This window comes from Deltaproteobacteria bacterium, assembly GCA_029860075.1.
Taxonomy (GTDB): Bacteria; Desulfobacterota; JADFVX01; order JADFVX01; family JADFVX01; genus JAOUBX01.
Genome location: JAOUBX010000042.1, coordinates 1 through 40895, shown reverse-complemented (window position 1 = coordinate 40895; position 40895 = coordinate 1). Strand labels below are relative to the sequence as shown.

34 protein-coding genes are annotated in these 40895 nt (G+C 43.2%); 13 read left to right on the top strand and 21 right to left on the bottom strand.

Going from position 1 to position 40895, the window contains the following annotated elements; all coding sequences use genetic code 11:
• The 8 genes from OEV42_13015 to OEV42_12980 all read left to right on the top strand — a co-directional run.
• Nucleotides 1-285: hypothetical protein (locus OEV42_13015; GenBank protein ID MDH3975195.1), on the top strand; the 285-nt coding region annotated here is incomplete at its 5' end.
• Between the two features lie 218 nt (nt 286-503).
• Entirely contained in the window at nt 504-1523 is a 1020-nt protein-coding gene (gene dusB, locus OEV42_13010; GenBank protein ID MDH3975194.1) for a tRNA dihydrouridine synthase DusB, read from the top strand.
• Complete coding sequence (locus tag OEV42_13005; GenBank protein MDH3975193.1) at nt 1477-2607, top strand: ATP-binding protein; 1131 nt, start codon at nt 1477-1479, stop codon at nt 2605-2607. The genes dusB and OEV42_13005 overlap by 47 nt, the downstream gene beginning before the upstream one ends.
• Before the next feature lie 3 nt (nt 2608-2610).
• Nucleotides 2611-4056 carry a sigma-54 dependent transcriptional regulator gene (locus OEV42_13000; GenBank protein MDH3975192.1) on the top strand — a complete coding sequence of 482 codons (1446 nt, stop codon included), beginning with the start codon at nt 2611-2613 and terminating at the stop codon, nt 4054-4056.
• A 2-nt stretch (nt 4057-4058) separates the two neighbouring features.
• Entirely contained in the window at nt 4059-4691 is a 633-nt protein-coding gene (gene thiE / locus OEV42_12995; protein ID MDH3975191.1) for a thiamine phosphate synthase, read from the top strand.
• Nucleotides 4681-5469, top strand: a complete 789-nt coding sequence (thiD, locus tag OEV42_12990; GenBank protein MDH3975190.1) for a bifunctional hydroxymethylpyrimidine kinase/phosphomethylpyrimidine kinase — start codon at nt 4681-4683, stop codon at nt 5467-5469. Before thiE ends, thiD begins: the two co-directional genes overlap by 11 nt.
• A gap of 132 nt (nt 5470-5601) precedes the next feature.
• Entirely contained in the window at nt 5602-6132 is a 531-nt protein-coding gene (locus OEV42_12985) for a hypothetical protein (GenBank protein MDH3975189.1), read from the top strand.
• Entirely contained in the window at nt 6129-7424 is a 1296-nt protein-coding gene (locus OEV42_12980) for a cytochrome c biogenesis protein ResB (protein ID MDH3975188.1), read from the top strand. Before OEV42_12985 ends, OEV42_12980 begins: the two co-directional genes overlap by 4 nt.
• Nucleotides 7425-7480: 56 nt before the next feature.
• Here OEV42_12980 and OEV42_12975 read toward each other — a convergent pair whose 3' ends face one another.
• The 9 genes from OEV42_12975 to OEV42_12935 all read right to left on the bottom strand — a co-directional run bounded on the left by OEV42_12975 (nt 7481) and on the right by OEV42_12935 (nt 15204).
• The gene (locus tag OEV42_12975; GenBank protein ID MDH3975187.1) at nt 7481-7840 is read right to left on the bottom strand and encodes a hypothetical protein; all 360 of its coding nucleotides are present in this window, start codon (nt 7838-7840) and stop codon (nt 7481-7483) included.
• Nucleotides 7833-8822 carry an NAD(P)-dependent alcohol dehydrogenase gene (locus tag OEV42_12970; protein ID MDH3975186.1) on the bottom strand — a complete coding sequence of 330 codons (990 nt, stop codon included), beginning with the start codon at nt 8820-8822 and terminating at the stop codon, nt 7833-7835. Before OEV42_12970 ends, OEV42_12975 begins: the two co-directional genes overlap by 8 nt.
• Nucleotides 8823-9060: 238 nt before the next feature.
• Nucleotides 9061-10032: an NAD(P)-dependent alcohol dehydrogenase gene (locus OEV42_12965; protein ID MDH3975185.1), complete on the bottom strand. Its 972-nt coding sequence runs from the start codon at nt 10030-10032 to the stop codon at nt 9061-9063.
• Nucleotides 10033-10197: 165 nt separating this feature from the next.
• Nucleotides 10198-10491 (bottom strand): hypothetical protein, encoded by a 294-nt coding sequence (locus OEV42_12960; GenBank protein ID MDH3975184.1) that lies wholly within the window; start codon nt 10489-10491, stop codon nt 10198-10200.
• Nucleotides 10492-10494: 3 nt separating this feature from the next.
• Complete coding sequence (locus tag OEV42_12955; protein MDH3975183.1) at nt 10495-10629, bottom strand: hypothetical protein; 135 nt, start codon at nt 10627-10629, stop codon at nt 10495-10497.
• Between the two features lie 122 nt (nt 10630-10751).
• Nucleotides 10752-11282 (bottom strand): hypothetical protein, encoded by a 531-nt coding sequence (locus OEV42_12950; protein MDH3975182.1) that lies wholly within the window; start codon nt 11280-11282, stop codon nt 10752-10754.
• A gap of 49 nt (nt 11283-11331) precedes the next feature.
• Nucleotides 11332-11697, bottom strand: coding sequence for a YdeI/OmpD-associated family protein (locus OEV42_12945; GenBank protein ID MDH3975181.1), 366 nt, complete (start codon nt 11695-11697; stop codon nt 11332-11334).
• A gap of 339 nt (nt 11698-12036) precedes the next feature.
• The gene (locus OEV42_12940) at nt 12037-12945 is read right to left on the bottom strand and encodes a hypothetical protein (GenBank protein MDH3975180.1); all 909 of its coding nucleotides are present in this window, start codon (nt 12943-12945) and stop codon (nt 12037-12039) included.
• Nucleotides 12946-13023: 78 nt separating this feature from the next.
• On the bottom strand, nt 13024-15204 hold the full coding sequence (locus OEV42_12935) for a DUF1565 domain-containing protein (GenBank protein ID MDH3975179.1): 2181 nt from the start codon (nt 15202-15204) through the stop codon (nt 13024-13026).
• Nucleotides 15205-16266: 1062 nt separating this feature from the next.
• Between OEV42_12935 and OEV42_12930 the strand changes: the two genes are divergently transcribed.
• The 5 genes from OEV42_12930 to OEV42_12910 all read left to right on the top strand — a co-directional run bounded on the left by OEV42_12930 (nt 16267) and on the right by OEV42_12910 (nt 19027).
• The gene (locus tag OEV42_12930; protein ID MDH3975178.1) at nt 16267-16848 is read left to right on the top strand and encodes a sigma-70 family RNA polymerase sigma factor; all 582 of its coding nucleotides are present in this window, start codon (nt 16267-16269) and stop codon (nt 16846-16848) included.
• 34 nt (nt 16849-16882) lie between these two features.
• On the top strand, nt 16883-17317 hold the full coding sequence (locus OEV42_12925) for a zf-HC2 domain-containing protein (GenBank protein ID MDH3975177.1): 435 nt from the start codon (nt 16883-16885) through the stop codon (nt 17315-17317).
• Between the two features lies 1 nt (nt 17318).
• Nucleotides 17319-17564, top strand: a complete 246-nt coding sequence (locus OEV42_12920; GenBank protein ID MDH3975176.1) for a hypothetical protein — start codon at nt 17319-17321, stop codon at nt 17562-17564.
• A gap of 134 nt (nt 17565-17698) precedes the next feature.
• Nucleotides 17699-17875: a hypothetical protein gene (locus tag OEV42_12915; GenBank protein ID MDH3975175.1), complete on the top strand. Its 177-nt coding sequence runs from the start codon at nt 17699-17701 to the stop codon at nt 17873-17875.
• Nucleotides 17876-18028: 153 nt separating this feature from the next.
• A complete protein-coding gene (locus tag OEV42_12910; GenBank protein ID MDH3975174.1) occupies nt 18029-19027 on the top strand; it encodes a hypothetical protein in 999 nt (332 codons plus the stop codon).
• 278 nt (nt 19028-19305) lie between these two features.
• Here OEV42_12910 and OEV42_12905 read toward each other — a convergent pair whose 3' ends face one another.
• The 12 genes from OEV42_12905 to OEV42_12850 form a co-directional block, all read right to left on the bottom strand.
• Entirely contained in the window at nt 19306-20871 is a 1566-nt protein-coding gene (locus tag OEV42_12905) for a VCBS repeat-containing protein (protein ID MDH3975173.1), read from the bottom strand.
• Nucleotides 20872-21165: 294 nt separating this feature from the next.
• Nucleotides 21166-22782: a hypothetical protein gene (locus tag OEV42_12900; protein MDH3975172.1), complete on the bottom strand. Its 1617-nt coding sequence runs from the start codon at nt 22780-22782 to the stop codon at nt 21166-21168.
• A gap of 99 nt (nt 22783-22881) precedes the next feature.
• The gene (locus tag OEV42_12895; protein MDH3975171.1) at nt 22882-24744 is read right to left on the bottom strand and encodes a PQQ-binding-like beta-propeller repeat protein; all 1863 of its coding nucleotides are present in this window, start codon (nt 24742-24744) and stop codon (nt 22882-22884) included.
• Nucleotides 24745-24806: 62 nt separating this feature from the next.
• Nucleotides 24807-26723 (bottom strand): hypothetical protein, encoded by a 1917-nt coding sequence (locus OEV42_12890; protein ID MDH3975170.1) that lies wholly within the window; start codon nt 26721-26723, stop codon nt 24807-24809.
• Nucleotides 26724-27218: 495 nt separating this feature from the next.
• Nucleotides 27219-27587 carry a response regulator gene (locus OEV42_12885; GenBank protein ID MDH3975169.1) on the bottom strand — a complete coding sequence of 123 codons (369 nt, stop codon included), beginning with the start codon at nt 27585-27587 and terminating at the stop codon, nt 27219-27221.
• 155 nt (nt 27588-27742) lie between these two features.
• The gene (locus tag OEV42_12880; GenBank protein MDH3975168.1) at nt 27743-29371 is read right to left on the bottom strand and encodes a hypothetical protein; all 1629 of its coding nucleotides are present in this window, start codon (nt 29369-29371) and stop codon (nt 27743-27745) included.
• A gap of 606 nt (nt 29372-29977) precedes the next feature.
• Complete coding sequence (locus OEV42_12875; protein MDH3975167.1) at nt 29978-31540, bottom strand: VCBS repeat-containing protein; 1563 nt, start codon at nt 31538-31540, stop codon at nt 29978-29980.
• A 110-nt stretch (nt 31541-31650) separates the two neighbouring features.
• Nucleotides 31651-34191 carry a hypothetical protein gene (locus OEV42_12870; GenBank protein MDH3975166.1) on the bottom strand — a complete coding sequence of 847 codons (2541 nt, stop codon included), beginning with the start codon at nt 34189-34191 and terminating at the stop codon, nt 31651-31653.
• Nucleotides 34192-34246: 55 nt separating this feature from the next.
• The gene (locus OEV42_12865) at nt 34247-36742 is read right to left on the bottom strand and encodes a hypothetical protein (GenBank protein MDH3975165.1); all 2496 of its coding nucleotides are present in this window, start codon (nt 36740-36742) and stop codon (nt 34247-34249) included.
• Between the two features lie 54 nt (nt 36743-36796).
• Entirely contained in the window at nt 36797-39286 is a 2490-nt protein-coding gene (locus OEV42_12860; protein MDH3975164.1) for an IPT/TIG domain-containing protein, read from the bottom strand.
• Between the two features lie 666 nt (nt 39287-39952).
• The gene (locus tag OEV42_12855) at nt 39953-40147 is read right to left on the bottom strand and encodes a hypothetical protein (protein ID MDH3975163.1); all 195 of its coding nucleotides are present in this window, start codon (nt 40145-40147) and stop codon (nt 39953-39955) included.
• Nucleotides 40148-40234: 87 nt separating this feature from the next.
• Nucleotides 40235-40895, bottom strand: a 661-nt coding sequence (locus OEV42_12850; protein ID MDH3975162.1) for a hypothetical protein, incomplete at its 5' end; no start/stop codon positions are given.

Genomic DNA, 40895 nt, shown 5'->3' with positions numbered 1-40895 from the left:
CAATGGGTGATGAATGATTATAAAGAAGGGTTATTTATCCCCATTGAAACCTCTGGAGACGGGGAAGTTAACGTGAAAAGCAGGATCCAGATGAAGCTCCACGAGGCAAAGGTGAGGGCAAAGGAAGAGTATGCCTTTTTCCTGAAAGAGATTGGAGTAAACCCTGATACAATAAAGGACGTTGCAATGAAAAAAAGGGGTCTTAGCCACGCAATATTAAAGCTCCCCTCCAGGACGACTACAACAGCAGGTAATTACGCGCTTTACCTATCAAAGAACCTTTGATTTCCGGCTTGTATATAGCGGGCTGACTGCATTTACCTCTGCTCCGGCGCTATCCCATCGAATAAGCATATTCCTTCCCTATAACCTGGAAAGGGCAGCTGTTTTTGAAAAATAAGCTGTCAGCCGGCAGTTAAACTATTATCTTATCACGGGCAGAGCCGATTAACCCTTGCAATAAGATGCTTTTGTGATAAAATGCCTAAAAGTTAGGCAGATTTATGAAGATAGGAAATGTAAAACTAAAGAATAATCTTATCCTGGCACCCATGGCCGGCGTGACGGACCTTCCTTTCAGGCTCATGGCGACAGCTGAGGGATGCGGGCTTGTCGTCAGCGAAATGGTGAGCGCCAGGGGCCTCATTATGGGAGGCGCCAAAACGAGGGCGCTTCTTTCTATCGGTGATGATGAAAAACCCTTGTCGGTACAGCTCTTTGGCGCAGAGCCCGATAGTATGGCGGAAGCGGCGGCCATTGTGGAAGAATCGGGTGCAGATATTATCGACATCAACATGGGCTGTCCCGTTAAAAAGGTGGTCGGCCCCGGCGCCGGTTCGGCGCTTCTTAAAGACCTAAAAAAAATTGAAGCCATTGTCGGTTCCGTAAAAAAGAGGATTACTCTCCCCCTGACGATAAAGATAAGATCGGGCTGGGATAATTCCTCCATTGTCGTCAGGGAAGTACTCAATGTGGCCGAGTCGGCAGGCGTTGATGCCATTGCACTCCACCCGAGAACGAAGGCCCAGGCCTTTGGAGGGAAGGCCGACTGGTCCCTCATCGGCCTGCTAAAAGAGAAGGCCTCCATCCCCGTCATTGGCAACGGCGATATCAGGTCGCCTGAAGATGTCCGCAGGATGGTTGATGAAACCCGCTGCGACGGCGTAATGATAGGCCGTGGCGCTATGGGAAACCCCTGGATATTCAGAGAGTCTGCCCTTTATCTCAAAAACTGGCACTATGATAAACCTTCTTTTCACGAAAAAAAGGCAAAGGTGCTTCTCCATTTAAGCCTTGTTATTGAAAAGTATGGAACAGTGAGGGGACTCAGGTTGTTCAGAAAGCATCTTGCCTGGTATAGCAGGGGCATTAAAGGCGCTGCCGGTTTCAGGCGCATTATCAACCAGTCTCTTTCTCTCGAAGAAGTTAAGGATCTCATAGAAAAATTCTTTTCTTGCGAGGGCTCTTCCTGTACCGATGCCGACTATAGTGAAGAAGGGCCGGGCATGGCCATGGCTTCCTGAACTTATGATGGAAGAAGATAGCCTCTATGAAGACATTATAGACAGCATTGAAGAAGGGATCGTTGTTTTTGACAGGTTGGGCGTAATTACCCTTTTTAACCCGCTTGCAGAAAAAATAACAGGCATATCAAAGAAAAAAGCCCTTTCCTCTGGAATGAAGGAGGTCTTTGCCCATAATCTTCATGTTGTTGAACAGCTGGAAAAGACACTTGCCACGGGGCAGGTCTTTTCCGATTATGATACCCTTTTTGTCAAACGAAACGGCAGCGTTCTTCCCGTTTCGCTGACAACCTCACCTGTACTCAACAGGAACGGCGAGACAAAAGGGATAACCCTCCTGGTGCGGGATATAAGCCGCATTAAATCACTTGAGGAGGATGTAAGGCGCTCCGACAGTCTTGCCTCTGTAGGGATTCTTGCTGCCGGTCTTGCCCATGAAATAAAAAACCCCCTCGGGGGGATAAAGGGATCGGCCCAGCTTTTACAGATGGAAATTGACGCTCATGAAGAGCTGAAAAGTTATACAGAAGTTATTATTAAGGAATCGGAACGGGTAAGCAGCCTCCTTGAAGACCTGCTCGACTTTTCCAATCCGAAGAAGCTCAATCTCGGGAAGATTAATATTTACGAGATTCTCGACGCCGTAATAGCCCTCATATCGAGGAGTGAAGAAGGAAAAAAGGTGTATTTTACGGCTGAATACGACCCCAGTATCCCCCCCATTCCCGGTGACAGTGAAAGGCTTTCCCAAGTCTTTATTAATATTATAAAAAATGGCTGTGAGGCAATGGATGGCGCCGGGAAGCTGAAAATATCGACAAGGGTGGTCAGTGATTTTATGATCCACGAGAGAGAGGGAAATGTTTCTAAAATGATCTCTATTGATGTGGAGGACTCAGGGAAAGGGATGTCCCCTGAAGATGTGAAGCAGCTTTTTACCCCCTTCTTTACCAGAAAAAGGAGCGGAGCCGGGCTGGGTCTTTCTGTCTCTCACAGGATAATAAAGGAACACAGGGGCAGTATAAAAGTGAAAAGTGAGGAAGGAAAAGGGAGTATTTTTTCAGTGCTCCTTCCATTAAGGTAATTTATGTCGGACAAGGTATTGATCATCGATGATGATGACAGCATGAGGTGGGTCCTTCGCAAGACCTTCGAAAAGAACGGTTACAAGGTTTCCATTGCGTCGGGAGGAAAGGAGGGCTTTGCCTTGCTGAAAAACGGTGATTATGGCCTTGCCTTTGTCGATATCATCATGCCCGACATTAATGGTCTCGAACTCCTCCGGATGGCAAAGGAGAATAAGGTCGATACCTGCTTTGTCATCATGACGGCCCAGAATACAATGAAAAATGCTGTCGAGGCCATGAAGCTCGGCGCCTATGATTATATTACAAAGCCCTTCGATATTGAAGAAGTGAAAGACATTGCAGGCAAGGCCTTTGAATCGAGGAACATTTCCCTGGAGACTGCAAGGCCCGGTATGGCGGCGGAAAGCTATGAAGTCGGGATAAATATTATCGGTAAGAGCGCCGCCATGCAAAAGGTTTATAAGACCATCGGCAAGGTTTCCGGAAGCGATGTGACGGTACTCATTGAAGGTGAGAGCGGAACAGGCAAAGAAGTGATTGCCCGGGCAATCCACAACAGCGGTGAGCGGAAAAACAAGCCCTTTGTGGCCGTTAATTCCGCCGCCATACCGGGAGAGTTGCTTGAAAGCGAGCTTTTCGGTCATGAAAAAGGGGCTTTCAGCGGTGCCACAGGGAGAAAGCCGGGGAAATTCGAGCTTGCCCGGGGAGGGACGCTCTTTCTTGACGAAATCGCCGATATGAGTATGGACCTTCAAATGAAGCTTTTAAGGGCGCTTCAGGAGAAGGAGGTGGACAGTGTGGGAGGAACAGCCCCCATAAAAATCGATGTGAGAGTCACCGCTGCCACCAACCAGGACCTGGCCAGGGCCGTCAAAGAAAGAAAGTTTCGTCAAGATCTCTACTACAGGCTCAATGTCGTCAACATTAAAATGCCGCCTTTAAGAGACAGGAGAGGTGATATTCATCTTCTGGTGGAATACTTCCTTGAGACCTTTTCAAAAGAACTCAATATGCCAAGAAAATATCTTTCCAATGAGGCAATGAAGATAGTAAACGCTTTTTCCTGGCCGGGAAATGTAAGGGAACTTGAAAACACCATGAGGCGGGCCGTCGTCCTTTCCAGGTCTGAAACTATCATGCCCGAAGAGTTTCCGTCAAGGCTAAGAGAAGATAAAGATCATCCCGGCAGCGGTATTGACGAGATATCCCTTGAAGAGATTATGCGCATTAAGCTGACCCCCCTTATTGCGGCTGTTGATGAGAACAATACGGAAGGTCTTTATTCCATGGTCCTTTCCCAGATGGAAAGACCGCTTATAAGGCTTGTCCTTGAAAAGTGCCGCTGGAACCAGATCAAAGCGGCTAAAGTCCTCGGCATTAACAGGAATACGCTCAAGAAAAAAATGGACCTTCTTGATATCAGGAAGGGTTCTAACGGGAAATAAGCTTGTCTCTTTCGGCCATAGGTGGGCTTTATGCCATTGTCGACGATTCATCCGCTAATCCCCTGGATCTGGCCAGGCGTATACTGGAGGGCGGTTGCAGGCTCCTGCAGCTTAGAGCCAAGGCTCTGCCTGCCCGGGATTTTGTTCTTGTCGCCAGAGAGATGGCCTCCTTATGCAATCACTATCATGCGATTTTTCTCGTCAATGACCGTGTCGATGTGGCCCTCCTTTCGGGGGCTCATGGTGTGCATCTCGGACAGGATGATTTCCCTCTTGGGGAAGCACGCAAGCTATTGGGGAAGGAAAAACTGATCGGCATATCGACAAATAATGTGGAAGAGGCGCTTGACGCCTGCCGTGACGGGGCTGACTACATCGGCTTTGGCCCCCTCTTCCCGACGAAGACCAAAAAAGATGCCCGCCGGGAAAAGGGACTTCATGCCCTGGAGGCAGTAAGAAAGAAGGTTTCTATCCCGCTAATTGCCATTGGCGGAATCAATGAAAAAAAAATCCCTTCTCTATTGAAGGCAGGAGCCGACGGCGTAGCCATTATTTCAGCCATTGCAGACGCAAAAGATGCAAAAAAAACAACTTCAGATATAATTAATATTATAGATCGTTGCAATGCAGGTTAAAACAGCGCTCACCATAGGGGGCTCCGACCCATGCGGCGCCGCAGGCATACAGGCGGACCTGAAGGTTTTTGCCGCTTACCGTGTTTACGGGATGTCCGTCATTACAGCCATTACCTCCCAAAACAGTTGCGCTGTGAGTCATGTTATGGCCCTTCCCGGCCAGGTCGTGGAAAGTCAGCTTCGGGCAATTTACAACGATATTCCCGTAGGCAGTCTTAAGATAGGCATGCTTTCTTCACGGGAAAATATCACCCTTTTGAGTGAGTTCATAAATGAGGTAAAGGCAAAAAATGTGGTCCTCGACCCCATCATCCGGTCCAGCAGCGGCGCCATGCTTATTGATGATAATGCTATCGATTCCCTGGTTGAAAAACTCTTTCCCCGTGTTCATCTGGTGACGCCTAATATTGAAGAAGCCTCATTTTTGGCAAGAATGGAAATTACAGGCCCTGACGACATGAAAGAGGCGGCAAGGATCATTGCCCGATTGGGTCCCCAAAATGTGCTGGTCAAAGGAGGGCACCTGAAGGGCAAGGCCATCGATATTCTCTATGATGGCGCAGGATATGAAATATTCCAGGGGGAAAGAATAAGAGGCGGGGAGTTCAGGGGGACGGGATGCGCCCTTTCTTCGGCCATTGCTGCCGGTCTGACCGGTGGTTCTCATATGATACGGGCGGTTAAAGAGGGAAAAGACTTTGTCCGTGAGAGCATGAAAAGGGGTTTTCATCATCTTGGAAAGGGGATGGGAATTTTAAACCACAATCATCCTTTGTAATTAAATAAGTAAAAGCGCTCTTTCTATTGCATAAAAGAAGAACCTTGGTAACATTGCACTATTGTCCTAAAAGCAGCTTAAGCGCTTTTTCGACAGAATCATGAAAAGAGAGAAAAGGTTATCACAGCTGATATGACGGCCTTAAAAAAAACACTCCTCATGTTTGCCGGTTCGGTGCTGCTGTTTTTTCTCCTTGCCTTCGCCGACGAATTTGAACATCTTTTCCTGAACAAAACCGGCAAGGACCTCACACCTTTTGATTCCTTTCAGATCGAAAAAATCCTGAAAAACTATCACAACATTTTGCCCCTTGCCTATCTCAATCCTCAAGAATCACTATTTGCCGGGTTACCTTTAAGTGATGATTTGTTGGCAGAATTGAAAGAGGAGATTGCTTTTCTCCGGGGTGACGGCAGGGTTGCCGCATACCGTTTCGGTGATTTCTGGCTCCGGAATGTAGTGCGCATTGGACCGGATAAGCTGAGGGTTTCTACAAAAGAAGTTTTGACTGTGAGCTATCTGAGCGCCGGTGACCATTCCCTCATAAGGTCTCTTCCGCCGGCTGTCTTTTCCATGAGTTACGTTCTCGACCATGCAGGGGATAGCTGGCTTATCAGCCGCTACGATGTTATGAATATCGAGGCTATGGAGCAGCTTAAGTGATAAACGAGGGAAGGCAAAAGGGGGTCGCTAAAAGACTCTGGGACCGGGCCGGTTCGCGGGGACTCTCCCTGTTTATCTTCATTACGGCTATTACCTATTCACTGATTTCATATGTATTTGCTCTTTTCGTACCGAAAAGCTGGTTCGATTCCTTTCAGACCCTGCTTCCCATGGTCGTTCTTTATGCGCTCTTTTTTATGAACCTCCTTATTTGTCAAATAAAGTGGCTGCCTGTTATTATTCGAAGGCTCCGCAGGCCGGAAAGTCCGCCACTGTCCGATCTTCATCGATGGGTGTTTGTTCGTGATCACCCTGCAAAGGGAGACAAGCTCGAAGCCGGGCTCCCCAAGTCTTACAGCATAACTACCCATGAAGAGGAGAGGAAAAAAATTATTTATGCCTTTAAAGGAATAGGGTCACCTTTGGGCAACCTTCTTTTTCATGTGAGTTATTTTTTCCTGCTTACCGGGATTTTTATCAGTCTTTTATTCCGTTTTGACGGAAAGGCCCTTGTTGCCGAGGGGACAAACTTTGATGGAGCGGAGCAATCCTATCAATCGACGACAGGGTCACTTTATGCCGCTTTACCGGACATCAATTTTAATCTCAATTCCATAAACCCCGAATTCTGGGGCAATGAACTCCTTTTTACCGATCTGAGGGCTGATATGACCCTCAACGATGGAACAAAGGAAAGCGCCTGGCTAAGCTCTCCTGTCAGGATGGACGGCGCCAGGGTAAGTATTGCCGGTATCGGTTACGCCTTTCGCTATTTATTGACGGACCAGAAAGGCAGGGAACTGGCAAGCGGCATGGAGCTTCTCAATGTTTTTATGCCCGGCGTGGAAGAGGTCTTTAAAGTTTCCGGTTACCCCCACCGTTTCTCTGTCGCCTACTACCCCGATGCCCTTATCAAGGATGAAAGCGTTACCAACCGCTCCATGAACAGGAATAACCCTGTTATTGGACTCAGGGTCTACAGGGGAAGGCTTCCCGTCTATTCAGGGCTCATCAGGGAAGGGGAGGCGGCAGATTTTGACAGTCTCAAAATCAGCATAGAAGAGGTGAAATACTGGGGTGACTTGAAAGTTGTCAAAAATCCGGGCTTTCCATGGATATGGGCGGCTTTTATTATGATGGTTAGCGGGCTTATCTGGCGCTTTTTCTTTTGCAGGAAGGAGATTGTCATTGTTGAGGGGGTGGGTGGCGTGAGCGTTTATTGCCGCAGTGAGTTTTTTCCGGGGCTTTATGAAAGGAAGGTTGGTAAGCGGGTTGATCTGATTATCACTTAAATTTGTAATAATTGAGATTTCCATTTTTTTATTTCCCTAAAATTCGCGAATTTCGTTTACTTCTTTAACCAGCTGTAAGCCTCATCAAAGCTATCAAAATATGCCTCCAGGTCTGACTTTATATGAGGTTCCATATATTGCCCCGGCCCGACAAAAGCCGCTTTAACACCACTTTTTTTGACAACTTTATTATTTATGAAAAACTCTCTTAGGCTTTTAAGGCATTGAATTGATTCAAATTTATGTTCATTTGTATCTATGAGCAATACAAGTGGTTGATTTGATGGGATTGACGATAACTCCCTGTTAAACATCTCAAACCACTCATTCAGTGAATCAAAGCGGACAAAGGCGGGCATCCGAACAATGTAGCCATTGATCTCCGCATCATATTCATAATGGATATTGCTAGCCATGTTTATTATTATGCTCCACAGTTATGACGACATTTCCTGTTTTTTGTCCTTTTTCAACATAGCGATAGGCCTCGACAATTTGTTCCAATGTATATTTTCTATCTATTACTGCCTTGAATTTTCCTTCGGCAATGAGCTTTTTGATTAAAAGCAGACTTCCTGGAATATTTACAGGGATTGGCGCTGCGGTTTTTTTGTTTCCAATCAACGGTTTTATAATGGGTGTGATGAGTGGCAGGAAAATGTTTTGAGACATATAACCCAGGTCTGATGAAATATAAACACCTCCCGGCAGCAGCAAGTGTTTGCATTTAAAAAATGAACTTTTGCCGACGGTATCAAAGACAAAGTTATATTTTTGATCATCACGGGTAAAATCTTCTTTTGTGTAATCAATGACTTTATCGGCTCCTAATGATTTTACCCGTTCAATATTTTTTGTATCACACACTGCGGTTACATTTACATCAAAATATTTTAAGAGTTGGACTGCCGCCGAACCGATAGCTCCGGTTGCACCGTTGACGAGCACTTTTTGCCCGCATTCGAGTTTCACTTTATTAATAAAATTATAAGCATAATGTGCGCCTTCAACACTCGCTGCCGCCTGCTCATGGCTTATACCTTCGGGTATTGTTATTGCCTTATCTTCTGATATTGCCAGATACTCGGCATGAGATTCAGAACCCTGGTCATCAAATCCAAAAACATTATCTCCTGCTTTAAAAGTCGAAACATTTTTTCCGACAGCTTCAATCTCACCGGCAAATTCAGTTCCGGGAATTTGTTTTTTGGGCTTGAATAGACCTGTTACGAGCCTTGCAAAAAATGGTATTGCCTTGATTGTTGCGTTGTCGGTTCTATTTACTGTTGTGGCATGTACCTTTATCAGTATTTCATTATTTTGGGGGACAGGTTTTTCTACCTCTTTAAGCTGAAGAACCTCCGGTGGTCCGTACTTTGTGTATACAAGCGCTTTTATATCTTTTTCTCCTTGAGCGACTTCTTATCTGTTTTTACTATAAATTAAAGAATCTGCGCCCAACGGGCGTAACCTTGCTTCGGCCCTGAAATGGGCTAATTTAGTTCTAAATCCCCCTCTCTCTTGATGGGAGAGGGCTGGGGTGAGGGTGAAAGCCTTTTATCTCTCACCCCGCCCGGAGGATGAGGATTCAACAATCAATTAAACCACATAACGACCAAATGCATCGCTTGCTTTGTCAGGCCACAGTAATAACCAATTTCCCTACCACCTTCCCTGATCCAAAATGGCGCATCGCCTCAGGAACCTCACTTAAAGGATAACGTCTGTCTATGACCGGTTTAACTTTGCCGGCCTCAAATAGCGCTATCAGATCTTCCAACTCCTTGTTTGCTTTATGCAAGAGCAGTCCCATTTTCTTACTCCCTGTCATTGAAAACCAGGGACCCAGAAATACAACCTCGTTACATAGGCGTGAGGAACCGCCGACCAATACATAGCGGCCCTTTGGACTCAATGAACGCCTGTAATCGAAAAAGGGATGAAATCCCATCATATCGATGATCAGGTCATAGTGCTGTCCATTTTTGGTGAAATCTTCTTCTGTGTAGTCGATGACATGTTCTGCGCCGAGGGAGCGCATCTTCTCCAGTTTTATTGTGCTGTCCACAGCTGTCACATGAAGCCCCAGGGATTTGGCTATCTGTATTGCAAAGGTGCCTGCACCGCCACCGGCACCATTAATCAAAACCTTCTGTCCCGGCTGAATATGCCCTTTATGGCGAAGACCCTGCAAGGCCAGTATGCCCGCCTGGGGCAAGGCTGCCGCTTCATCGAATGTCATGCCCGCCGGTTTCAGCGTCAATGCCTCTTCACGGGCACAAACATACTCGGCAAAACCACCAAAATGACATCTCGAAATGTCTCCGAACACCTCATCACCCGCCTTGAGCCGTTTTACCTTACTGCCCACCGCTTCAACAGACCCCGCTATGTCACATCCGGGTATCTTTATTTTTTTCGGTTTTGGAAAGCCGGCCATTAAGCGATTTACAAAGGGCTTGCCTCTAAGCAAGCCCCAATCCCAGTCATTTACCGATGCGGCATGAACTTTTACCAGCACTTCATCATCTTTGGGAGCAGGCTTTGCTACCTCTTTTAATTGAAGAACATCGGGCAGGCCGTATTTTTCATATACAATCGCTTTCATAGTTTCTACATTGCGAGCTTTCATTGAGTCCATTCGTAAAAAAGCTGGAATACTATCTTGTACAGAAACAAACAAGTGTATGCAGATTTCTCGCAAAGCCGCCAAGAGCGCAAAGATTTTGCAAGATACCTATCGTTTTTCTTTGCGGCCTTGCGAAATACATGATTAAAATTTGATACTGTAAAGGGGAAGGTAGAAGGTCAAATTGTCGGCAGAATTCTCTTCATGCCCGGTCTTTGGCTGAAGCTGCATTTTTCTGCCGGAGAGTAATGCATATCCATGATCCCTGTCCCTTTTGGAGAGGCGGGTGCCGGCAGAGAAGTACCAGTACACACCGCCGCCTATGACACCGGCAACGGATATGGAAGTGTACACTCTCGTTTCTGCAAGGGACGCAAGCGGTGAGGCTGCCAGAAAGGCAACAGCAGTGACAACGATAATCACCTTTTTTATATTCATATATTAAAGATAGCCTTCTTTTTGGTCTTTGTCAAAGGCCCAGACCTGCTTCAATTCAAATTCATCATTTCGGCCATACTCAGTCCAATGAATTGTCAAAGAATCACATTTTGAAAGCTCTTTATAGTTCTCAGCCATACTCTTATTCCCGCGCGCCCAAAGGTCGTCACAAAGCGCCCTTGGGATGAAGGCGGGAATCCATTCTATCAACTTAAAAAAGTAATCGAATTATTGAGCCGGCACAATACTCTCGAAGAAATTTATTGTGTTCTGTATATTCGGGTTGGTTTTGTTCGAGCAAGTATAGAGTCCGGCTTAAGATGTTGATACTTCTCATGTTCCTCACCGGAAACAACAGCAAATACGTTATACCATTTGTTCAAGGAGGGATTGCCATCTTTGATCCCCAGGTGGGCAGATGAATAAAAAGGGCCATCACGGTTGAATCCCAGTCCAGGTTGGATCCATTCTGCATGCCCGTCATCAACGACGATATAAGTATAGAACTGCGTCGCATTCTTTACGGTACCGTTGACTCCAATTTTGAACGGTGCGTGGTTCAGATCAATATTTGATGCAATGGTAAGCGTTACTGATGGAGGCATCGCTTCCACCTTTGCCGGTATCGGGTTTTGATCCAAAAGTGCTTTGGGATTCGTTTCTAACTTACTCAAACGCTGGTCGAGATTTTCCACTCTCTGATCAAGGCGCCCCAGCCAAAAAGCGAAACTAATCATTGCGATGGTGATAGTGACCAATACACCCAACTCAATTTTCTTAAGAATGTTCATTGTGTTCCCCCCGGTATTTTCTGTAATAGATGCTTGTTATGCCATAAATTCACTTTAAACCAAGCTTCTTTTTTTTAATCAACATAGCCAAAGCTTCTTTCGCCCGTCTTTGTCTTGTTTCTTCTTTTTTAGCGCTTGCAATCCAAACAATATACTGTTTTTGGTATGCAGGAGAAAGGCTATTAAAAAACTCCTTTGCCGCTCTATTTGAAGCCAGGGCCTGGTCCAGCTCAACAGCCATTTCATAAGGCCTTGCTGATTCAATAACTTTATCCCAATTTCCCTTCTTTTTTGCAACTTCTATTTTTTCTAACCCTGCCTGAGTTATCAGCCCTTTTTCAATCAATTTTTTGACTCGCTTCTTATTCGACTCAGACCAGTCACTTTTATCTTTTCGGGGTGAGAATTTTTGCATATATCTTTCATCATCGATTCTTCTGACTATGCTGTCGATCCACCCAAAGCATAAGGCTTCTTCTACGGCATCATCATAAGGAATCCGGGGCGTGCCTGTGTGTTTTTTATAGTAAACCAGCCAAACTTCCTTCTCCTTGAGGTGATTTTCCTCAAGCCAGGTGCGCCAATCTTCCCGATTTGTAATATAGAGCCTGGAATTCATGATCTTTTGTTCCTGCTATTATGCCGTGTTGGGGTAACACCACTTTTTGAGTATTATCCGCCAATCTTACTCCTTTTCCTCATAAAAAACATCTTACTTTCGCAGGCCGGGCTCTGTCCGGTTCTTCCCGCTTTTTCAATTGTAAAAATTAACGCCAATAATTGTTTGAGAGTCATCGTTTCTTTCATATATCTCAAAGGATGTATAGTCCTCATAATTAATAAAAAAGTATCTGCCGCTTTCATTGGACATGTCGGTCCATTGTTTGTCATCCAGTAACTTTCTTAATAATTTCATATCAACCATGTCTTGACCGTATGCTTCAAGAAGAGAGATAACTTCTGAAAAAAAAGGTTTATCAACCCGGTACTTATCAGTCTTAGGCTGAACAAGTTCTATGGTCATCCCGTAATGAACACACCCTCCTTTACGCAGGTGAACCTGATTCTTTCCTTTTGGAATGACAAGTTTATATTCATTCTCAATATATTCACTTCCGGCATATTGTTTTTCTAATCTTTTGTACTCCAACAATTGTTCTTTTTGGTCAAAAATACATTCTTCTTCGTCAATTTGAGCAAATTGTTTCGCAGGCCGGGATCTGCCCGGATCTCCCAGCTTTTTTATTTCACCCAATTTCTTAATATATATGGTTTTGTTTTTAGATTTAATGTATCCGAAATAAAAAGAAGGTTTCTTTATTTTGCCCTTTTTCTCTGTGGCAACAAAAAGTAAAAGATAACCCCTCAATGTGTAGTCAGACATTAGCTCTACTGCTGCACAAAGCGGTAAATCTCTTGCCCGGTCAATGGAGGGATTTCCCGTTTGCTCACCACAAGCGGTAATGTTCTCATTCCAGTAGGCAACGCAGTTCTTTGGCAATGTCGATGACAACCATTGTTCAATCGGTATTGATGGAAGCCTGTCATCATAATCCCGGGCAGTCAGTGCCTTTGCAAACTGAACAAGGTCAGTTTCTGCAAAAGATGGATTAGCGGATATGAATAACAAGTTAATGCAAATGAAAATGATAAATTTTGTCATGACACATTACCCGTTATTATGCAGTTTTAAGGTATAAAAACAAGGGTAGTCATGATGGAGCGGTTATTTTCAGGATTATCACAAACAAGCCCCTGTGAGAAATTCAGCATAGCCTATGTCAGGACGGTTACAATAATCAGAAAGTCCCGCATCGGTACCTGAGTCTCTGGCAGGTGAATCCACTGCCAGAGAATAATCGCCTCCTGTTAAATTGCTGAAGAGGGGATCAGAATCAATGGAATCCATATCAAAGCCGCTTTGATCATACCATGATGACATGTTAGAAAAACAGACATTCAAATACATCCAGCAGCCCGGTTTATCTGAAGCAGTCAGATGATAGAGGTTATTATTTACCGTTCCGTAAGAATTTCCGGATGCGTCATTTATGGTAATGGTATGTTCCCTGATTAAAGTGCCGATGGCATTTACCTTGCTGCTATAGACAATATTATTGAAGACTTCTGCATGAGATGCATAAGAGATGTTGATTCCTATCTCGGCATCGATAATGGTGTTGTTGACTACCCTGCCGTATTTAACATCGTATAAGGGATTGCTTGGGTCCGCTTCCTGAGTATATTGGAATGAAGTTCCCAGTTGAATTCCGAACTTTGTATTAGTAATAAGATTTCTCATTGCAGTGGGGTGATGGGCTGCTCTTTCAAAAAAAATGGCTGTATGTGTATTGGAAATATTATTTTCACTTACCGTAGCGTAGCCTGTGCCACCAAAAGGACTGTCAAAAGCCGAGTCCAGCCAGATACCATATTCTGTGTCTGATATTGTATTATTTTCAATGAGGTCGTAGTGGGACCCATTGCTTCCGGCAAGCGCTTCACCTGATTCATGTTCCCGGCTGACACCATAGGGATGAGGGGTAATCCGCTCTACAATATTATCTGCTACCCGCATATAGGTGTACTCGGTCAGGGCCGAAGGCGCTCTGGCAAACTTAATACCGGCATAGGATATGTCCGACACATGGTTAGATATAATTGACGCCTGTGCCTCTACACTGGCGCCAATACCGATTCCGTTTTCCCATACTTTATAAGCAGGGCCAAGATCGGAATCTCTGTATTCCCTCGATCCACTGACAAAGCTCACCCGGTTATTGGCAATGACAACCTCCTTTGTCGTCGAATCCCCCTTTACAACAATACCGTAGACCGATTGGCGCTTTGTTATAAATCCGCTCACATGGAGATAACCCGCATCGGATACGATAGCGGCATTACGCACAGGAATCTCAATAACATGGTCTGTTATGGGATCACCCTCGGCAAGGCAAACCTTGACTTCATTACTGCTCTCAATCCATGCCCACGTATTGGGTCTCAGTTGAGATGCCAGCAGCGCTTCATTCCGTACCTCTACTTCAGTAAGGGCATCACCGCTATTGAAACTGGCCGGTTCAGGCAGCAGGTCTAACCTTGTCGTTCCATCTATGAAGAGTTGAGTGGGCGCTCTTTTAATGCCGTCCTGAAATGCAAGTTCAGCATAATTATCGGGGTTAAAAGGTGTTGACCATAGGTGGCAAGGGGCCGTTCCTGAAGTCATAATGCCAAGATCTGTCCATGGAGAAAGAACTTCACTCCCATCTATATTAGCAGTACCATTACCCCGCAAAAGAAGAGGCGCCGCAGAATCACCACCATGGCCATTACTCTGAAGAATCATGACTTGCTCTTTATAGGTTCCTGCGGCAACGTCGATAACATCACCGGGCCCTGCAACACTTACTGCCTTATTTATCGTCAGAAAGGGCGTAGACGGGAAAAGACCATCATTGTTATCATCTCCCGCAGTTGAAACAAAGAGGGTCCCTGAAAGGCAAGCCGCATATTGTCCACATAGTGTTATGCCGTCGGAAACTGCAGACCAATCCCCCTGAAGGCCCTCCCCATTAATGGCGGCTACCCTGGCAGTCAAGGTATCGCCCTCAGTACCGCTAACTTTATAGTTCAATACATTGCCGATGAGACTATCAAAAATGACTGCATCACTCTGATTTTTCACCTCCAGCCGATATCCTGAAATCCCACTCTCTGAATCTGCCGCTTCAGCCCAGTTTAACCAGATGGTGTTAACTTCGGTATAATGTCCTTCATCCAGGGGAATGCCGGGCGCTGTGGGTGGTGTGTTATCTGTAGGAGAACCATTACCTGAACTGCCTGATTGAGAACTGCAAGAGGGTATTAGTAAAATACATAAAAAGAAAAAGAGGTGAAGAAAATTTTTTTGTTTGTTTTTCATCTAAACTTCCTTTCCAGGAGCCTGTCGGACACTGCCTTAAAGGTGTGTCTGCAATTCAAATCAAGATGCGAGGATGAAGGCTTTTATTATTTTCATATATGATTTTTTAAACACTTCAACTTGATAAAAGGTTGCTATTTTTGTATTTTTTTATACTACTTTGTTTGCTGAAGTTGATCGGGAAACCGCTTTTCTATTGTCCCTAATCAAGGGAGGGGTGATAATGAAGAAATAAAAGATTTTCTTAAAAGTAACTTTTTCTTCTTCCAGGGTTTTCCCCTTGAGCACGACAAGACGACCTCTTTTCTCTCAACTCCAGGGTAAAAATTACTTTATCTTCTCTCCCCTCAACCGGTCATCCTTAACCTTTCGAAGGACCTGCCTCAGAAGACAAGCAAAGCAACATAGCGTGATATGTCATTTTATTCTTTAAATATGTAAATGATGATGTATTATAGTTAGTATCCATCGGTCAACTATGGTGGATCAAACTATGTTTTCAATTTGGAAAGGAGGGATTTTTTGCAAGGTCAAGGAAATCAAAGGTTTGCGCAGAGACGTACTGCTGTACGTCGCACAAGCAAATCTGAAGATTGACGTAGAGATTGCGAAAAAGCACCCTTTCCGGATGAAAACTAGTTAGTGTCCATCCAGAAACTATAATAAATCAAACTATGTTTTCAATTCGGAAAGGAGGGATTTTTTGCAAGGTCAAGGAAATCAAGGGTTTGCGCGGAGATGTACTGCTGTACATCGCACAAGCAAAACCGAAGATTGACGTAGAGATTGCGAAAAAGCACCCTTGACCGATGAAAACTAGTTAGTGTTTTAATGCAATTTACAATGTAGCTTCCTTTGATTTTTTTGAAAGAAATGGGAGGGAATGTTTATTTTAACCCGGGGCTAACCATTTAAACGGTTGCCATCCCCCATGGTACTCCTATTGATCCCCGTCCCTAATTGCTAGGAAAGGGTAAAGTCTTTTCTTTAATTTTTATAAACATGACTCTCTAACTCTTTATATGGAAGAAGACCGCAGAAAGGTCGATCTGTTCTACCTGAATGACGAAGGAATCCAGCATAGATAACAGGATAGACCCTGATAGCGAACTGATGAACCGTTTTGCTGCCGGTGACAAAAATGCATTTGACCTGCTCGTTCAAAAGCACCGGAAACGGGTTATCAATATTGCGCATCGATTTTTTTCCTCTCATAGGGATGACGCCGAAGATGTTGCCCAGGACGTTTTTCTTAAAGTTTATAAATCGGCAAATAAATATAAAAGTACAGCCCTGTTTTCCACATGGCTGCACAGGATAACCGTTAATACCTGTCTCAATGAACTGAGAAAGCGCAAGGTGAGAAGCTTGTTTCAACTGAAAAAAAAGTTGGAAAGTGAGGTTGGGGCCATATCGCAGTATTCGGGGTCAGACAATGAAGCGGAAATAATCGACAAGGTAAAAGAAGCCATAAGCCAGCTTCCACCATCACAAAAAATGGCCATCATTCTAAGAAGGTACGAAGAACTCTCGTATGATGAGATTGGAAAAGCGATGAACATTTCTATTCCTGCCGTTAAGTCGTTAATATTCAGGGGTATGAACAATCTCAAAAAAAAACTTGCCCGGGAAGAGAAACTTTAGGAACTTCTAAAGTGTGTAATTAATGGAGAGAAAAATGGACTGTAAAAAAGCAGCAAAAATGATTGTTCATAATTTAGAGGGGAGCCTTGATGAGAAATCAAGGCTGGCGCTGAACAAACATCTGTCAGGCTGTGAATCATGCAGGAAAGAATTTGAGGCATTTTCCGGCGCCTGGGAGAAACTCGCCCTCATCGAAGATATCGATCCATCAACAGATTTTATAAATCGCCTTGATGAAAAAATAAAGAAAAAGAAAAGAAAACCCTTCTTTACCTTATTCCCCGCAAAAACGGCGCTTGCAACAATAGTTTTGTCATGTGCAGTTGCGCTCTTTACAATGACCGGTAATAAAGAGATGAGAATGATGGAAACGGCAATGCTTGAATATGACATTGAAATGATTGATAATATAGAACTGCTCATGGTTATTGATGATATGGACGAACTTGATTTAATAGAAAGTATGTAGCATGACCGGTTTGAAGAAAAGAGGGAGAAGCGCCGCTTTTTTTTTATGCCTCATCCTGCTATTATCAACAATCAATTTAGTCAAGGCCGAAGAGGTAGCGGAACAGGGTAATGAAGTGGAATTATTGTCTCAAGAAGATATTGATATAATCAACAACCTTGAACTGATTGAAATGATGGATATGCTTGAAGATTATGACATTGTTGAAAAATATAATAGGGAAGAAGAGGAAGATGATGATGTTTAATTTAAATTCATCTTGCCCGGGCATTTTCTTGCTTTTAGCACTGTTTATTTTTTCAGTTCCTCATATTGCAACCGGGGATGAAACAGAGAAATTTGTAAATAAAAAGAATCTGAAAAAATGGGAAAGTCTTTCAGATGAAGAAAAAGAGACTCTCCGTAAAAATTTCAGGAAATTCAACAAGCTTGAAGATGAACAGAAGGCACAGCTCTTTAAAAATTTCAAAAGGTTCTCAAAAGTGCCGAAGGAAAAAAGAGTCACCATACTGGAAAAATGGAAGAAATTCAAAAAACTGCCGGCTGAAAAAAAGATAAAATTAAGAAAGCTATTTAAGAAGTGGAAAAATATGAGCTTAGAGGAGAAAAAACGCTACAGGAATAAAATTAAGCGATTTCGTATGCAGCGCAAGAGAAATCAGCAGCAGATGATAAATAGACTTCGATCAAAGTGACCTGATAAAAAATACATTGTATAACCTTATATCTTTTCTCCTTTTAATAATGCTCCTTACCTGTTCAGGGCCTGCCTATGGCGAATATGTGTGGAAGGTTATTCCATCAATAGAGATAAGTGATGGCTATGAAACACTGGATGGAAAAATCGTTTCAAGAACTTTAATCCGGTCTCTATACGTGGATGATTATTTTACATCCAGAAAACCGGCATTAAGTCTTTTTTTAAACCCCTCAGACACTTTGTATATCAATGCCGGCTACTCAATAAAGAAACACTTCTACTCCAAGTACACAAGCTATAACACCAGGGAAAACAGCGCTAATCTTTTTATGAATTATGCGCTGCCTTACAACCTGAGTATAGGGGTAAGTGCCTCTCATGAAGAATTCCAGGTGAGAAAATTTGGCTATATGGATTATAAAAGCACTGCCACAAAACCCTTTGCAGGAATAAAGATTAATGAATTTGACCTTACCTTTTCACAATTAACGTTTAAAAAAGAGTATGAAGAGAGGCTATTTGAGACAATCGACCCCATTGAAGAAGATTATTACAAAAATGAATTGATGCTAAGCTATTCTTTCTCCCCTTCAAAATCGATCAGTCTGGGAGTCGACTACGGACAAAATGAGTCCAACTTTTCCGTATTTGATTATCATTATGAGGCCCTCTTTCTTTCAGGGAGATTTAATATCTACAAGAAGGTTAAAGCAACTCTATTTTACAGGAGAGAAAAGACAGAATATGATCGTCTGCCCTGGCCTATCGAGGTGGTATTTCTCTATGGCCTCAATCCCGATTTTGCCTTGGCTAACAAGGATTCACTCTTATCAACAAGAGAGGACAGGGAAGACATTTTTAGTTTACAAGTTTATTCAATCATTAATTCCTGGTTAAAGCTTTCTCTCGATTATAGTTATACTTCAAATCACTCCAGCTATTCATGGGAGGAGTATGAAAATCAAATAGTTTCTTTCAGTATCAAGTTTTTTCAACGCTATAAAAAGTAAACTGATTCGTACCTGTGATGAAAGACTAACTTTATTAAAAATTATTAACCTAGAAACGGCAGTTGACATGGATTTATAGTGTAACATATTGGTTTCACAGTGTTTTTAAAAAATCTTAGCTTCACCCGCAGCTTAAGCGGGTATTTTTTGAAAGTGCTGTGGAATCAAGAGATTGCGCCAGAAACCATGATCCAACTGCTGTTTCCAGGATTAAAGGTAAATTAAAAGAGGCAGAAGTTCCTGTGGAACTTCTGCCTCTTTTAAAGTTAAAAAAACACTTACTGAATTGTCACTTTTACCGTATCCGTTCTTGCCCCTTCCTTGATACCGTTTCTTTCATCTACCTGGAAATATATATCATAGTTACCGGCCTGCAAAGTAGGCATGTGGAAAACATTAAGGTCTGTCACCGATGTAATGGGGCCCTGATAAGCAGGAATGGGCGTCTCCGATGCGATCCATCCACTCCCATACTGGTACCAATATTTTCCCATTAGTTCCGATTCGGCGTAAATCCACCAGTCTGCGTCGAAACCTTCCATTATTCCCGGATCGAGGGAGATGGTCAAATCAAGCATTTCCCCCTCATTCATAGAAAGCGGCCCGTCTGAACCATTTGCTTTGATATCCGCCGTAACGGAACAGAGTTCCACTGACGGAGAAGTTGTATTAAGATAAACATTAACTCTGTCACTTTTATAATTTAACATGGCGATATCATTCTTTCCATCGCCGTTCAGATCTCCCGCATCAATTGATGCATTTTTATTGCTATCACGAAAATAAGTCGGTTCGATATAAGTGGGGCCCTGCTGAAAAGTGCCGTCACCATTGCCCGTATAAATATTAAGTTGTCTAATATTAGCTTCGTTTATTCCTGCCATAGCCATATCGTGCTTTCCATCGCAATTAAAATCGGATAAAACCATAGTTTGACTGGAGGAGGCAATCTCTGCACTCCAGATCGTCTCCGTAAAATATCCATCCCCGTGGCCTAACAAAACAATGCCCGTTCCAGATTGGGGTATTGTAAGCATGTCCTCAATCCCATCGTGGTTAATATCCGTTATAGTAAGCGCATCACTGTAAAAGGTATAATGATCAGATATATTATGAGACGAGACAAAATTAAAAGTTCCGTCACCATTGCCCAGAAAAACAGCTATTTCACTACCCCAGAAATATGTTATTGCCAAATCTGCCTTGCCATCCTTATTAAAATCAGCCGTATTTACTTCATAAGCATAATAATAAGGCAAATCTTCTTTATAATCCGGTATGGATGAAGTTGTAAAGGTTCCATTGCCGTTACCTAAAAAGAGGGATACGGATGGATTATCGGGTCTACCTTCGGTCCCTTTGTTTGCTGTTACAATATCGAGTTTCTTATCACCATTAAAATCGGCTGATGCAATCGATAAAGGGGCAGTACCTGTATTCCCACCCGTTTCTCCCGGTAAAAAGGTTCCATTGTCATATCCAAGTAAGACGGTAAATGTGTCATCCTTATTAGTAGTTACAATATCCAGTTTACCGTCTTTATTAAAATCTCCTGATAAAATAGCCCAGGGATAAAGTCCTGCGGAATAATCTTTTGCCGATTGAAATGAACCATCTCCATTACCCAGATAAATAGAAACAGTATGAATTGAATTATTGGTAATCGCCATATCAAGTTTTCTGTCTTCATTGAAATCTTCAAACAATACTCTCGCAGGACCTGAGCCCCGCTGATAACTGCCCTGATGTTCAAAAGTGACATTAGCCTGAGAACTTGTCGGTATAAAAGTGAGAATAAAAAGCATAAAAAACAAATTCGGATAATGGGTTGAAAGTTTTTCCATTTTTTTTTCCTTTTAAGAATTGAAATAGTTTGGAAGAGATATTTATATCGATAAATACTCTTGCTGTAAAAGATATAGAAGTTAGTGCATTGAGAATATATGTATCAATACGGTATAACTTATTACTCAAGTTTCGCACCTTCATGAGAATAGCTGTTTTATCGGCAGAAAAGAGTAACATCAGTGATAGCATGTTTATAGATCACCCCCCTGCCCCCCCCCTTTTTACAATGGAGAATTATACCCACTTGCGATTCCCTGAAACTGCTGCTTTTTTTGAAACTTATAAAACGCTTACTGAATCGTTACATTTACCTTATCAGTTACGGTCCCTTCTTTAAGGCCATTTTTTTCATCTACCTCAAAGTAAAAATCATATACACCTGTAGGTAATGTTAATGTTTCCAGTATATTATAGTTTGTAACAGCAGAGAGAGGCCCCTCATAGGCGGGGAGAGGTATGTCGGATTTTTTCCAGCCTGAACCGTTTTGAAACCAATAGGTTCCAATAGCGTCTGACACTCCATAGACCCACCAATCAGACTCGTATCCTGCTGCCTCGCCCGGATTGAGGGAAATGGTCAGATTAAGGGTGTCTCCTTCATTAATGACAAGTGGTCCGTCAGAATTATTTGCTTTAATATCAGTATTTGCTGATGAAGGGCCTATAGCCTGATATCCATTATTTAGTATTCCTTTCTCACCTGCCGGATTGGTTATAAGTATATTATACGGTCCTTCTATGAGCGGGTTCGGGAAAGTTGCTGTTATGGTTGTAGAGTCGAGAACATTTACATTGGTTACAGGACCATTGGGACGAATGATCTGAAGCCCCATATGACCATCGGCAACATACATATAATTGCCGGAGACATTAATGGCGCCGGCAAAGCCGGGTGTATCATAAGAGCCTGTAAGTCTTAGACTGGCAGGATTGTTTACATCGAAAACCTGAATTTCAGAGGACCCCTGAGCCACATAGGCATAATTGTCGGATACGAAGACATCCCATGCAGGACTTGGCATGTTGTAGTAGCCTGCAAATTCAGGATTTACAGGATCGCTTACATTAATAATGTGAAGTCCTGTATCGTCATTTGTTACATAGGCATAGTTACCGGATACGTGGACAGCAAGAGGCCACTCTCCTTCTATGTCATATTTGCCTTTGAATGACGGATTACGGGGATTGCTTAAACTATAAATCTGAAGACCATAATAGTCTGCTATATATAGGTAATTGCCTGAAGCGTGGATTCCTTCTGCCCAGATTGTATCATCCATATCGGCAATGCTCGGAAAACCGGGATTATTCACATCAAAAGTTATAAGAGCATCAGCAGCCAGATAAGCATAATTTCCGATAACAACTATATCTCTCACGTTCCCATATGTGAAGGTGGAACTAACCCTGACTGGAATTTCCGGATCACTAATATCAATAATATGAAGAAGCGTATCATTCCAGTCTCCTACATAAGCGTAATTGCCGGACACATAAATGCTGCTGGCATCTCCCGTGTCATAAGAACCTTTTAATTCGGGATTCGCCGGATCACTTATGTCGATGATCTGAATGCCTGCGGTTCCATCTGCCACATAAGCATAATTGCCTGACACATGAACTTTCTCCGTACTCCCCGGTGTATCGACGGAACCTAAAGAAGTCGGCCCGGCATTCAACAGACTGACTCTTGCCCCTTGCTCAAAGTTTTCACCTGTGATGGTAGCATCAGTAGAAATGTTATTGAATTCCCGATCAGGTGAAACCGAACTTATAATTGGCGTAGCCGAAAAGGCAGGAAGTGATAAGCCACATGTGATGATAAACAAGGTAATAAATTGAACCAGAAATCTAGTTCTTTTTTTCTGCCTCTTTTGATCTTTTCCTTTTAGTATATTTTTTTCCATTTTTTTCTCCTTTGAATAAATCAACCACTCCGCTGCTTGCGGGGGAGTGGTTGATTTGTGAATTCACAAGCAATTCTCAATTTTTTTTGCTTTAATAATTTATGGCTCTGTGTTTTGGATAACCTGCCAAACTGCCGAATCAGTAATTGTCGTGCCGTCATTTAGTGTAATGGTAGAACTAACATTATTAGTCCCTTCACCAATAATACTTCCTGATAGATTGGGACACCTGAATGTTGTTCCAATAGCTGTAATTGTTCCTTTAACAGCACAAGCATTAAATTGGTTTGTTAAATCCGAACCATTGAGCGTAACATTCGTTACAGTAGCCGTATTGTCAAGGCTTTCAACAATAAGGGCCATATCAAAATCTTGTAAAACAAGATACTTGCCTGAAGGTGGGGATATTGTGAGAACAGAAGGCTGAGAATTATTCTGAACCAGATATTTTATTGTCACAAAATCTTTATTGTAATCGCTGTTATCACTCATCCCGGCAACAAATACGTTCCCGTCAGCATCAAGACACACTCCCTTTTCACCAATGGTATCATGACCATTTGCCAAACCGTTATAATGCTGTGACCATAATAGCGTTCCGTCAGAACCATATTTCAAGGTAGCAAAATCACTATTATTATTATTTACACTCCACCCGGCAATAACTGTATTGCCTGCACCATCCACTATAATGGTATTGGGGTAGTCGTTATCATGTCCCGGGCCATCATAACGTTGCACCCATAATTCTGAGCCATTAGGGCCATATTTTACTGTAGCAATGTCATGCATACTATCAATACCATCACTGCTACCGGTAACGATTATATTATCCATTGAATCAAGTACCATGGTACGTGGGTAATCCCAAAAATCGGCAGGCCCATTATAGCGCTGCACCCATAATTCCGTACCATTGGGACTATATTTTACAGTGGCATAATCAAAATCCGTGTTATCACCAAAGGGATCCATCCCTCCTGAACGGATACTACGTCCCGTGACAACAACATTGCCCCCACTATCAAGCGCCAAGGCAATAGGAATATCAAAAGAATTTATTGGGCCATCATAACGTTGTACCCATAACATGCTTCCAGTATCTGCATCATATTTCAATGTAGCATAATCATTCATGGTATCAACGCCCCTGCTGATTCCGGTAATAACAACATTGCCTGCACCATCCAAAGCAATAGCTACAGGCGCATCTCCAGTATTACCGGGGCCATCATAGCGTTCCTCCCACATAACTGCGCCATCAGCATTGTATTTTATCGTCAAATAATCACCATCACTACTGCCAGTTACAATGACATTACCTGCTGTATCCGTAATGACAGCAACAGGCGTATCTCCCTTGGCATTAGGGCTGCCATATCGCTGTTCCCACACTAGTGTTCCATTTGCATCATATTTCAATGTTGCATAATCAGAATCAGCATATGTAGTATTATAACTATATCCGGTAATAATGATGTTACCCACCGCATCTACTGTCATATCTTCTGGGATATCCTGTGCATCGCCACCTAATCCGGAATATCTACGCTCCCATAACAGTGTTCCATCAGGTGCATATTTTACTGTCGCGTAATCGTAATTAGTACCATTACCCTTTGAAAAACCTGTAACAATTATATTGTCATCAGCATCAACTTCAAAAGCAACAGGACTGTTTATACCAAGTGACATTCCACTGTAAACATTCTCCCACAGCAAGGTCCCATTATTATCATATTTCAGGGTACAATAGTTTGAACCACAAATACCTGATACAATAATATTACCCGTTGAGTCCACCGTTACAAACTGCGCTAAGTCCATTCCATTTTCCAAACCATTATAACGCTGCACCCACTCTTCACTTACTGTTTCAGCTGAAACCGGTAGCGCTATTAAAATCATTAACATAATCACCAACACAACTTGTAACAAATAACCTTTCTGTACTTTCTTCATCTTAATTCCTCCATTTTTATTACCATTTTATTAACCTCCGACAGGCTTCCCTGAAGGAGGTTTTAGAATTGACCAACAGCTACACTCAATCCAGATCTCGGCGCTGCAACATCAATACTGTTCATCTCAAAACCGTTACTTCTTAGCATCTTTACTGTAGCTTTATCGTTAACCTCATCATGGAGAGTAACTACAATTTCATTCGCTCCGTCACCATCCATATCGTCACTGCTTAAATCGCTGCCAAGAGGGCCTGTTGTTCCGGCCAGGAACTGTTCAGCAATTTGCCCTGTACCTTCGAGCATATAAATATCGACAGGGGGATTGGGGAGGGATTTATCCAGTGAAGATACTATTATTTCTCCCCTGTCATCGCCATCAGTATCTCCAACGGAAAGGGCAAGTTCTATTTGATTGCTCATAGAGCTTGAAAAACGACTTTCAGAGGATAAAGACCATTGTCCAATACCCTGACTCCTGTCGACAGCCCACATATCCCATATCCAGTTCCTCTCAGGCAGACCATCCACCATAGTTCCTGTCATCGTCACCAGTTCTGCGAATCCATTCCCATTCATATCTCCAGCTGCAACATCAAGCAGGGAATCACCCGGATTTTTTACTACATCGATGCCGGTAGTAACCAGGGCGCTTGCCACAGCATCGTAGGTGTATACTTTCATTTGCAGTGGCTGCCCGCTGCCACCACTCCAAAGGATTACTTCAGCTTTTCCATCATTATCAAAGTCAGCCGAAGCAACACCCATATCAGTTGCATCAGGTCCAAAGGGGAGTATTCTCAGGTTTGTCTTTTCCACACCTGTCCGGGAAAAAACTTTCAACTCCGCTACGGAAGGATTAGATGCACCGGGAACACTCAATATTTCATCTGTACCGTCACCGTCAATATCACCGGAAGCAACATGGGTGCTCCCCGCAGCGCCATAGGGGCTGAAGCTGTTTTCATTTACTCCATCGGCATCGTATATTTCAACCTGGTCTTCCAGGTTCGTTCCTTTCCCCACAACAGTCCGCTTTACCGTAGGTTGAGCTCTAAAGACAGCAATGCGGCCATCAAGATCTGAACCATAGATGAGGCCGTTATCATTATCTACTGCAACATCGACTACTTTATAAAAATGTCCATTGCTTCTGCCTTGAAACAATTCCCATTCTCCGTTATTATGATAAATCCAATATCCTCCGATTCTGTCAATGTAATCCAGACAGGCATCCGCAATATAAATGGCATTAGTGTCGGCAATAATAATTCTGCCCTCTTTATCCGTCGTCACTCCTCTCAAACGATCAAAGAAGAGACCATCTTCATATTCATGACCATACCTATTTTGACCAGCTGTACCTATGAACTCTAATGTATCCATATGATAGATTTTAAGATTAAAAGCCGAACTATCCGTTATAATAATTCTTCTGTTAGCCTCATCAAGCGTAATGCCAGGGGCGCTGTAGAGTTCACCAGCGCCAAAGCGCCCAAGAAGGGTCCCATCCGCTTCAAAGATATACCACCGGCCAGTGCCGTAAGTAGCGTGAACCTTACCATCAGCCGCAATTGCAAGATCGTTAATGACTATACCAACTTGCGCAAAAAACCGTTTGGTAAATGTTCCGTCTTCATAGATTGTATAAGCGTCAATTGTCTTACCATTTGTCGATACAAATACTTCGCCGGAAGGAGAAACAGCAACCCCGTTTGGTCCGGTAATAGGAATTGAATTTATTAAGAGGCCCTTCCTATATATATTCAGCGCTCCCGCAAAATTAAGAACATATAGATCCCCATTCGGTCCCATCGCCAGTTTAGCCGGACTTTTATATGGCTGATCCAAATCACCCACATATTCATAAGTATGACCTGGACCTACGCAAGTAGCGGCATAAAGAGGCGCCGTACTTTGACTTATACCAATTGTTAGAAAAAAAACGGACAATAAGATTGATTTAATTGTTCCTGCCATTAGAACTTTCCTCCTTTTATAAATATTAGTTTTTGTATAAATTTAGTTACTAGCATCGATAGATAAATCGTCTTTTTTCAGAAGACGCTCATACACTTAGAAATAGATTAATGGCCGATGAACTAAATTCGTTAAATTTCTGTAAAACCCTAACCGGACACTGGCTATCAGCATGACAATTGATTTTATTTTGAATATTTCATAACCATTAACTCCTCCCAAAAAATTTATTGATAGCCTTTAAACACTTCAACCTGGAAAAAGGTTGCGATCTTAGTAATTTTTTGACGCTACTTTACGCAATTTTCTAAACCCTGTTATCCTGGAAAATATTACCCACCGGGTTATGTCATATCTCTAATGGGATTTACTTTTATTTCAATGTGAGAGGAGATTTTTGAGGAAAGGAGAAGAAAGCGGCTAAAGGGTTACAGTGTAGTAATTCACATAAGATAGCAGTGCTATTCCGGGGATGAATTCAATTCTGCCCTTTTTTTAAGCTCTTAAAGCTTTTTCGATGAAATCATAAAAATCATAGGGATTAAAGGGCTTGAGCAGCCATAGGATATTTTCCTGTTCCATGTATGAGATATCAGCCCTGTTCGTGCTTCCTGTGATAAAAACGGTCTTTCGGGCGAGAAAGGGATAATCCCTTTTCATATTTTTATGGAAGTCAATACCGTCCATTTCGGGCATGTCAATATCGGAAATTATCAATGAATAATCACTCTCCCCGGCTTTTTGCAATGCTTCAATTCCGTTCCCTGCACAGCTTATAAGGGCATCCCTGAATTTTACTCCCATAAGAGATTTATAAATTGCCCACAGCCTGGCATCGTCATCAACTATCAAAAATGATTCCATGCCGCCTCTCGCGTGTGTCCATACCCTTACTTTTTTTCTTTGAGCTACCTGCCATCTTTATATTAGAGACGCCCCACCGGGGCGTCTCTACAGGATTATTATTGCTTGCCTTGCCTTGCCTTGCCAGGCGGAATAAAAAAACATTCCTGCTTTTATCACTGAATTGTGACATTCACCCTGTCGGAAACAGTTCCTTCTTTTACACCATTCCTCTTATCCACTTCAAAATAGAAAGTGTAGTCATCTGCAGGTAATGTGGATGAGTTTAGAACGTTACGGTCAGTAATGGCAGCAAGTGGCCCCTGGTATGCAGGAACAGGTGTTACTGATGGCGCCCACCCTGAACCGATCTGGTACCAATAGGTACCCATTCCAGGCGATATAGCGTATACCCACCAGTCCACGTCATATCCGGCTGCCGCAACCGGATCAAGAGAAACGGTTAGACTTAAGGGGTCACCAGAGTTGAGAACAAGCGGGCCATCGGAAGCATTTGCTTTTATATCGGCAATGACGGTAGAAAGCCCGACAGCATTGAAACCGTTATTCAGTCTGCCCTCTTCACCAGCCGGGTTGGTGATCAGAATATGATATGGCCCTTCAGGCAATGATGCAGGGAACGTAGCTGTTATGGTGGTTGAATTGGAAACCTGTACGCTTGTTACAGGGTCATTAAGGGGGAAGATACGTAAACCACCACTACGATCGGACAAATAGATGTAACTTCCGGAGACATCGACATCATTGGCAGACCCCGGTGTATCATAGGAAGCAAACAAGAACGGTCTGGCTGGATTGCTCACATCTATGATCTGAAGACCGCTTTTGCTATCGGCCACGTAGGCGTAATTGCCGGATATGTGGACTCCAAAGGCCCACCCCGGTGTGTTATAGAAGCCGGACTGGACCGGATTTACAGGATCAGTCACATCTATAATCAGAAGACCGGCCTCACCATCCGCCACATAGGCATAATTGCCGGAAACGTAGACATCCCATCCGAAGCTTGGTGTAAAATATGTCTGGATTAAAACCGGTTCTTCGGGATTGCTCACATCAATTATCTGAAGATCGCCATCTGCTGCATAGGCGTAACGGCCTGAAGTGTGGACATTAATGGTTTGCCCTGCACAACAGGGTGAGACCGAAACGGGATTTGAAGGATTACTCACATCTACAACCTGAAAACCATTTAATCTCCCCATATAGGCGTAATTGCCGGAAACATGGATTCCATAAGCTAAGCCAGGTTCGTTAAGAGAAGAAAGCCAAGCCGGTTTTCCCGGATTGCTCACATCTATGATCTGAAGGCCAGAGTAGTAATCAGTCACATAGGCGTAATTGCCGGAGACGTAAACATCCCATGCATATTCTGATGTACTATATGAAGAGAACCAACGCGGACTTGAAGGATCATTTACATCAAAAACCACAAGTTCATCAGTATAGCTAGTCCCATTGCTGATTGAATAGGCGTAGCTGCCGGAAAGATGAACAGATCCAACAGCAATCCCCGTATAAGAACCAAAGGAATAATACCCGCCATCGCCATACAAAAGGCTTACACGAGCCCCGGCTTCAAAGTTTTCACCCCTTATCGTAACTGCTGTTGAGCTATTATTGAAGCCCCTGTCCGGTGTAACCGAGGTCACTACAGGTGTTAATGAAAAGGCGGGAAGCGCTGTTTCGCATATAAAAATACAAAATGCAAGAGTTCCAATCAATAAACGAAAATTATTTTTACAGTTTCTTTGATAAATCTTTTTCAATACCTCTTTTTTCATCTTTATTTCTCCTTCTCCTGATAATTTGCTTATAAAGTGAGATTTGTGCTGATTATTGGAAATACAGTGAGTATATTATTCTGTTTATAGCCCAGGATCCACTCAGCTTACTGCAAGGTTGTTGTTTTAGAACTCTCTCCCATTCGAATCAGGATGTGAGGATGAATACCCTTAACATAACAATAAACTCTTTCCATACATTTTGTTGATAACACTTAAACGCTTCAACCTGACAAAAGGTTGCGATATTTATAATTTTTTTAACGCTATTTTATGCATTTTTCTAAACTAAGGAGTCTGGACAAAATAATGGATTTTGATTTTATCTATGAGGAGGTCCAAGAGAGCTGCCTATCCTGCCATGATTATGGAATTGCGGCACATATGATGGAGGTGAAGAACTATTATGATAATAAAGTGGGCAAATCCACTATTTTAAAGTGAGGAAGCTTTGAATCGGATAAGGATAGTAACACTGCCGGTAGTTAAAGTAAAAAGTAGCTGCATGGAAGGAAGAGCTTATTTTGGGTAGTGAGCTGTAAAGAATCAAGCAATAAAAAGGCAGAATTTCCGCTGGAAATTCTGCCCCGGTAAAATATTATCCTTCTACTGAATAGTTACATTTACCCCGTCGGTTCTGGCCCCTTCCTTGATACCATTTCTCTCATCAACCTCAAAGTAAAATTCATAGTTACCTGCAGGTAAGCCAGACATTTCCAGCACTGTAAGGTCTGTTATCACAGAAAGCGGGCCCTGATTGGCGAGAATGGGTGTCTCCGATGCTATCCAGCTTGAACCAAGCTTAAACCAATAGGTCCCACTTGTCGGCGACAATGCATAAACCCACCAGTCTGCATCAAAACCGGCTGCTGTCCCCGGATCGAGGGAAAGACTTACGTTGAGCAAGTCACCCTGGTTAATAGTAAGCGGTCCGTCTGAAGCATTTGCCTTGATATCAGGAATAACAGAGCAGAGTCCGGAAGGCGGGGAAGTCCTATTGAGATAAATATTAACTCTGTCTCCCATTGAGTTTTTTATGGCTATGTCGTTCTTCCCGTCACCGTTAAGATCTTCCGCATCAATTGAAGATTCATTAAGTACAAAAATGTTAATCATTGGTGTAACGTAATTAATACTCTCCTGAAAAGTACCGTCGCCATTCCCTTGATAAATATAAAGTCTTCTTATTAAATCATTAAAATCGAACCCCGCCAGGGCCATATCATGTTTGCCATCACAATCAAAGTCAGATATAACCATAGATGTGTATTCTTCCGTACTCCGGGCATTCCAGTTTACCTTAAGAAAAGTACCATCTCCATTGCCAAGTAAAACAATACCTTTTCCAAAACTGGGTACAGTAACTATATCATGAACTCCATCGAAGTTAATATCTTCCACAGAAAGCCCGTTGCCATACAAGGAGTAACCGCCAAGATTTGTTGATACGAGGTTGAACGTACCATCACCATTTCCAAGAAAGACAGCAATATGACCGGCATAGGGATACGTGATTGCCAGATCAGCCTTGCCATCATTATTAAAATCAGCCGTATCTACGGAAGTGGGCATATCTCTATGATACGGAAAGGATGAAGCAGTAAAAGTTCCATCACCGTTACCCAAATAAAGGGAGACCGGTACTGTGGAAGAAGCCTTATTTGCCGTTATAATATCCAGTTCTTCATCACTATTAAAGTCGGCCGTTGCAATCGATATGGGTCCTTCACCGGTATTCCCTCCTGTTATACCCGGTAAAAAAGTACCATCACCATTTCCAGCAATCAGGGTAAAGGTATTATCATCATTTGTTGTCACAATATCTAATTTGTCATCATTATTAAAATCCTCAGATATAATCATCAAGGGATAAACTCCGGAAAAATAGTGAGTTGCCAACTGAAATGCGCCAGTCCCACTTCCTAATCGTATGGAAATAGATTGATTAAAAAGATTGGTAACAGCCATCTCAGGTATACTGTCTTTGTTAAAGTCTTCAAGCAATACACCGGCAGGGGATGAACCTTCTTCGTAGCTGGTAAAATGATCAAATGACATGGCTGCCCGGGATGTTTCCGGCATAAAGCAGAGCGCAAAAAATATTATAATTAAATGAAAACAATTTAGATCGAATCTACTCGTTTTACCTGCATAATGACTTTCCATCATATTTTTCTCCATATATTATATTTTAAAATAAGAGACGCCCCACCGGGGCGTCTCTACAGGATTAGTGTTGCTTGCCTTGCCAGACAGAATTAAAAAAATTCATTCTTTTATCACTGAATTGTGACATTCACCCTGTCGGAAACAGTTCCTTCTTTTACACCATTCCTCTTATCCACTTCAAAATAGAAAGTGTAGTCATCTGCAGGTAATGTGGATGAGTTTAGAACGTTACGGTCAGTAATGGCAGCAAGTGGCCCCTGGTATGCAGGAACAGGTGTTACTGATGGCGCCCACCCTGAACCGATCTGGTACCAATAGGTACCCATTCCAGGCGATATAGCGTATACCCACCAGTCCACGTCATATCCGGCTGCTGTAACCGGATCAAGAGAAATGGTTAGACTTAAGAGGTCGCCAGAGTTGAGAACAAGCGGGCCATCGGAAGCGTTTGCCTTTATATCGGCAATGACGGTAGAAAGCCCGACAGCATTGAAACCGTTATTCAGTCTGCCCTCTTCACCAGCCGGGTTGGTGACCAGAACATGATATGGGCCTTCAGCGAGTGAGTCTGGAAAAGTAGCATCAATTGTTGTCGAATCCTGAAGCAGTACATTTGTTACAGCTTTATTTTCCTTAATGATTTGCAGTCCTCCTCCTCCATTATAATTTGTAATATTATGTCCATTGGAAAGGTAGATGTTATTATTGGCAGCATAAACATCGACTGTATTAGTGTTGTAGGAACCTACAAGAACAGGTTTCAATGGCGTATTAATATCCAGAACCAATACAGAGTTTTTGTCAGCCACATAGACATTGTTCCCCGAAAGAAAAACAGCCCATGCATGACCCGGCGTATCGTAGGAAGCTGCTAAAAATGGGCTTGCAGGGTTGCTTACATCGATAATTTTAAGCCCCTCATATCCATCAGCCACATAAGCGTAACTGCCTGATACCTGGACGTCATAAGCAAGACCGGCCGTATCATAAGACGTCACAATTTGGGGACTTAATGGATTGCTAATGTCAACAATCATCAGGCCATAATCTCCACCAGCTACGTAAGCATAGGTCCCTGACACAAAAACACTCTTCGCTTCAGCAGGTGTGCTTAAGGTAACAGGCGCTGCCGGATTTGTGGGATCGCTTACGTCGATGACGGCAAGTCCCGCCCAACTATCTGCCACGTATGCGTATCCACCTTGCACGTAAACGCTGACAGTCGTTCCGGAAGTATCTACAGTAACAGGCGCACCCGGACTGGCAGGATTGCTCACATTAATGATCTGAAGCCCTGCCAGGCCATCTGCTACATAAGCGTAATTACCCTGCACGTATACATCATAGGCAGTATCTCCTAAAGCAGAAGAACTTAGCAGTGCGGGGTTATCGGAATCAGATACATCAATAATCTGGAGACTGCGCGACCCACCTGTCGTAAGGTAGGCATATGTTCCGGAAAGATGAAGGCCTTTGGCATTTCCCGATGAAGAATAATATCCAGCCAATGCGGGATTAACCGGATTACTCACATCTATGACCTGAAGACCTGAATTGCTGGCGGCCACATAAGCTAATGAACCCGAAACATAAAGATCACGTGAATCATCATAAGAATGATAATATCCAATCAACTCCGGACTTTCAGGATTACTTATATCGATAATCAGGTTGCCTAAATATGAATTCGCAACATAAGCGTAATTACCGGATATATAAATTCTATTGGAATATCCACCTATGTTCTTAATGCTTACATGTAAAGGATTTACCGGATCACTTATATCTACAATCCGAAGGGTCCCCCTGCTAACCAGATAGGCGTAATTACCTGAAACATGTATATCATTAAATTCGCCTGAGTTATAAGAACCTTTTAAAACAGGCGCCTCCGGATTCGTTATATCAATAATTCTGAAGCCACCGGCTCCTTGCAACATTGTTATATAGGCATCTGTTCCTGAAATATCGATACTCTTGGTAACGCCGTATCCATTTTTATAAATAGCAGCTTCAACAGGCAGTAAAGGATCGCTTACATCGATAATTATGAGCCCATCCACTCCAGCTGCTAAATAGGCATGATTGCCGGAAACTCTGATATCCATAGCGTTTCCAAGAGTTAGTGGAAAATTACTGACAAATGAAGGCATTTCAGGAGTGCTGATATCAACAATGTTAAGACCGGCTCTTGCAGATGCCACATAGGCATAATTTCCAACCACTTGAATAGCCTGGGAAGACTCATTAGGTACGGATGTATCATAAGAACCAACCAATCCGGGATTTTGAGGATCACTAATGTCAATAATCTGAAAACCGTCGTTATATTGCGCCACATAGGCATAGCTGCCTGCAATATGTATGGATTGCGCATCCCCTCTCGTTTGGTAGGAAGAAACATTAAAAGGCCCGCCATTAAGAAGGCTCACCCTGGCTCCCGTCTCAAAGTTACTTCCGCCTATCGTAGCGGGCGTTGGCATATTGTTAAAACCGCTGTCCGGCGTAACCGAGTTTATAACCGGTGTTGCCGAATATGCCGATGAGGATATAGCAAATATTAAAAGGAATATAGACACAATTGCTGCCAATACTTTACTATCTGCTTTCCCCGTCCTTTGATAAATTTTTCCTGATTTTTTATTGCCCATTGTTCTTTTCTCCTTTTAATTAATGCTTTAATGACCTTTCTAAAGTTACACAAATCTACTGAATTGTAACATTCACTGTATCACCGACGGTGCCTTCTTTAACACTGTTTCTGCCATCCATCTCAAAGTAGAAATCATAGTCACCGGCAGGTAAAGTGGATAACTCCAGTACCTTATAGTTTGTAAGTGTAGCAACCGGCCCCTGATAGGCGGGGAGAGGCTTATCAGATTTCATCCAGCCTGAACCGACCTGGAACCAGTACGTTTTAATAGCGCTCTTTACCCCATAAATCCACCAGTCCGCATCAAAGTCCGTTACCTCTCCAGGATCCAGCGAAACAGTTACGCTGAGCATGTCTCCCTCGTTAATAAGAAGCGGGCCATCTGAACCGTTGGCCTTGACGTCGGGATTAACAGAGGAAAGTCCCTCTGCATGGAAACCATTATGCAGTTTTCCTTCCTCTCCTGCGGGATTAGTAATCAGGACATGATAGGGACCGTCGGGCAGTGATGCTGGAAAAGTAGCGGTAATTGTCGTTGAATCCAGAACCTCTACGTTTGTTACGGGATTATTTGGTTCTATAATCTTTAAGCCCTCATATCCATCCGCTAAAAAAATGTAACCACCCGAATAGTAAACACTTTCAGCCTCTCCAGGCGTGTCAAAGGAACCAAGCAAAACCGGATTTACAGGATTACTCGCATCTATTATATGAAGGCCTGCATTCTCATCCGCAACGTAGGCATGACTGGCGGTGACATAGATCCCGATTGCTTTTCCCGGTGTGTCATAGGCGCTGACAAGAGCCGGATTTACAGGATTGCTCACATCAATAATCTGAAGGCCGCTATTATCATTAGCCACATAGGCGTAAATGCCGGAAACATAAACGTCATGGCTATCGCTTGGCATAAGATAAGAACCCGTCAAGACCGGACTAGCCGGATTACTAACATCAATAATCTGGAGCCCTAAATCCCTATTAGCCAAATAAGCATAATTACCAGAAACATAAACATCATTTGTTGAACCCAGTTCATTGTTAGAACCCGCCGGCACGGGACTCAGCGGATTACTTACATCAATAATCTCAAAACCACTCGCGCCAGCTAAATAAGCGTAACCACTGGAAACGTAGACGCCGGTGGCCCTCCACGGGGTATTATAGACGCTAACAAGAACCGGACTGACCGGATTACTTACATCAATTATTTCAAGACCATTTCCATTAGCTATATAAACATAATTGCCGGAAATGTAGAGATCTTCTGCCCATTTCTGTATGCTGTAGGAGCCGGCAGTAACCGGATTTAAAGGATTACTTACATCGATTATCCAGAGTTTTCCAAAGTAATCCAGTATGTAACCATGAGCGCCTGAAATATTGACACAAATGGATTTCTCCGGCGCATCGTAAAAACCGGAAAATGCCGGACTTACCGGATTACTTACATTGATTACCTGAAGACCCATATTCCAGTCAGCCACATAGGCATAATCACCTGAAATATAGACACTCAATCCCTCCCCCGGTGTATCATGAGAACCCGCCAGGATGGGAGCCGAAGGATTACTTATATCTATTATTTTAAGACCGCCGCCACCATTAGCCACATAGGCATAATTGCCGGAAACATAAACACCATAAACATTATTCTTCATTTCGTAGGAGGCTGTTAAGACCGGACTAGCTGGATTACTTACATGAAAAATTTTTAACATGAAATTACTATCCGTCACATAGGCATATTCACCTGAAATGTAGATATCAGTGGTCCAGTTAACTGCATTATTGGAACCGGCAAAAACAGGATTTACGGGATTACGTACGTCTATTATCTGCAAACTATTACCATCACCTATATAGGCATAGTTGCCGGAAATATAAACATCAGCAGCATATCCCGGTGTATCATAGGAAGCAGCCTGAACCGGGCTCGAAGAGTTGCTAATATCTATAATCTGAAGACCATATGTATCATCAGCCACATAGGCGTAACTCCCGAATATGGCTACATCAAAGGCGTATCCCGGTGTATCATGGGAGCCGGCCAGTGTGGGCGCAGAAGGATTACCTACATCAATAATCTGAAGGCCATTATCCCCATCAGCCACATAGGCGTAACGCCCGGAGAGTTGTACACTAGAGGCATGTCCCGGTGTATCATAGGTACCGGTCAGTATGGGTGTGGAAGGATTACTTATATCTACTATCTGAAGACCATTATAACCGTCAGCCACGTAGGCGTAACTGCCGGACGCATGAACTCCCCAGGATTCAGTCAGGTCATAAGCCCCCACATGGAAGGGTCCTCCATTCAAAAGACTCACTCTGACCCCCGGTTCAAAGTTTTCTCCTGTTATCACAACCACTGCTGATGCATTGTTAAAACTACGTTCCGGTGTAAGCAATGTCACAGCAGGCATTGCGGCATAAGCGGGTAATGATATTCCGAATATAAAGATAAAAATGGCTAAGATCGCCGCCCATAACCTGCCATCTGCTTTTCGCTCCTCCTGATCAACCTTTCCCGATGTTTCACTGTCCATTTATTTCTTCCTCCTTATAACGACGAATATTAATTATTTCAAAGCTTACCAAAGCTACTGAATCGTAACTTTCACTACATCATTCACTGTTCCCTCTTTAACACCGTTTCTCTTATCCATCTCAAAGTAGAAATTATAGTCACCGGCAGGTAAAGTGGATAACTCCAGTACCTTATAGTTTGTAAGCGGAGCAACCTGTCCCTGATAAGCGGGGAGAGGAGTATCAGAGCTTATCCAGCCTGAGCCGTTTTGGAACCAGTAGGTTCCAATTGTGTTCGTTTCAGCATAGACCCACCAGTCCGCTTCATATCCAGCCACCTCACCCGAGTTGAGAAAAAGGGTTATATTGAGCATGTCACCCTCGTTGATAAGAAGCGGGCCATCTGAATCGTTGGCCTTGATATCTGCATTGACGGAGGAAAGTCCCACTGCATGGAAACCATTATGTAGCGTTCCCTCTTCACCTGCCGGATTAGTTATCAAAATATGATAGGGGCCATCGGGAAGTGACGCTGGAAAAGTAGCGGTAATTGTTGTTGAATCCAGGATCTGTACATTTGTGACAGGAGCATTTTGGCGCATTATACGTAAGCCTGATTCATGAGCTGGAATATATATATCATTTCCATCAACATAAACGTTCCATGCTTCAGTATCGTATAGCCCGAACAGATAAGGGTTTGATGGGTTACCGACATCTATTACCAGCAAAGCGTTTTCATCCGCTACATAGGCGTAACCGCCTGATACAAAGACACCATAGGCAACCCCGGGTGTATTATAAAAAGAAAGCAGTACCGGACTTGCAGGGTTGTTTACATTGATAATCAGCAGACCGGAATTACCATCCGCCACATAGGCATAACTGCCGGAAACGTGAACACCATGTGTCCACCCCGCTGTGTCATATGAACCGGCAAGGGTTGGGTTTGCAGGATTGCTAACATTGATAATCTGTAGTCCAAAATCACCATCCGCTACATAAGCGTAACTGCCGGAAACGCGGATTCCTTCGGCATTACCAGGTGTATCATAGGAACCTACCAGGAGCGGGTTTGCAGGATTGCTAACATCAAATATCTCTAGCCCACTCGTACCATCCGCCACATAGGCGTGACTGCCGGAAACATGGATTCCTTTCGCATTGCCCGGTGTATCATAGGAGCCGGCCAGGAGCGGTTCGGCTTGATTACTCACATCAAATATCGCTAGCCCGCGCGTACCATCCGCCACATAAGCGTAACTGCCGGAAACGTGGATTTCTTCGGCATTACCCGGTGTATCATAGGAGCCGGCCAGGAGCGGTTCGGCCGGATTGCTCACATCAAGTATCGCTAGCCCGCTCATACCATCTGCCACATAAGCGTAACTGCCATAAACATGGACGGCTTCGGCGACCCCAGGCGTATTATAGGAACCTGTCATCGCCGGACTTGCAGTACCGCTGATGTCAATGATTTGAAGGCTGGAACCATCCGCAACATAGGCGATGCTACCTAAGGTCTGGACACCGAAGGCGCTACTGGGTGTATTGTAGGAGCTTGCCAAAACCGGACTTGCGGGATTGCTTACGTCAAAAATCTGAAGACCTCTCACATCATCCGCCACATAAGCATAAATACCGGAGACGTACACATCCCATGCATACCCCGGTGTATTATGGGAGCCGGTCAAAACCGGATTTCCCGGATTGCTTACATCAATAATTTGAAGACCATTCTCACCATCCGCTAAATAGGTATAACTACCGGCAACGTGTACCCCATAAGAATTGCCCGGTGTATAAAGAGAGCCGGTCAAAACCGGACTTGCAGGATTGTTTACGTCAATTATCTCAAGGCCGAAACCTGGTTCCGCCACATAGGCATAATTTCCGGTTACGTAGACATCCCATGAATACCCCGACGTAGTCTGGGAGCCTGTCAAAACCGGACTTGCAGGATTGCTCACATCAATGATATCAAGACCTGAGCCATAAACCACATAGGCGTAACTGCCGGAAATATGTATTCCATGAGCTAATGCCTGTATATCATGGGAAGCGACCCAAAGCGGGTTTGCAGGATTACTTACATCAATGATATCAAGACCTTCATCGTATGTCACATAGGCATAACTGCCGGAGACGTAAACATCCCATGTATACCCCGGTGTAGTATATGAAGCAACCCAAAGTGGATTTTCCGGATTGCTCACATCAAGAATATCAAGTGTTGCCGCACTGCCACCTGCCACATAGGCGTATGTGCCGGAGACATGAACTTTCAACGCAGAGCTTTCTGTATAAGAACCCAAGGGATAAGGACCGCCACTCAAAAGGCTCACACGAGCCCCTGGTTCAAAGTTACTCCCATCTATCGTAACGGGCGTTGAAATATTGTTAAAACCTCTGTCCGGCGTAACCGAGCTTATAACCGGTGTTGCCGAATATACAGGCATTGACATTCCAAATGTAAAGAGCAGTGTAGCCGCAATTTTTACGGCCAAGTTACTATCTTTGTGCCATTTTACCTGAAAATTTCTTCCTTTTTTTACAAACCCCATCTTGTCCTCCTGGTTATTTTTTTGATAGTCTTTAAACGCTTCAACTTGATAAAAGGTTGCGATCTTTGTAATTTTTTTGAAGCTGCTTAAGGCAGTTTTTCAAAGACGGGCAACTTGGGAGAAAATTATAATACCGGCATATGCCACAGCTAAGAAATGTTTCTGGTAATACCCGGTAAATCCTGTGTTTGCGGACTACTTAAGGAATGTGTCCTCGCTGGAAGCGAGCTTTGTTCATTATTTATATACTGGAATACTTGTGTCCCCAATGGGGCGAGGACCACCCATCCGGAAGCCCACAGGCTGCACAAAATAATAATTTCATCAAAAAAAAGAGTATGAAAAGGCAGAAAGGGGGTAAAAGGGGGACAGTTTTGAATGGCGCTAAGTTAAGCGCTTTCAGCATGATATTTTACCTAATGAATTCACCGAGACATGCACCAGGCTGACTGATCGATTTCTGTTTTTGTTGTTTCACCTTTTCAGGTAATATCTGCTGGCTGAACGAGGCTTTTTAGGAGGGTTATGTAGATGGAAATTGAGGAATAAAAGAGTATAATTTTTCATGCCCGATTATACCATTTTACCCTCAATTTTACTGTGTTTTTTACTGCTAAAAGTGCTTAACCTAGTGCCATTCGGATGTGTCCCTGTTAATAATCTCAATTATTTATTATGTTCAATCTTTGTCCAATTTTTCCCATCTAATGCCCACACTTCTCCCGTTTTTTTATCCATTTTGAACAATTGATATGTATCCTTGTTTTGTACATGAATCAATTGATATCTACCAGTGTGGTGGCAACCAGAAAAGATAGTTAAAAAGATAATGCCCAAAAAAATAAGTTTTATTATTTTCATATGATCCTCTCCGTTTCTTATTTTTTCATCTAACCAAAAAAATTATGCAGGCGCTTTAGCGATCTACTTGATGACTGGTTGTGCCCATCATCGTCTCCAGTTTGGCTCCACGTCTTCCGTGCCGCTTGTCAACCTGACGAGGGCAGCAGTTTCCAATGAATACTTCCACAGATTCCATTTGGTTTCCTTGCCGTTATCGGAGACGCCGCAAACAACCACCGTACGTCTGTCGGGTGACAATGTTAGGAAGTCCCTCAACCAAAGGTTTGGAATACCCTTCTTTGTGACTGACCCATCACTTGCCTTCATCTCCCATAGCTCCTGACGGTTACCCTCTTGAGTTCCAATGAACAAAAGTCGCGATTCGTCCAGCCATGCTGAACCTGAAACATAGGTGAAATTAAGTGGAACTTGCCTTTGTACTTTAATGACATCCGTGTGGACATCCGCGAGTAGCATGGTTTGAAACTTGTCGACAAGAATAGAAAGGCGAGTTCCGGAGGGGCTAAATGCGAGCATCTGGGCATACTTGAACATGCCATCCGCACCAAGGATTGGTATGGTTCGGAAACTCTTACCGTTTTTTCCCCACCTTCCAATTTGTGTGCCCAGACTGTAACTAATTGCATAGATATAGCTTCCATCTGGACTCCAAACGGGCCGAATAAATGATGAGGAGTTCTCCAGACGCGTTTCGAATTTTCCTTTAGAACTCAGAAGAACTAGATCGTGAACTCCATCATGAACA

What these genes read in the sequence shown, in the direction of transcription:
- dusB (MDH3975194.1), top strand. Translation starts at nt 504, where the DNA reads ATGAAGATAGGAAATGTAAAACTAAAGAATAATCTTATCCTGGCACCC.
- OEV42_13005 (MDH3975193.1), top strand. Translation starts at nt 1,477, where the DNA reads ATGCCGACTATAGTGAAGAAGGGCCGGGCATGGCCATGGCTTCCTGAA.
- OEV42_13000 (MDH3975192.1), top strand. Translation starts at nt 2,611, where the DNA reads ATGTCGGACAAGGTATTGATCATCGATGATGATGACAGCATGAGGTGG.
- thiD (MDH3975190.1), top strand. Translation starts at nt 4,681, where the DNA reads ATGCAGGTTAAAACAGCGCTCACCATAGGGGGCTCCGACCCATGCGGC.
- OEV42_12985 (MDH3975189.1), top strand. Translation starts at nt 5,602, where the DNA reads ATGACGGCCTTAAAAAAAACACTCCTCATGTTTGCCGGTTCGGTGCTG.
- OEV42_12975 (MDH3975187.1), bottom strand. Translation starts at nt 7,840, where the DNA reads ATGGCTAGCAATATCCATTATGAATATGATGCGGAGATCAATGGCTAC.
- OEV42_12965 (MDH3975185.1), bottom strand. Translation starts at nt 10,032, where the DNA reads ATGAAAGCGATTGTATATGAAAAATACGGCCTGCCCGATGTTCTTCAA.
- OEV42_12960 (MDH3975184.1), bottom strand. Translation starts at nt 10,491, where the DNA reads ATGAATATAAAAAAGGTGATTATCGTTGTCACTGCTGTTGCCTTTCTG.
- OEV42_12955 (MDH3975183.1), bottom strand. Translation starts at nt 10,629, where the DNA reads ATGGCTGAGAACTATAAAGAGCTTTCAAAATGTGATTCTTTGACAATT.
- OEV42_12950 (MDH3975182.1), bottom strand. Translation starts at nt 11,282, where the DNA reads ATGAACATTCTTAAGAAAATTGAGTTGGGTGTATTGGTCACTATCACC.
- OEV42_12945 (MDH3975181.1), bottom strand. Translation starts at nt 11,697, where the DNA reads ATGCAAAAATTCTCACCCCGAAAAGATAAAAGTGACTGGTCTGAGTCG.
- OEV42_12940 (MDH3975180.1), bottom strand. Translation starts at nt 12,945, where the DNA reads ATGACAAAATTTATCATTTTCATTTGCATTAACTTGTTATTCATATCC.
- OEV42_12935 (MDH3975179.1), bottom strand. Translation starts at nt 15,204, where the DNA reads ATGAAAAACAAACAAAAAAATTTTCTTCACCTCTTTTTCTTTTTATGT.
- OEV42_12930 (MDH3975178.1), top strand. Translation starts at nt 16,267, where the DNA reads ATGACGAAGGAATCCAGCATAGATAACAGGATAGACCCTGATAGCGAA.
- OEV42_12925 (MDH3975177.1), top strand. Translation starts at nt 16,883, where the DNA reads ATGGACTGTAAAAAAGCAGCAAAAATGATTGTTCATAATTTAGAGGGG.
- OEV42_12920 (MDH3975176.1), top strand. Translation starts at nt 17,319, where the DNA reads ATGACCGGTTTGAAGAAAAGAGGGAGAAGCGCCGCTTTTTTTTTATGC.
- OEV42_12915 (MDH3975175.1), top strand. Translation starts at nt 17,699, where the DNA reads ATGAAGAAAAAGAGACTCTCCGTAAAAATTTCAGGAAATTCAACAAGC.
- OEV42_12905 (MDH3975173.1), bottom strand. Translation starts at nt 20,871, where the DNA reads ATGGAAAAACTTTCAACCCATTATCCGAATTTGTTTTTTATGCTTTTT.
- OEV42_12900 (MDH3975172.1), bottom strand. Translation starts at nt 22,782, where the DNA reads ATGGAAAAAAATATACTAAAAGGAAAAGATCAAAAGAGGCAGAAAAAA.
- OEV42_12895 (MDH3975171.1), bottom strand. Translation starts at nt 24,744, where the DNA reads ATGAAGAAAGTACAGAAAGGTTATTTGTTACAAGTTGTGTTGGTGATT.
- OEV42_12890 (MDH3975170.1), bottom strand. Translation starts at nt 26,723, where the DNA reads ATGGCAGGAACAATTAAATCAATCTTATTGTCCGTTTTTTTTCTAACA.
- OEV42_12885 (MDH3975169.1), bottom strand. Translation starts at nt 27,587, where the DNA reads ATGGAATCATTTTTGATAGTTGATGACGATGCCAGGCTGTGGGCAATT.
- OEV42_12880 (MDH3975168.1), bottom strand. Translation starts at nt 29,371, where the DNA reads ATGAAAAAAGAGGTATTGAAAAAGATTTATCAAAGAAACTGTAAAAAT.
- OEV42_12875 (MDH3975167.1), bottom strand. Translation starts at nt 31,540, where the DNA reads ATGATGGAAAGTCATTATGCAGGTAAAACGAGTAGATTCGATCTAAAT.
- OEV42_12870 (MDH3975166.1), bottom strand. Translation starts at nt 34,191, where the DNA reads ATGGGCAATAAAAAATCAGGAAAAATTTATCAAAGGACGGGGAAAGCA.
- OEV42_12865 (MDH3975165.1), bottom strand. Translation starts at nt 36,742, where the DNA reads ATGGACAGTGAAACATCGGGAAAGGTTGATCAGGAGGAGCGAAAAGCA.
- OEV42_12860 (MDH3975164.1), bottom strand. Translation starts at nt 39,286, where the DNA reads ATGGGGTTTGTAAAAAAAGGAAGAAATTTTCAGGTAAAATGGCACAAA.
- OEV42_12855 (MDH3975163.1), bottom strand. Translation starts at nt 40,147, where the DNA reads ATGAAAATAATAAAACTTATTTTTTTGGGCATTATCTTTTTAACTATC.